At 72.3% G+C, this 55,976-nt stretch carries 57 protein-coding genes and 2 tRNA genes (1 of these 59 running past the window's edge); 31 read left to right on the top strand and 28 right to left on the bottom strand.

Annotated features, from left to right (window positions below):
* The first annotated feature begins 142 nt into the window (after nt 1–142).
* A complete protein-coding gene (locus V6V47_RS24395) occupies nt 143–751 on the top strand; it encodes a hypothetical protein (protein WP_334630685.1) in 609 nt (202 codons plus the stop codon).
* A gap of 208 nt (nt 752–959) precedes the next feature.
* Here the strand turns inward: V6V47_RS24395 and V6V47_RS24400 are convergent, their stop codons facing one another.
* A complete protein-coding gene (locus V6V47_RS24400) occupies nt 960–2,258 on the bottom strand; it encodes a zinc-dependent metalloprotease (RefSeq protein WP_334630686.1) in 1,299 nt (432 codons plus the stop codon).
* 115 nt (nt 2,259–2,373) lie between these two features.
* Between V6V47_RS24400 and V6V47_RS24405 the strand changes: the two genes are divergently transcribed.
* The 5 genes from V6V47_RS24405 (at nt 2,374) to V6V47_RS24425 (ending at nt 7,562) form a co-directional block, all read left to right on the top strand.
* Nucleotides 2,374–3,387: a YlbL family protein gene (locus tag V6V47_RS24405; protein ID WP_334630687.1), complete on the top strand. Its 1,014-nt coding sequence runs from the start codon at nt 2,374–2,376 to the stop codon at nt 3,385–3,387.
* A gap of 96 nt (nt 3,388–3,483) precedes the next feature.
* Nucleotides 3,484–6,486, top strand: coding sequence for a UPF0182 family membrane protein (locus tag V6V47_RS24410; protein ID WP_334630688.1), 3,003 nt, complete (start codon nt 3,484–3,486; stop codon nt 6,484–6,486).
* 301 nt (nt 6,487–6,787) lie between these two features.
* Nucleotides 6,788–6,861: transfer RNA gene (locus V6V47_RS24415), tRNA-Met, on the top strand.
* A 135-nt stretch (nt 6,862–6,996) separates the two neighbouring features.
* A tRNA-Met gene (locus tag V6V47_RS24420) sits at nt 6,997–7,073 on the top strand.
* Between the two features lie 240 nt (nt 7,074–7,313).
* Nucleotides 7,314–7,562 carry a hypothetical protein gene (locus V6V47_RS24425; protein WP_334630689.1) on the top strand — a complete coding sequence of 83 codons (249 nt, stop codon included), beginning with the start codon at nt 7,314–7,316 and terminating at the stop codon, nt 7,560–7,562.
* 92 nt (nt 7,563–7,654) lie between these two features.
* Here V6V47_RS24425 and V6V47_RS24430 read toward each other — a convergent pair whose 3' ends face one another.
* The gene (locus V6V47_RS24430) at nt 7,655–8,986 is read right to left on the bottom strand and encodes an ABC transporter substrate-binding protein (RefSeq protein WP_334630690.1); all 1,332 of its coding nucleotides are present in this window, start codon (nt 8,984–8,986) and stop codon (nt 7,655–7,657) included.
* A 164-nt stretch (nt 8,987–9,150) separates the two neighbouring features.
* On the opposite strand from V6V47_RS24430, the gene V6V47_RS24435 reads away from it, so the two are divergent.
* On the top strand, nt 9,151–9,984 hold the full coding sequence (locus tag V6V47_RS24435; protein ID WP_334630691.1) for a phosphoribosylaminoimidazolesuccinocarboxamide synthase: 834 nt from the start codon (nt 9,151–9,153) through the stop codon (nt 9,982–9,984).
* A 15-nt stretch (nt 9,985–9,999) separates the two neighbouring features.
* Here the strand turns inward: V6V47_RS24435 and glpK are convergent, their stop codons facing one another.
* A complete protein-coding gene (glpK, locus tag V6V47_RS24440; protein WP_334630692.1) occupies nt 10,000–11,484 on the bottom strand; it encodes a glycerol kinase GlpK in 1,485 nt (494 codons plus the stop codon).
* 102 nt (nt 11,485–11,586) lie between these two features.
* On the opposite strand from glpK, the gene V6V47_RS24445 reads away from it, so the two are divergent.
* Nucleotides 11,587–12,525, top strand: a complete 939-nt coding sequence (locus V6V47_RS24445; RefSeq protein ID WP_334630693.1) for a ribose-phosphate diphosphokinase — start codon at nt 11,587–11,589, stop codon at nt 12,523–12,525.
* Between the two features lie 25 nt (nt 12,526–12,550).
* Here V6V47_RS24445 and V6V47_RS24450 read toward each other — a convergent pair whose 3' ends face one another.
* Nucleotides 12,551–13,006: an ATP-binding protein gene (locus V6V47_RS24450; protein ID WP_334630694.1), complete on the bottom strand. Its 456-nt coding sequence runs from the start codon at nt 13,004–13,006 to the stop codon at nt 12,551–12,553.
* A 120-nt stretch (nt 13,007–13,126) separates the two neighbouring features.
* Between V6V47_RS24450 and macS the strand changes: the two genes are divergently transcribed.
* Both macS and V6V47_RS24460 read left to right on the top strand, forming a co-directional pair.
* On the top strand, nt 13,127–14,275 hold the full coding sequence (macS, locus tag V6V47_RS24455; protein ID WP_334630695.1) for a MacS family sensor histidine kinase: 1,149 nt from the start codon (nt 13,127–13,129) through the stop codon (nt 14,273–14,275).
* A 14-nt stretch (nt 14,276–14,289) separates the two neighbouring features.
* On the top strand, nt 14,290–14,931 hold the full coding sequence (locus tag V6V47_RS24460; RefSeq protein ID WP_334630749.1) for a response regulator transcription factor: 642 nt from the start codon (nt 14,290–14,292) through the stop codon (nt 14,929–14,931).
* Nucleotides 14,932–14,936: 5 nt separating this feature from the next.
* Here the strand turns inward: V6V47_RS24460 and V6V47_RS24465 are convergent, their stop codons facing one another.
* From V6V47_RS24465 to V6V47_RS24475, 3 genes are all read right to left on the bottom strand, one after another.
* The gene (locus V6V47_RS24465) at nt 14,937–15,509 is read right to left on the bottom strand and encodes a DUF5709 domain-containing protein (RefSeq protein ID WP_334630696.1); all 573 of its coding nucleotides are present in this window, start codon (nt 15,507–15,509) and stop codon (nt 14,937–14,939) included.
* Nucleotides 15,510–15,597: 88 nt separating this feature from the next.
* On the bottom strand, nt 15,598–16,407 hold the full coding sequence (locus V6V47_RS24470; RefSeq protein WP_334630697.1) for an ATP-binding protein: 810 nt from the start codon (nt 16,405–16,407) through the stop codon (nt 15,598–15,600).
* Nucleotides 16,407–17,405 carry an SDR family oxidoreductase gene (locus tag V6V47_RS24475; RefSeq protein WP_334630698.1) on the bottom strand — a complete coding sequence of 333 codons (999 nt, stop codon included), beginning with the start codon at nt 17,403–17,405 and terminating at the stop codon, nt 16,407–16,409. Before V6V47_RS24475 ends, V6V47_RS24470 begins: the two co-directional genes overlap by 1 nt.
* 206 nt (nt 17,406–17,611) lie before the next feature.
* Between V6V47_RS24475 and V6V47_RS24480 the strand changes: the two genes are divergently transcribed.
* Complete coding sequence (locus V6V47_RS24480) at nt 17,612–18,811, top strand: glycosyltransferase (RefSeq protein WP_334630699.1); 1,200 nt, start codon at nt 17,612–17,614, stop codon at nt 18,809–18,811.
* 12 nt (nt 18,812–18,823) lie between these two features.
* Here the strand turns inward: V6V47_RS24480 and V6V47_RS24485 are convergent, their stop codons facing one another.
* The 4 genes from V6V47_RS24485 to aroA form a co-directional block, all read right to left on the bottom strand.
* Entirely contained in the window at nt 18,824–19,678 is an 855-nt protein-coding gene (locus V6V47_RS24485; RefSeq protein ID WP_442934302.1) for a hypothetical protein, read from the bottom strand.
* A 59-nt stretch (nt 19,679–19,737) separates the two neighbouring features.
* Complete coding sequence (hisN, locus tag V6V47_RS24490; protein ID WP_334630700.1) at nt 19,738–20,556, bottom strand: histidinol-phosphatase; 819 nt, start codon at nt 20,554–20,556, stop codon at nt 19,738–19,740.
* A gap of 28 nt (nt 20,557–20,584) precedes the next feature.
* Nucleotides 20,585–21,595, bottom strand: a complete 1,011-nt coding sequence (rsgA, locus tag V6V47_RS24495) for a ribosome small subunit-dependent GTPase A (RefSeq protein ID WP_334630701.1) — start codon at nt 21,593–21,595, stop codon at nt 20,585–20,587.
* Nucleotides 21,596–21,715: 120 nt separating this feature from the next.
* Nucleotides 21,716–23,017: a 3-phosphoshikimate 1-carboxyvinyltransferase gene (gene aroA / locus V6V47_RS24500; RefSeq protein ID WP_334630702.1), complete on the bottom strand. Its 1,302-nt coding sequence runs from the start codon at nt 23,015–23,017 to the stop codon at nt 21,716–21,718.
* A gap of 103 nt (nt 23,018–23,120) precedes the next feature.
* Between aroA and V6V47_RS24505 the strand changes: the two genes are divergently transcribed.
* The 5 genes from V6V47_RS24505 to rsrA all read left to right on the top strand — a co-directional run bounded on the left by V6V47_RS24505 (nt 23,121) and on the right by rsrA (nt 26,455).
* Nucleotides 23,121–23,831 carry an SOS response-associated peptidase gene (locus V6V47_RS24505; protein ID WP_334630703.1) on the top strand — a complete coding sequence of 237 codons (711 nt, stop codon included), beginning with the start codon at nt 23,121–23,123 and terminating at the stop codon, nt 23,829–23,831.
* A 195-nt stretch (nt 23,832–24,026) separates the two neighbouring features.
* Entirely contained in the window at nt 24,027–24,419 is a 393-nt protein-coding gene (locus V6V47_RS24510; RefSeq protein WP_334630704.1) for a WhiB family transcriptional regulator, read from the top strand.
* Between the two features lie 53 nt (nt 24,420–24,472).
* Nucleotides 24,473–25,105 carry an alpha/beta hydrolase family protein gene (locus V6V47_RS24515; protein ID WP_334630705.1) on the top strand — a complete coding sequence of 211 codons (633 nt, stop codon included), beginning with the start codon at nt 24,473–24,475 and terminating at the stop codon, nt 25,103–25,105.
* A 230-nt stretch (nt 25,106–25,335) separates the two neighbouring features.
* Nucleotides 25,336–26,163, top strand: coding sequence for a sigma-70 family RNA polymerase sigma factor (locus V6V47_RS24520; RefSeq protein WP_334630706.1), 828 nt, complete (start codon nt 25,336–25,338; stop codon nt 26,161–26,163).
* A gap of 1 nt (nt 26,164) precedes the next feature.
* Nucleotides 26,165–26,455 (top strand): mycothiol system anti-sigma-R factor, encoded by a 291-nt coding sequence (rsrA, locus tag V6V47_RS24525; RefSeq protein WP_334630707.1) that lies wholly within the window; start codon nt 26,165–26,167, stop codon nt 26,453–26,455.
* A gap of 123 nt (nt 26,456–26,578) precedes the next feature.
* Here rsrA and V6V47_RS32760 read toward each other — a convergent pair whose 3' ends face one another.
* Nucleotides 26,579–26,653: a 50S ribosomal protein bL37 gene (locus V6V47_RS32760; RefSeq protein WP_369814844.1), complete on the bottom strand. Its 75-nt coding sequence runs from the start codon at nt 26,651–26,653 to the stop codon at nt 26,579–26,581.
* A 222-nt stretch (nt 26,654–26,875) separates the two neighbouring features.
* Between V6V47_RS32760 and V6V47_RS24535 the strand changes: the two genes are divergently transcribed.
* Both V6V47_RS24535 and V6V47_RS24540 read left to right on the top strand, forming a co-directional pair.
* Complete coding sequence (locus tag V6V47_RS24535) at nt 26,876–27,097, top strand: biotin/lipoyl-binding carrier protein (RefSeq protein ID WP_334630709.1); 222 nt, start codon at nt 26,876–26,878, stop codon at nt 27,095–27,097.
* Nucleotides 27,094–27,603: a GNAT family N-acetyltransferase gene (locus tag V6V47_RS24540; protein ID WP_334630710.1), complete on the top strand. Its 510-nt coding sequence runs from the start codon at nt 27,094–27,096 to the stop codon at nt 27,601–27,603. Before V6V47_RS24535 ends, V6V47_RS24540 begins: the two co-directional genes overlap by 4 nt.
* Before the next feature lie 18 nt (nt 27,604–27,621).
* Here the strand turns inward: V6V47_RS24540 and V6V47_RS24545 are convergent, their stop codons facing one another.
* Complete coding sequence (locus tag V6V47_RS24545; RefSeq protein WP_334630711.1) at nt 27,622–28,233, bottom strand: TetR/AcrR family transcriptional regulator; 612 nt, start codon at nt 28,231–28,233, stop codon at nt 27,622–27,624.
* A gap of 112 nt (nt 28,234–28,345) precedes the next feature.
* On the opposite strand from V6V47_RS24545, the gene V6V47_RS24550 reads away from it, so the two are divergent.
* A complete protein-coding gene (locus tag V6V47_RS24550; protein ID WP_334630712.1) occupies nt 28,346–29,923 on the top strand; it encodes an MDR family MFS transporter in 1,578 nt (525 codons plus the stop codon).
* 252 nt (nt 29,924–30,175) lie between these two features.
* On the opposite strand, the gene V6V47_RS24555 is transcribed toward V6V47_RS24550, so the two are convergent.
* Complete coding sequence (locus tag V6V47_RS24555) at nt 30,176–32,017, bottom strand: tetratricopeptide repeat protein (protein WP_334630713.1); 1,842 nt, start codon at nt 32,015–32,017, stop codon at nt 30,176–30,178.
* 188 nt (nt 32,018–32,205) lie between these two features.
* Here V6V47_RS24555 and V6V47_RS24560 point away from each other — a divergent pair, with 188 nt between their 5' ends.
* Together V6V47_RS24560 and V6V47_RS24565 are read left to right on the top strand one after the other, a co-directional pair.
* A complete protein-coding gene (locus V6V47_RS24560; protein ID WP_334630750.1) occupies nt 32,206–33,237 on the top strand; it encodes an SIS domain-containing protein in 1,032 nt (343 codons plus the stop codon).
* A gap of 25 nt (nt 33,238–33,262) precedes the next feature.
* Nucleotides 33,263–34,846, top strand: coding sequence for a histidine kinase N-terminal domain-containing protein (locus V6V47_RS24565; RefSeq protein ID WP_334630714.1), 1,584 nt, complete (start codon nt 33,263–33,265; stop codon nt 34,844–34,846).
* Nucleotides 34,847–34,872: 26 nt separating this feature from the next.
* Here the strand turns inward: V6V47_RS24565 and V6V47_RS24570 are convergent, their stop codons facing one another.
* Both V6V47_RS24570 and V6V47_RS24575 read right to left on the bottom strand, forming a co-directional pair.
* Nucleotides 34,873–36,297 (bottom strand): glycosyltransferase family 39 protein, encoded by a 1,425-nt coding sequence (locus V6V47_RS24570; protein ID WP_334630751.1) that lies wholly within the window; start codon nt 36,295–36,297, stop codon nt 34,873–34,875.
* Nucleotides 36,298–36,427: 130 nt separating this feature from the next.
* Complete coding sequence (locus V6V47_RS24575) at nt 36,428–37,435, bottom strand: aldo/keto reductase family protein (RefSeq protein ID WP_334630715.1); 1,008 nt, start codon at nt 37,433–37,435, stop codon at nt 36,428–36,430.
* 62 nt (nt 37,436–37,497) lie between these two features.
* On the opposite strand from V6V47_RS24575, the gene V6V47_RS24580 reads away from it, so the two are divergent.
* The 5 genes from V6V47_RS24580 (at nt 37,498) to V6V47_RS24600 (ending at nt 42,136) form a co-directional block, all read left to right on the top strand.
* Nucleotides 37,498–38,409, top strand: coding sequence for an ArsR/SmtB family transcription factor (locus V6V47_RS24580; protein WP_334630716.1), 912 nt, complete (start codon nt 37,498–37,500; stop codon nt 38,407–38,409).
* Nucleotides 38,410–38,704: 295 nt separating this feature from the next.
* Nucleotides 38,705–40,417, top strand: coding sequence for a nitrite/sulfite reductase (locus V6V47_RS24585; RefSeq protein ID WP_334630717.1), 1,713 nt, complete (start codon nt 38,705–38,707; stop codon nt 40,415–40,417).
* Entirely contained in the window at nt 40,414–40,575 is a 162-nt protein-coding gene (locus tag V6V47_RS24590) for a hypothetical protein (protein WP_334630718.1), read from the top strand. Before V6V47_RS24585 ends, V6V47_RS24590 begins: the two co-directional genes overlap by 4 nt.
* Entirely contained in the window at nt 40,572–41,342 is a 771-nt protein-coding gene (locus V6V47_RS24595) for a phosphoadenylyl-sulfate reductase (RefSeq protein WP_334630719.1), read from the top strand. Before V6V47_RS24590 ends, V6V47_RS24595 begins: the two co-directional genes overlap by 4 nt.
* Complete coding sequence (locus tag V6V47_RS24600; protein WP_442934299.1) at nt 41,324–42,136, top strand: sirohydrochlorin chelatase; 813 nt, start codon at nt 41,324–41,326, stop codon at nt 42,134–42,136. The genes V6V47_RS24595 and V6V47_RS24600 overlap by 19 nt, the downstream gene beginning before the upstream one ends.
* 157 nt (nt 42,137–42,293) lie before the next feature.
* On the opposite strand, the gene V6V47_RS24605 is transcribed toward V6V47_RS24600, so the two are convergent.
* Nucleotides 42,294–42,551 (bottom strand): WhiB family transcriptional regulator, encoded by a 258-nt coding sequence (locus tag V6V47_RS24605; RefSeq protein WP_007072794.1) that lies wholly within the window; start codon nt 42,549–42,551, stop codon nt 42,294–42,296.
* A gap of 449 nt (nt 42,552–43,000) precedes the next feature.
* On the bottom strand, nt 43,001–43,951 hold the full coding sequence (locus tag V6V47_RS24610) for a diacylglycerol/lipid kinase family protein (RefSeq protein ID WP_334630720.1): 951 nt from the start codon (nt 43,949–43,951) through the stop codon (nt 43,001–43,003).
* A 43-nt stretch (nt 43,952–43,994) separates the two neighbouring features.
* On the opposite strand from V6V47_RS24610, the gene V6V47_RS24615 reads away from it, so the two are divergent.
* Nucleotides 43,995–44,384 (top strand): hypothetical protein, encoded by a 390-nt coding sequence (locus V6V47_RS24615; protein WP_334630721.1) that lies wholly within the window; start codon nt 43,995–43,997, stop codon nt 44,382–44,384.
* Nucleotides 44,385–44,406: 22 nt separating this feature from the next.
* Here V6V47_RS24615 and V6V47_RS24620 read toward each other — a convergent pair whose 3' ends face one another.
* Genes V6V47_RS24620 through sodN form a run of 3 tightly spaced genes read right to left on the bottom strand, consistent with a single transcriptional unit; the run spans nt 44,407 to nt 45,765 of the window.
* The gene (locus V6V47_RS24620; protein WP_334630753.1) at nt 44,407–44,811 is read right to left on the bottom strand and encodes an ATP-binding protein; all 405 of its coding nucleotides are present in this window, start codon (nt 44,809–44,811) and stop codon (nt 44,407–44,409) included.
* A 31-nt stretch (nt 44,812–44,842) separates the two neighbouring features.
* Nucleotides 44,843–45,364 carry a GNAT family N-acetyltransferase gene (locus V6V47_RS24625; protein WP_334630722.1) on the bottom strand — a complete coding sequence of 174 codons (522 nt, stop codon included), beginning with the start codon at nt 45,362–45,364 and terminating at the stop codon, nt 44,843–44,845.
* Nucleotides 45,361–45,765, bottom strand: coding sequence for a superoxide dismutase, Ni (gene sodN, locus V6V47_RS24630; RefSeq protein ID WP_334630723.1), 405 nt, complete (start codon nt 45,763–45,765; stop codon nt 45,361–45,363). Before sodN ends, V6V47_RS24625 begins: the two co-directional genes overlap by 4 nt.
* 69 nt (nt 45,766–45,834) lie before the next feature.
* Between sodN and V6V47_RS24635 the strand changes: the two genes are divergently transcribed.
* From V6V47_RS24635 to V6V47_RS24645, 3 genes are all read left to right on the top strand, one after another.
* Entirely contained in the window at nt 45,835–46,209 is a 375-nt protein-coding gene (locus tag V6V47_RS24635) for a S26 family signal peptidase (protein WP_442934300.1), read from the top strand.
* A 143-nt stretch (nt 46,210–46,352) separates the two neighbouring features.
* Complete coding sequence (locus V6V47_RS24640; RefSeq protein ID WP_334630725.1) at nt 46,353–47,531, top strand: NAD(P)-dependent malic enzyme; 1,179 nt, start codon at nt 46,353–46,355, stop codon at nt 47,529–47,531.
* A gap of 70 nt (nt 47,532–47,601) precedes the next feature.
* Nucleotides 47,602–48,564: a zinc-binding dehydrogenase gene (locus tag V6V47_RS24645; RefSeq protein WP_334630726.1), complete on the top strand. Its 963-nt coding sequence runs from the start codon at nt 47,602–47,604 to the stop codon at nt 48,562–48,564.
* 11 nt (nt 48,565–48,575) lie between these two features.
* Here V6V47_RS24645 and V6V47_RS24650 read toward each other — a convergent pair whose 3' ends face one another.
* The 3 genes from V6V47_RS24650 to V6V47_RS24660 all read right to left on the bottom strand — a co-directional run bounded on the left by V6V47_RS24650 (nt 48,576) and on the right by V6V47_RS24660 (nt 51,070).
* Nucleotides 48,576–49,541, bottom strand: coding sequence for an alpha/beta hydrolase family protein (locus V6V47_RS24650; protein WP_334630727.1), 966 nt, complete (start codon nt 49,539–49,541; stop codon nt 48,576–48,578).
* Nucleotides 49,542–49,623: 82 nt separating this feature from the next.
* The gene (locus V6V47_RS24655; RefSeq protein ID WP_334630728.1) at nt 49,624–50,142 is read right to left on the bottom strand and encodes a nucleotidyltransferase domain-containing protein; all 519 of its coding nucleotides are present in this window, start codon (nt 50,140–50,142) and stop codon (nt 49,624–49,626) included.
* Nucleotides 50,143–50,173: 31 nt separating this feature from the next.
* Complete coding sequence (locus V6V47_RS24660) at nt 50,174–51,070, bottom strand: alpha/beta hydrolase family protein (protein ID WP_334630729.1); 897 nt, start codon at nt 51,068–51,070, stop codon at nt 50,174–50,176.
* Between the two features lie 156 nt (nt 51,071–51,226).
* Here V6V47_RS24660 and V6V47_RS24665 point away from each other — a divergent pair, with 156 nt between their 5' ends.
* Nucleotides 51,227–51,394, top strand: coding sequence for a hypothetical protein (locus V6V47_RS24665; protein WP_334630730.1), 168 nt, complete (start codon nt 51,227–51,229; stop codon nt 51,392–51,394).
* Here V6V47_RS24665 and V6V47_RS24670 read toward each other — a convergent pair.
* The 4 genes from V6V47_RS24670 to V6V47_RS24685 all read right to left on the bottom strand — a co-directional run.
* Nucleotides 51,391–52,506 (bottom strand): acetate/propionate family kinase, encoded by a 1,116-nt coding sequence (locus V6V47_RS24670; protein WP_334630731.1) that lies wholly within the window; start codon nt 52,504–52,506, stop codon nt 51,391–51,393. The two genes, V6V47_RS24665 and V6V47_RS24670, sit on opposite strands and share 4 nt — an antisense overlap.
* Nucleotides 52,503–54,572, bottom strand: coding sequence for a phosphate acetyltransferase (pta, locus tag V6V47_RS24675; protein WP_334630732.1), 2,070 nt, complete (start codon nt 54,570–54,572; stop codon nt 52,503–52,505). The genes V6V47_RS24670 and pta overlap by 4 nt, the downstream gene beginning before the upstream one ends.
* A gap of 208 nt (nt 54,573–54,780) precedes the next feature.
* Complete coding sequence (locus V6V47_RS24680; protein WP_328419986.1) at nt 54,781–54,960, bottom strand: DUF6104 family protein; 180 nt, start codon at nt 54,958–54,960, stop codon at nt 54,781–54,783.
* Between the two features lie 159 nt (nt 54,961–55,119).
* Nucleotides 55,120–55,976, bottom strand: the final stretch of a protein-coding gene (locus tag V6V47_RS24685; protein ID WP_334630733.1) for a multifunctional oxoglutarate decarboxylase/oxoglutarate dehydrogenase thiamine pyrophosphate-binding subunit/dihydrolipoyllysine-residue succinyltransferase subunit. The gene runs 2,920 nt beyond the window's last position; the window shows 857 of its 3,777 coding nt (coding positions 2,921–3,777); its start codon lies beyond the right edge, outside the window — the gene reads right to left on this strand; the stop codon is at nt 55,120–55,122.

Consider the following 55,976-nt stretch of genomic DNA (forward strand, 5'->3'; position numbering starts at 1 on the left):
GCCGCGCCGCCGGGCCGGGCCGCGCCGCCGGGCCGGGCCGCGCCGCCGGGCCGGGATCGGGCCGCCGGGCCGGGATCGGGTGGGTCGGGATCGGGTGGGTCGGGATCGGGTGGGGGCGGGTACGGGCGCTAGGGTCGGGGACGTGGCACGACGGGTGGTGGTGGCGTTGCTCGGGCCGGTGGCCTGGTCGCCGCCCGGTGTCGACCGGGCGGCCTGGCGGGCGGCGCTCGCTGAGGACGTGGTCGACGTGCTCGCCACGCTCAACGAGGTGGAGGTCGCCGTCGCGGTGACCCCGGCTGATCGGGCGCTGGCCGACGCGGTGGTCTGGCCCGGCACGGCCGTCCACGAGGTGTCCGAGCTGACGCCGAACGCGGTCTTCGCCGTGCTCGAGGGTTACGACCAGGCGGCGGTGCTCGTCGGTGACGTGCCGGACCTGCCCGGGTTGACCGTCGGCAAGCTGCTGCGCCCGCTCACCACCCGGCCGGTCGCGCTCGCTCCCGTGGAGGGCGGCGGCCCGGGCCTGCTCGGGGTGGCCGTGCGGCTGCCCGTGCCGGACTGGCTACCTCCACTGGACCTGGACATCTCGACGCCGGCCGATGCGCGGGCTGGTGCCCCGCGACCCGGGGACGTGACGGTCACCGCCGGCTGGCGTCGGATGCGCGGCCCGGCCGACCTGGCCACCCTGGACCCGGCCTTCGAGGGCTGGGAGGCAACCCGCGCCCTGCTCTCGGGCTCCGGCCACCCGCGCTGAGGGCCTACCTGCCGCTGCCGGCCTCGCCTGCCCGTTCCGGAGCGCGCGGCGGTCACCAGCGGAGGAGTGCTGGGTGGCGCACGGCCCGCTGCGGCCGTCGGGGGTGTCCCGTCCGATCGGGCATGCACCGTCGAGCGTTATACCTCTCAGTCATACAGATGACTGAGGGGTATAACGCTCACTGGGGTAGATATGGTCGAGCTCGTCGTCAGGGCTTGGCGTCGCCGTCGGTGCCGTCTTCGGTGTCGTCGTCGCGCTGACCCGGGGCCTTCTCCTCCGCCCCACCGGGAGCGGTGAAGTCGAAGCTGTCCAGCTCGCTGAGATCCATGTCGTTCATCGCGAACGCGACCGGGTCGGCGAAATCGTCGTCCGACGGGAGCAGGTCCGGGTGGCCCCAGACGGCGTCCCGGCCCTCGATGCCGCGGTGCTGGGTGAGCGCGGCCCAGAGCGCCGCAGCCTCGCGCAGCCGGCGCGGGCGCAGCTCCAGGCCGACCAGCGCGGCGAAGGTCTGCTCGGCGGGACCGCCGGCGGCCCGGCGACGGCGGAACGCCTCGCCCAGCCGGACGACGTTGGGCAGCCGGTCGCTGGCGGCGCTGTCCACGACGTGGCACACCCAGCCCTCGACCAGGGCGAGTGCGGTCTCCAGCCGGGCCAGTGAGGCCTTCTGCGCCGGGGTGTCCTCCGGCGTGAAGATGCCCTCCAGGGCGATCGCCTGCATCGACTCCGGATCGGTCGGGTCGACCCGGCCCATGGCTTCCTCGATCGCCTCCCGGTTGACCCGGATGCCCGAGGCGTACATCTCGACCGCGCTGAGCACGTGCCCACGCAGCCACGGGACGTGCTGGAACAGCCGCTGGTGGGCGGCCTCGCGCAGCGCCACGTAGAGGCGGACCTCGTCCTCGGGCAGCTCCAGGCCCTCGCCGTACGCCCGGATGTTGGCCGGGATCAGCGCGGCCGTGCCGGCCGGGCCGAGCGGCAGCCCGATGTCGCCGGCGGAGAGCACCTCTGCGGCGAGCGAGCCGAGGGCCTGACCCAGCTGACCACCGAAGAGCGCGCCACCGAGGGTGGCGACCATCGACTGCATCGGGCCGAGCTGGGCGCGCGCCTCCGGCGGCACCAGGTCGCCCATCGCGCCGACCATCCGGCTGGCCACCGGGTCGCAGAGCTTGCGCCACACGTCCAGCGTCTTGAAGATCCACTCGTTGCGGTTCCAGGCCACGGGGGACTGGATGCCCGAGGGCCACGACGAGGCGGGCTCCAGCCACAGGTCAGCCAGGCGCAGCGCCTCCTCTACGGCGTTGCGCTCGTAGGGCGACACTGCCGGGTCGCCGGCGGCGGCGAGCTGGCTGGCCGCCACCTGCCGGGCCAGGTCCCAATTGACCGGCCCGCTGCCCGGCGCGGAGAGCAGGTGCTGCAACTGCGACATGAACTGCTGCATCTGCGCGGGATCGTTAGGGTCTGGTGGTTGCCCACCCGGGAGCGCGAAACCGAACGGAATATCAGGCACGACGTCTACGGTACGCGCGCCGCGCCCCAGGTCGCCGTCGCTGGCGTTGCGCTGAGGGCGAAGTCGCGTGGCGCATCCGGCAGGCGGGCTCCGGCCGGTCGGTACGCTCTGCCGCATGAGACGTCGTGGCCTGACGGTCCTGCTCGGTGCCCTGTTCACCGCCCTGCTGAGCATCGGGGTGCTCCGCGTGCCGATTCCGTACGTGGTGCTCGGCCCCGGACCGACGGTCAACACCCTCGGCAAGACCGACGGCAAGGAGGTCATCCAGGTCTCCGGCCGGGAGACCTCGACCTCCGCCGGCCAGCTCCGGTTGACCACGGTGGGCGTGCAGCCCACGGTCCGGCTGCGGTCGGCGATCGCCGGCTGGTTCTCCGACGACGAGGCCGTGGTGCCACGCGAGCTGGTCTACCCGCCGGGGGAGTCGACGGAGCAGGTCGAGCAGCGCAACGCCGAGGACTTCAAGGCGTCCCAGTCGAGCGCCGAGACCGCCGCGCTGCGCGAGCTGGGCTTCCCGGTGCAGGTGGTGATCAAGACGGTGACCGGGGACGGCCCGGCTGCCGGAGTGCTGAGGGCCGGTGACGTGGTCACCTCGGTCGACGGTAAGCCGGTGCCGCTGGCCTCGACGCTCACCGATTTGATCCGGGCCAAGCCGGCCGGCACGGCGCTGACCATCGGCTACACCCGCGACGGCGCGCCGGCCACCGCGAAGGTGACCAGTCGCGAGCAGGACGGCCGGCCTCGGATCGGTATCGAGATCGAGCAGCAGCAGCCGCACCCGTTCACCCTCGGGATCGACCTGGAGGACATCGGCGGGCCGAGCGCCGGCCTGATGTTCGCTCTGGGCATCGTGGACAAGCTGACCCCGGCAGACCTCACCGGCGGCCGGGTCATCGCCGGCACCGGCACCATCGACGACGAGGGCACCGTCGGGCCGATCGGCGGGATCGCCCAGAAGCTGGTCGGTGCGAAGCGCGCCGGGGCCAAGGTCTTCCTCGTGCCGGCCGACAACTGCGCCGAGGCGGTTCGCAACCCGCAGCCCGACCTGCCGTTGCTCCGAGTGGGCTCGTTGGACGAGGCGCTGACCGCCCTGGACACACTGCGCTCGGGGGGTCAGCCGACCCGCTGCTGACCGGTGTGACCGTGCCCCGACACGTTCAGGAACAACCCGTACTCTGGGTGCCTGGTCAGAGCCGATCACATCGAGCGTGCGGAGCCAACAGTGGTCATGCGTAGCAGCAGCCCCCTACCGAGGATGAGCCGGCGCGGACGCGTCACCATCGCTGTCCTGGTCGGGGTGTTCGTGCTCTTCACCCTGCTCGGCTGGGGTGTCCAGGCCTGGACGGACTGGCTGTGGTTCGACGAGGTCCGCTACACCGAGGTCTTCACCGGCGTACTCCTGACCCGGTTGTTGCTCTTCCTCGCCGTCGGCCTCGGCATGGCGGTGATCGTCGGCGGCAACCTGTGGCTCGCCTACCGGCTGCGCCCGCGGCTGCGTCCGCACTCGGTCGAGCAGGCCACGCTGGAGCGCTACCGGATGGCGCTCAGCCCGCGCCTCGGCACCTGGATCTCGCTGACCGCCGCCGTGATCGGGCTCTTCGCCGGCCTCTCCGCGCAAGGCCGGTGGAACCAGTGGCTGCTCTTCCGCAACGGCGGTGACTTCGGGATCAAGGACCCGGAGTTCGGGGTGGACATCGGCTTCTACGTCTTCCAGCTGCCGTTCTGGCGCTACCTGCTCGGGGTCGCCTTCACCGCGGTCGTGCTGGCCGTGATCGGCGCGCTGGCGGTGCACTACCTCTTCGGTGGGGTGCGCCTGCAGGGCGTCGGGGACCGGATGACCAATGCGGCCCGGGCGCACCTGAGCAGCTTGGTCGCGGTTTTCGTGCTGCTCAAGGCCATCGCGTACGTGTTGGACCGGCGGGCGATGCTGCTGGAGTACAACGAGGGCGCCAAGCTGTACGGCGCCGGCTACGCGGACGTCAACGCGCTGCTGCCGGCGAAGGAGATCCTGGCCTACATCTCCATCGTGGTGGCGATCGCGATCATCGTGTTCTCCAACGCGTGGATGCGGAACCTGGTCTGGCCGGGCATCTCGCTGGCCCTGCTCGGCGTCTCCGCGGTGGCCATCGGTGGCATCTACCCGTGGGCGGTGCAGACCTTCGAGGTCAAGCCGAGCGCCAAGGACAAGGAAGCGCCGTACATCCAGCGCAGCATCGATGCGACCCGAGCGGCGTTCGGGCTGGGCGGCACCGAGACCACGCCGTACGCGGCGAACAACCTCACCCCACCGGCCAACCTGGCCACCGACACCTCGGTGGTGTCGAACGTCCGGCTGCTCGACCCGCAGCTGGTCAGCGAGACGTACACCCAGCTCCAGCAGGTGCGTGGCTTCTACGACTTCGGCCCGAAGCTGGACATCGACCGGTACGGGGTGAACGGCAAGACCTCCGACTACGTGGTCGGCGTCCGGGAGATCAACTATGGCGAGCTGACCGACCAGCAGAACACTTGGATCAACCGCCACACCGTCTACACCCACGGGTACGGCCTGGTGGCCGCCCCGGCCAACCAGGTGGTCTGCGGTGGGCAGCCGTTCTTCGTCTCGGGCTTCCTCGGCGAGAAGACCCAGGAGGCGTGCTCCTCGCAGACCGAGCAGATCCCGGCCAAGCAGCCGCGCATCTACTACGGCGAGCGGATGAACGAGGACGACTACGCGATCGTCGGTCAGGCCGACCCGAACAAGAAGGCCGAGTTCGACCGGCCCGTCGGTGACGGCGGCGGCGAGTCCTACACCTACACCGGTGAGGGCGGCGTGGAGATCGGCTCGTTCCCGCGGCGGCTGCTGTACGCCATCAAGGAGCAGGAGTCGAACTTCCTGCTCTCCGAAGCGGTCAACAAGGACTCCAAGCTGCTCTACGTGCGTAACCCGCGGGACCGGGTGGAGAAGGTCGCGCCGTTCCTCACCCTGGACGGCGACCCGTACCCGGCGGTGGTGGACGGTCGCGTGCAGTGGATCGTCGACGGCTACACGACGGCGGCCTCCTACCCGTACGCCGAGCGGGTCAACCTGCGCGAGGAGACCACCGACGAGTTGACCGGCCGGGGCACGTTCCAGCTGGCCCGGGAGAACGTCAACTACATCCGCAACTCGGTCAAGGCCACCGTCGACGCGTACGACGGCACGGTGAAGCTCTACGAGTTCGACGACACCGACCCGGTGCTCAAGGCGTGGAACAAGGCCTTCGGCGGTGACCTGGTGCTGCCGAAGAAGGACATCCCGGTCGAGCTGGCCGAGCACCTCCGCTATCCGGCGGACATGTTCAAGGTGCAGCGCAACCTGCTCACCAAGTTCCACGTGACCAACCCGGGCGACTTCTACTCGGCACAGGACTTCTGGCAGGTGCCCAACGTGCCGGACGCCCCGGACAGCGGCCAGAAGCAGCCTCCCTACTACTTGTTCACGGAGTTCCCGGGGCAGGAGGGCCCGCGGTTCCAGCTCACCTCCGCGGTCACCCCGAACGGCCGGCAGAACCTCGCCGCGCTGATCTCCGGGTCGTACGTCGACGGCCAGCCCCGGTTGGAGGTGCTGGAGCTGCCGGACCAGACCCGGATCTCCGGCCCGGTGCAGGTGCACCAGCAGATGACGAACAACGCCAACATCCGTCAGCAGCTCAACCTGCTCTCCAGCAACCAGGCCCAGGTGCAGTACGGCAACCTGCTCTCCCTGCCGTTCGCCAACGGCATGCTCTACGTCGAGCCGGTCTACGTGAAGAGCAACCAGCAGGACGCGTACCCGCTGCTGCAGAAGGTGCTGCTCTCCTACGGCGACGGCGGCTCGTTCGTGGCGCTCGCCGACAACATCAACGACGGCATCAAGCAGTTGGTCGACCAGGGCAAGCGGGCCGGGCAGGGCGCGCCGCCGCCGACCACCGGTGGTAACCCGCCCCCGACCACCGGCGGCAACACGCCGCCGCCGCTGACCGGCGAGCTGGCCACCGCGGCGGATCGGGTGCAGGCCGCCATCACCGAGGTCCGGGCCGCGCAGACGTCCGGCGACTTCGAGCGGTACGGCCGCGCGTTGAAGGCGCTGGACGAGGCGCTCACCGCGTTCCAGCAGGCGCAGCGGGAAGCCAGTCCGTCCGCGTCGCCGAGTGGCAGCCCGTCGCCGACGCCGAGCGGCAGCCCGGCGGGCACGCCCAGCGGCAGCCCGTCGGCGGGCACCGGCGGCTGACCCGTCCTCGGGTTCTCGGAGCCCCCGGCATCGGACCACCCGGTCCGACACCGGGGGCTCCTCCGTGTCCGGGCTGGAGGGGCGCGCCGAGCTGGAGGGGCGCGCCGAGCTGGAGGGGCGCGCCGAGCTTGAGGGGCGCGCCGAGCTTGATCAACACGAGATCGCTGATATCGGGGCGTCATCGGTGGCAGGATTGCGCGACTTCACGGAAGTCGGGCCTCGTGGTCCGGAACGCCACGGCACGGGATTCGTATGTCGTTTTGCGGTGGCCGGGGGTGGTGCGCTACGGTTATTGAGCCGACGCGGGGTGGAGCAGCTCGGTAGCTCGCTGGGCTCATAACCCAGAGGTCGCAGGTTCAAATCCTGTCCCCGCTACGAGAGAAACACCGAGCGAGAGCCCGATCCCCTGTCCAGGGGATCGGGCTCTCGCTCTTTGTCGGGCCGGTTTCTCCGGGATGCCACCCCCGCTGATCATCGCCGGAAGCGGGTGGGTTAGGGTTAACCAGTCGACGCGGGGTGGAGCAGCTCGGTAGCTCGCTGGGCTCATAACCCAGAGGTCGCAGGTTCAAATCCTGTCCCCGCTACCACGGAAAAAGCCCGGCCCGAATTAATCGGGGCCGGGCTTTTTCGTGTGCTCAAAGACGTAGTGGCCCGAGATCCGGCTGTCGCTGGTCTGGTCGTATTCGATCTGTGGTCATGCTCGAACGAGGATGTAGCGGCATCGGCCAGTCCGAGAGGCCACTCCATCCTGGTTCCAGCGATCTCCGACCGGTCGATTCGGTGTGGACCGACGTGCCGAAGTTGCGCTCCTCGGCGAGGATGGGCACATGTCTTCATTCGGCAAGTGGTGGGGCCGGCTCAGCGCGGTCCTCGGTGGTGTCGTGTTGGCGGTCTTCGTGCCCGTCGCAGCGTGGGCGTCCACGGGTACCGGCGAAGTGGCCGTTGAGGCCCTCCGGCGGCGCTCCCGTGGTGGCGGCTTCGGTTTCGGCCTGATCTGCTGCCTGGTGGTGGTGGCGATCATCGTCTTCCTGTTGCTGCGCCTGATGCGTAACCGCCGGAACGGCCCGCCGCGCTGACCCGATCACCCGGGCCCCGGCCGGCCGTCACGATCATCGGCGACCGGCCGCGGGGCTGGCCCCGGCGCTGAGCCTGGCCGCCCGTCGTCGGGTCACGTCGCCAAGGCGGCGTTGGCCTGGGCGAGGAACCGCGAGGTGGCCGCGCGGGTGCCGGCGTTGCCGGCGCGGATGCTCTCCGCGGCGGCGACCAGGAGGGTACGCACCGTGGCGTGCCCCTTCGGCGGTGGCGCCGGCGCGGGCCCGAGCTGGTCGGCGATGCTCGCGCCGAACCGGGCGACGCGCTGCTGAGCCGGGTCGGTGATGCTCCCCTCGGCGTACCGGCGGACGGCGAGACTGGCGTTGAGGCCACGCTCGTGGCCGAGAACCGTGCCGGCCTCGCCGTTCGTGGTCAAAAAGTTGATCACGTCGATAACGGTGTCGGGGTGTCGGGTGCCGCGAAACGCGGCCCAGTACATCGATGCCCGCGCCCACTGGGCACCCGGTGGGCCCGGGAAGCCGACCACGCCCAGCTCGGCCTCAGTGAGCCGTTGCAGCTCCGGCAACTGGTGAGACCAGGCGAACGACGCGGCGGTCGACCCGGTGACCACCAGCTGCCGTGCCGGCTCCCCGCTGTCGGCCTGCTCGACCAGCGCCGCGCTCGGCGTGGCTCGCGCGTTGCGGGCCCGCTGCCACAACTCGAACCAGGCGATCAGCTCGTCCGCGCCGAAGCCGAGCTGGCGCCCCCGGTAAAACTCGCTGCCCTGTGAGCGCAGCCAGAGCCAGAGTGCGCGGTAGTCGCCGGACGGATCCATCGTGCCGGCCACCTGCCCGTCACTGGCCTCGGTGACCTGCTCCGCCCAGGCGACGTAGTCCGCCCAGGACATCCCGCGGCTGGGCTCCGGCACCCGCAACTCCCGCAGCAGGTCCCGGTTGAAGACCACCGCCGCGTGGGTCTGCCCGGCAGCCACACCCATCGTCCGCCCGTCCACCGTGCCGTAGCGGATCAGGCCCTCCGACAGCCCGCGCAGGTCCAACCGGTGGTCGGCGACCCGCTCGCTGAGATCGAGGATGATCTGGCGTTGGGTGTACTCGGTCAGCACGGAGTCGTCGACCTGGATCAGGTCCGGTACGTTGCCGCCGGCGGCCTGAGTGGCCAGCCGGTCGTAGTAACCGTCGGCGCTCTGCCAGGTCACCCGGAAGGTGACCCGGGGGTTGCGCTCGGAGTAGAGCCGCAGCACCTTCTCGGTGAGTTCGGCCCGCTTCGTCCCACCCCACCAGAAGACCGACAGCTCGACCGGCCCGTCCTGGGCCGGCGTGGCGGCGTCGTCGCTGCACCCGGCGAGGCCACCGGAGGCCAGCAGGGGGGCACCGAGCAGTGCGGTGAGCAACCGGCGCCGGCCCGGGTCGGCGCCGAGGCAGTCGATCGGGGATCGAACAACGGACACGGAGTCTCCTGGCACCTCAGGGCGGCGGCGATCGGACCATTCACGCAGGCCGCGCGGGCAGGTGTCAACGTCCGCGGGTCGCCGGTGCTGGCCAGCGGCCTGCCCGTCGATGCGTCGGCGACCGGCTGGAGCGCGTACGCAGGACACATGGTGTACTAGGGCGCGTGGAACTTCTGCACTCGGGCAAGGTCCGGGACGTGTACGCCGACGGCGACGACCTGATCCTGGTCGCCTCGGACCGCATCTCGATCTACGACGTGGCGCTGCCGACGCCGATCCCGGACAAGGGTCGCCTGCTCACCGCGCTCTCGCTGTGGTGGTTCGAGCAGCTCGCCGACCTGGTGCCGAACCACGTCATCTCCGCCACCGAGGTACCGGCGGAGTTCGCCGGGCGGGCGATCCGTTGCCAGCGGCTGGACATGGTCCCGGTCGAGTGCGTCGCCCGGGGCTACCTCACCGGCGGCGGCCTTCGGGAGTACGAGAGCACCGGCGCGGTCTCCGGCGTAACGCTGCCGCGAGGGCTCGGTGAGGCGTCGATCCTGCCCGAGCCGATCTTCACGCCGTCGACCAAGGCGCCCATGGGCGAGCATGACGAGCCGATCACGTTCGCCGACGTGGTGGACAAGGTGGGCGAGGCCACCGCCGAGCGACTTCGGCAGATCACCATCGACGTCTACCGGCGCGGCGCGGAGCTGGCCGCCGACCGGGGCATCCTGGTCGCCGACACCAAGATCGAGCTGGGCTGGGCGCCGGACGGCACCCTGGTCCTCGCGGACGAGCTGCTGACCTCCGACTCGTCCCGCTTCTGGCCGGCCGAGTCGTACCAGCCGGGCCGGGTGCAGTTCTCCTACGACAAGCAGTACGTGCGGGACTGGGCCACCGGCAGCGGTTGGGACAAGCAGGGTCCGGCACCGGACGTGCCCGCCGAGGTGGTCGAGGCGACCCGGGCCCGCTACGTCGAGGTCTACGAGAAGCTCACCGGCAACCGCTGGGAGTGAACCCGGCCGGGACAGTCACTCCACCCAGTCGAGGGTGCGCTGGACGGCCTTGCGCCAGTTGTGCAGCTCCCGGTCCCGCAGCGCGGGGTCCATCGCCGGCTCCCACCGCGCGTCCGAGCGCCACTGCGCCCGCAGGGTGGCCAGGTCCGGCCAGAACCCGACCGCCAGACCGGCTGCGTACGCGGCACCCAGGCAGGTGGTCTCGGTGATCCGGGAGCGGACCACCGGCACGTCCAGGACGTCGGCGAGGAACTGCATGAGCAGTCCGTTGGCGGTCATCCCGCCGTCCACCCGGAGGCGGCGCAGCGCCACGTCCGAGTCGGCGTTCATCGCGTCGACCACCTCGCGGGTCTGCCACGCGGACGCCTCCAGCACGGCCCGGGCCAGGTGCCCCCGGGTGATGTAGCCGGTCAACCCGGCGATCACGCCGCGGGCGTCGCTGCGCCAGTGCGGGGCGAACAGCCCGGAGAACGCTGGCACCACGTAGCAGCCGCCGTTGTCGTCCACGCTGCGGGCCAGCTCCTCCACCTCGGCGGCGGCGGAGATCAACCCGAGGTTGTCCCGCAGCCACTGCACCAGCGACCCGGTGACCGCGATCGCGCCCTCCAACGCGTACGCCGCCGGCTGGCCCTCGATCTGGTAGGCGACCGTGGTGAGCAGGCCGTGCGTCGACGGCACCGGGCTGGCCCCGGTGTTGAGCAGCAGGAAGCTGCCGGTGCCGTAGGTGCACTTCGCCTCGCCGGGCTGGAAGCAGGTCTGCCCGAACAGCGCCGCCTGCTGGTCGCCGAGCGCGCTGGCCACCGGCACTCCGGCCAGCACGCCGGTGGCCGTGCCGTACACCTCGGCGGAGCAGCGGATCTCCGGCAGCATCGCCGCCGGCACGCCCATCGCGGCCAGCAGCTCGGGGTCCCAGTCGAGGGTGGCGAGGTCCATCAGCATGGTCCGGCTGGCGTTGGTCACGTCGGTGACGTGCTCGCCGGTCAGCTTCCAGATCAGCCAGCTGTCCATGGTGCCGAAGAGCACCTCACCGCGCTCGGCGCGCTCGCGCAGGCCGTCCACCTCGTCGAGCAGCCAGCGCAGTTTCGGGCCGGCGAAGTAGGTGGCCAGCGGCAGGCCGGTGCGGGCTCGGAACCGCTCCTCGCCGTACGTCGCGGCCAGCTCGCGGAGCAGCGGACCGGTCCGGGTGTCCTGCCAGACCACGGCGTTGGCCACCGGGCGGCCGGTGGCCCGGTCCCAGACCACAGTGGTCTCCCGCTGGTTGGTGATGCCGACCGCGGCCAGCCCGGCCGCGTCGGTGCCGGCGGCCCGTAGCGCCTCGGAGACCACGTGCTGGACGTTGTCCCAGATCTCCTCGGCGTCGTGCTCCACCCAGCCGGGCTGGGGGAAGATCTGCCGGTGCTCGCGCTGGGACACCGCGACGATCTCGCCGGAACGGTCGAAGACGATGCACCGCGAGGAGGTGGTGCCCTGGTCGATGGCGGCGACGTACTGGGGGGTCACCCGCAGCACCGTACCCGGACCGGCGGCGTGGTGCGACCGGCGTCACGGCCGGTCTCGGCCTCCTCCCACCGGCGCAGCTCGCGTCGCCTACGATGTGCGAACGTGCGTGACATCGCCGTTTTCAGTGGTACCGCCCATCCCGACCTCGCCGCCGAGATCTGCGCTCACCTGGGGGTGCCGCTCCATCCCGTGCGGGTGTCCCGGTTCGCCAACGACTGCCTGGAAGTGCAGTTGCAGGCCAACTGCCGGGAACGGGACGTCTTCCTGATCCAGCCGCTGGTGCCACCGGTGCAGGAGAATTTGGTCGAGCTGCTGCTCATGATCGACGCGGCTCGGGGCGCGTCCGCCGGCCGGATCACGGTGGTGCTGCCGCACTACGCGTACGCCCGCTCGGACAAGAAGGACGCGCCGCGGATCTCGATCGGCGCCCGGCTCGTCGCCGACCTGCTCACCGCGGCAGGTGCCGATCGGATGCTCGCGTTGACCCTGCACTCACCGCAGGTGCACGGCTTCTTCAGCGTCCCCGTGGACCACCTGCACGCCTTGCGCGAGCTGGCCAACCACTTCAAGCGCTACGACCTCACCAACACCGTGGTGGTCTCGCCCGACCTGGGCAACGCCAAGGAGGCCGCCGCGTTCGCCCGGATGCTCGGCACGCCGGTCGCGGCCGGGGCGAAGCAGCGGTTCAGCGACGACCTCGTCAAGATCAGCGCGGTGATCGGCGACGTCGCCGACAAGGACGTCATCGTGCTGGACGACGAGATCGCCAAGGGCAGCACGGTGGTCGAGCTGATGGAGCACCTCCGTGGGCTGAAGGTCCGCTCGATCCGGCTTGCCTGCACGCATGGCCTCTTCTCTGGCGACGCGCTGCGCAGGCTCAGTGAGCAGGACGGCGTGCTCGAGATTGTCTGTACCAACTCCGTCCCGATCGCCGCCGAGAAGCGGGTGCCGAAGCTTCAGGTGCTGTCGGTGGCCCCGGCGTTGGCCGAGGCCATGCGCCGGATCCACAACGGTGAGTCCGTCTCGGCGCTCTTCGCCTGACCCTCGCGCCCCGCAGGGGGCGGGGTCAGCGGTGGGTGGGGTTGTGGCTGGCCAGGACGGCGCTGATGCGGACGACGGTGCCGGCGGTGCTGGTGGCGACCTCCATCGCGTCGGTCAGCTCGCGGGCCAGCCAGAGGCCCCAGCCGCCGGCGGTGTCCGCGGCCGGTCGGCGCCGGTCGCCCAGTCGCTGCGGGGTGATCCCCTGCCCGTGGTCGGCGATCTCACAGATCAGCGCCTCCGGCTCCCGCCAGAGTCGCAGCCAGCCCCGCCCGCCGCCGTGCCGCACCGCGTTGGTGATCAACTCGTTGATGGCCAGCACGAAGTCGTCCAGGCGTTGGCCGCTCAGCCCGGAGGCGTGCGCGCACGAGGTGACCGAGTGTCGAATCTCGGTCACTTGGGCCTGGTCGAAGGCGTCGGCGATCAGGAGGGCGGGTTCGATGGGCACAACCGTACGCGGTGCGTGCGCATCTGCGTTCGTCATGGCCTCGTCCTGACGGCGGTTCTCGGAGAATTTCGCGGCTTTTCCACCGTACGTCAGGGTTTATCGAACCGCATCCGGTGCCCTCGGTCCGCTTGGGCCGGCTATGGCATCCTGACCGCCATGCCGTCACCGCCGGGTGGTTTCGAGGTGCCGCTCTGGCGTGCGCTCACGGTCTTCCGGCTCGCCTCCCTGGCGTACGTCTGCGTGCTGGCGGTGCGCGACGCCGACCGGTACGCCCACCCGTTCGTCGCGGGCGCCCTGATCCTGCTCATGATCGTTTGGACCGGGGCGACCGCGGTCGGGTACGCCCGGCCGGCCGGGCGGCGCTGGCCGCTGCTGCTGGCCGACCTCGGGGTGGTGCTGGCCATCGTGCTGGCCACTCCGTGGGTGGTCGGCCGGGCGGCGCTCGCCACCGGCGTACCCACCTTGGGGGTGGCCTGGATGGCCGGCCCGGTGCTGGCCTGGGCCGTCTCCGGCGGCCGGCGGCGGGGCACGGTGGCCGCGCTGCTGGTCGCCGGCGCGGACCTGGCCACCCGGGAGCGGATCGGCCACTCCTCGTTCACCGGGCTGATCCTCATGCTGCTCGCCGGTGTGGTGGTCGGGCACGTGGCCCGGCTCGCGGTGACCGCCGAGGAGCGGCTGCAACACGCGGTCGAGTTGGAGGCGGCCACCCGCGAGCGCGAGCGGCTGGCGCGGGACATCCACGACTCGGTGCTGCAGGTGCTGGCGCTGGTGCAGCGGCGCGGCGCGCACCTGCCCGGTGAGGCCGGTGAGCTGGCCCGGCTGGCCGGCGAGCAGGAGGCCGCGCTCCGTGCCTTGATCGCCGGTGCCGCACAGGCCGGTGCCGTCGATCTGGCCGGCGCGGATCCGGACGGGGCCGGCGCGGTGGACCTGCGGGCCCTGCTCGGTCGGTACGCCTCGCCGGCGGTGTCCCTCTCCGCGCCGGCCACTCCGGTGCCGCTGCCCCGGCAGGTGGCCCGGGAGCTGGCCGCGGCGACCGGGGCGGCCCTGGACAACGTGGGACGGTACGCCGGTGGGCGGGCCTGGGTGCTGATCGAGGACGAGGGGGCGACGGTGACCGTGTCGATCCGCGACGAGGGGCCGGGCATCCCGGCCGGCCGGCTGGCCGAGGCAGCTGCGCAGGGGCGGCTTGGCGTGACCCAGTCGATCCGGGGCCGGGTGACGGACCTGGGCGGGACGGTCCGGATCGTGTCGGCCCCCGAGGCCGGCACCGAGATCGAGCTGACCGTGCCGAGGACCGAGTCGTGACCCCGGTACGGGTGATGGTGGTCGACGACCATCCGATGTGGCGGGAAGGGGTGGCCCGCGACCTGACCGAGGCCGGTTACCTCGTGGTGGCCACCAGTGGCGAGGGGCAGCAGGCGATCAGGGTGGCCGCCGCCGCCCGGCCGGACGTGGTCGTCCTCGACCTGCAACTGCCGGACATCTCCGGGGTCGAGGTGGTCCGTGGCCTACGCGCGGCGCTGCCCGAGGTGCGGGTGCTGATGCTCAGCGCCAGCGGCGAGCAGCAGAGCGTGCTGGACGCGGTCAAGGCCGGGGCCACCGGGTACCTGATCAAGTCGACGGCGCCGGCCGAGTTCCTCGACGCGGTTCGCCGCACCGCGGCCGGCGAGCCGGTCTTCACCCCGGGCCTGGCCGGACTGGTCCTCGGCGAGTACCGCCGGCTGGCCGCCGGACCCGGGGTGGTGACCGGCTCGGATCCGGGAGCGCCTCAGCTCACCGACCGGGAGACGGAGGTGCTGCGCCTGGTGGCCAAGGGCCTGTCGTACAAGCAGATCGCACAGCGGCTCGGGCTGGCGCACCGGACGGTGCAGAACCACGTACAGAACACCCTGGGCAAGTTGCAGCTGCACAACCGCGTCGAGCTGACCCGGTACGCGATCGAGCGTGGCCTGGACGACTGACCCGGTCAGACCGAGCGCGGCGGCTCCGTCTCGTGGACGGCCAGCTCCTCGGCGCTCGCCCCGCCGCCGGCCGCCCCGGCGTCGTACGCCACGGAGTCGGTCTCCTGGTCGGTGTGTGCCCCCTCGTCCGGCTCGACGAGCCGGCCCACCGTCGCGTCGGCCACCGTGCCGAGCTGGCCGTGGTCGTACAGCGAGACGGGTGAGTTCGGGTCCGAGGTGGGCCCGGGGTCCATCACGTCGGCGTCCAGCTGGGCCTCCGCGGCGGCCGCCTCGTTATCCGCCTCGAAGGCGATCTTCGGGTCGACCGGGCCGGCCAGCGGGTCGTCCACCGGGCGTTCGTAGGTCTCCCGATCGAGCTTGTAGTCCAGCGACTCGCCGTCGAGCTGCTCCTCGGCGGTGGTCCCGAACCGGTCCACCGCTACCGGGGTCCGATCGCCGGGCAGCTGGGCCGGGTCCGGGCCGTCCGCTTCGCGCCCGGTGAGCACGTCGTCGTGGGCGGTCGAGTCGTCATCGGCGGTGTCGGGCAGCCCCTGCGCCTCGGTGTCGGACACGGGGGTCGGGAACTCGTTGTCGCGCATGTCTGATCACTACCCGCTGCCCTCCAGCCATAACCGGAGCACGGCCACCGGTGCGGTGGTGAACCGGGCAGCGGGGTCGGAACACCCCTCAGCCGAGGGCGGCGGTCTCGTCGTCGGGGTGCAGCACGCACCAGACGACCTTGCCGTCCGGTACCGGGCTGCTGCCCCACCGACGGGCCACCGTGTCGATCAACAGCAGGCCCCGCCCACCGGTCCGGGTCGTCGGGGCCAGCCCGACGAACGCCGGCTGGCCCGTGGAGTGGTCGCGGACCGCCAGGTGCAGGACATTGTCCTGCGGGGCGAGCCGGATGGTCATCGAGGTGCCTGCGTGCGCCACCACGTTGTTGACCATCTCGGTGATCGCGATGGAGGCTGGCTCGACCAGCGTCGGCAGGTCCCAGCGTTGGCAACCGGTGGCGACCATCTCGCGGGCCTGCCGGGCGGCTCCCACCGTCGGCTCCAGGTCGGCGGTGAGCACCGCCGCCAGGGGTGCCGCGGCGACCGCGGCCAGCGCGCCATCGAGCGTGGGCCAGGCCGGCACACCGGCCATTGCCGCACCCGGCTGGCCCGGATCGGCGACCGCCGGGTTGCAGAGCAGCAGATCCGCGGCCGGCCAGTCGGCGACCTCCCGGCGGACCTCGGCGAAGACGTCCCGCCCGGCCAGGTCGGCGACCCGCAACCCGCTCAGGTCGGCCACCACGGGGCCGGGCCGGTCACAGAGCCGCGCGAGCAGCGCGTCGCGGACCCCGGCGGCGCTGGCGGTGTCGAGGACCCCGGTCAGTCGAACCACCGGGGACGACGCGTCGACCTCCACCTGACAGTGCACACCCGGCGACAGGATCGCTTCATCGGGCTTCTCGGTGACGGGCGGCGCGTCCGGTCGGTCGACGCCCGTCATCAGCGGACCAGCCGGGAGCGGCGGTTGATCGCCGCCATCGTGCCGACCGCCGTTCCGGCGGCGGCGAGGCCGAACGCGGTGGCCATCCGTGCCAACTGTCGCCGCCGGCCGTGCCAGCCGCCGTCCTGCCGGCCGTCCGAGTCCCCGTCGAACACGTTGCCGCTGCTGTCCGCCCGGGCGCCCGGCCCGAACTGGGTGTGGCGGCCGTACCAGCCGAGGGTGCGCTCCATCAGCGCGGGCGCCAGCCGCCACTGAAGGCCGATCAACCGCCCGAGGCCGCCGGCGTACGCCTCGCGGCGCGGCCGGCGCAGCACCCGGACGATGGTCTCGGCGACCACCTCCGGTGGATAGACCGGCGGTGGTGGCACCACCTCACGCCCGCTGTAGTTGGCCGCGTGCCGGTAGAACGGCGTGTCGATGGTGGCCGGCAGCACCGTGCAGATGGAGATCTGCCCCCGGCCGGTGACCCGCAGCTCCTGGCGGACCGTGTCGGCCAGGCCCCGGATGCCGTGCTTGGTGGCGTTGTACGCCGACTGGTAGGGCATCGCCACCTCGGCCAGCACCGACGCGTTGTTGACCAGCACGCCGCCGCCAGCCGCGCCCAGGTACGGCAGTGCGGCCCGGATGCCGTGCACCGCGCCGAGCAGGTTCACTTCCAGCACCCGGCGGAACTCGGCGACCGGAATCTCGTCGAAGAGGCCCACCGCGCTCACCGCGGCGTTGTTGATCCACGCGTCGACGTGGCCGAACTCGGCCGCCGCCCGCTCGGCCAGCCGCTGCACCGACTCCAGGTCGGTCACGTCGGTCGGCACCGCCAGCGACCGGCCGCCCAACTCCCGGCAGCGCTGTGCGACCTGCTGCAGCGCCGGCTCGCTGCGAGCGGCCAGCACCACGGCGGCGCCCCGGCGGGCCAGCGCGTACGCGGTGGCCGTGCCGATCCCGCTCGAGGCGCCAGTGATCACCACGGTCGAGTCGTCGAGGCTGCGGGTCAGCGGCATAGGTGGGCGGTACCCCAGGGCGGGCCGGGTCATGCAGCCGGCCACCGATCGATCGGGCAGGATCACCGACCGTTGTCATGGCGCAAGCATCGGTGGCACCTGCGGGGATGCATCCGATCTGCCAGGTTTCGGCTCCGGGGCCTCGGGTTAATGGGACGCTCTGACCGGGAGGACCACTGCCGAAGAAGATCGCAGGGAGGTGACCCATGCGCGTCGGCCTCGTCAGCGCGCACGCCAGTTCGTACCGGCACGCCGACAGTCCACAGGTCGGCACCCACCAGCACATCGCGCGGGTCGCCGCCGAGTTGGCCGGGCGGGGCCACGACGTCCGGCTCTACGAGCGTCGGGACGACCCCGGGTCGCCGATGACGGCTGAGGTCGACGGCTACCGGGTGCAACGGGTGCCCGCCGGCCCGTCCACGACGTTGTCCACCGCCGAGCTGATCCCACACGTCACGGAGTTCGGCCGCTGGCTGGCGGACGAGTGGGCCGGTGCCTGGCAGCCGGAGGTGGTGCACGGTCACTACTGGATCGGTGGGCTGGCCGCCGCGCACGCGGTCCGGGAGACCGACATCCCGGTGGTGCAGACCTTCCACTCGCTCGGCGTCGAGCAACTGCGCCACCTGGGCCGCAGCTACGCCGGGCCGGGGGAGCGGATCCCGCTGGAACGCGCCCTGACCCGGGCGGTCGACATCGCGGTGGCCCAGTGCAACGACGAGGTGGACGAGCTGACCCGGATGGGTCTGCAACGCAGCTCCGTGGCGATGGTGCCGGCCGGGGTGGACATCGAGCAGTTCCACCCCGACGGCGAGGCCGCGCCGCGCGAACAGCGCTCCCGGATCCTCTCCGTGGGCGGGCTCTCCCCGGGGCACGGCCAGGACGACCTGATCAGGGCGATGCGGCTGGTCGGCGACGCCGAGTTGGTGATCGCCGGCGGGCCGCCGGTCGACCAGTTGGTCAATCACACCGAGGCCCGCCGGCTGCGTGAGCTCGCCGAGCACGCCGGGGTGGCCGACCAGGTGCGGTTGGTCGGTGCGGTCCCGCACGACCAGATGGCCACCTGGTACCGGTCGGCCGACGTGGTGGCCTGCACCCCGCACTACTCCTCGGCCGGGCGGGTCTCGCTGGAGGCGATGGCCTGCGGCGTGCCGGTGGTCGGCTACGCGATGGGTGGCCTGGCGGACGCCGTGGTCGACGAGGTCACCGGCAAACTGGTGCCCCCGGGCGACGTACGGACGCTGGGGGTAGCCCTGCGCCGGCTGCTCGCCGACAACGCGGGCCGGTTCGCCTACGGGCACGCCGCCGTGGACCGGGTCCGGAGCAGCTACACCTGGGAACGCACCGGCGGGGCACTGGAGCGCCTCTACGAGCGGGTGGTGACCCGCCGCAAGCCGGTCGAGGCCTGACGGTAAGCCCGGTCAGCCGGGTCGGCCGGCGCCGACCATGGCCGGGCCGCTGCGCTTCGCCACCGAACGGTGGTGCTGCGGCTCGGCGTACCGGGTCAGCCCGATCACCGCGGCAAGGGTGACCAGGAAGCCGACCCCGGCCAGCCACTCCCGCCCCGGCCAGATCTTGTCGTTGAGCAGCAGCAGGCCGACGATCGCCGCCGGCACCGCCCCGGCGGCGTCCATCGCGGCGACCGCGGCGGTCGTCGAGCCTCGCTGCATGGCCAGGCCGAGCAGCAGTTGCCCGACGATCGAGTGGGCGATCAGCAGATAGAACAGCGGATGGGCCACGAACGCCTCGGCGGACGGCGCGGAGGCCAGTGGCCGGGCGGCCACCGCCGCCGAGGAGAAGGCCAGCCCGGCCAGCGAGCCGAGAGCCACCGAGCCGGGTGCGCCCTGTAGCCGGACAGCGAAGAAGCCGACCACCGCGATGCCGCCGAGCGCCACCAGCAGGGCGATCGACCCGCCGGTGCCGAGCTGTCGGGACGGTGCCGGCCGGGCGGCCAGAACCAGCGCGGAGATCCCGGCGAAGAGCAACGCCAGCAGCACCACCTCGGCCACCGGTAACCGCCACTTCAGCACCAGCACACCGAGGATGGCGGTCACCCCGAGCCCGGCGGCCACGCTGGCCTGCACCAGGAACAGCGGCAGATCCCGCCGGGCCAGGAAGGCGAACACGAAGCCGCCGATCTGACAGCTCAACCCGATGAGGTACGTCCGGTGCCCGGCCAGCCGCAGCAGGAGGCCCGGATCGAAGGTGTGGTGCACGCTGGTGCGCGCCGCCGCCACCGACTGGAGGAGGTTGGCGAAGCCGTACGCGACGATCATCGTCGCGAGAAAGCACCAACCGGAGGAGACCACCTGGCGAGGATAGAGGTTGTCGAGGGTCAGCGCTCGGCTGGTCGATCCAGCCGAGCGAGGATGTCGGCGTGCAGCGCACCGTTGGTGGTCACCACGCTGCTGTCGGTGCCCGGGTCGCCGGGCGGCACCGCCCGACCGGCCAGATCCGTGACCGTGCCACCCGCCTCGGTGATGATGGGGACCAGCGCCGCCACGTCCCACAGGGACAACTCCGGCTCGACCATCACGTCCAGTGCCCCCTCGGCCACCAGCATGTGACCGTAGAAGTCGCCGTACGCCCGGGTGCGCCAGGTGCCCCGCATCAGGTCGAGCATCGCGTCGAGCCGTCCGGCGCGCTCCCACCCGGTCAGCGACGAGTAGCAGAAGCTGGCGTCGGCGAGGTGCCGCACCGCGGACACCCCGATCCGTTCACCCGCGGCGGGGCCCGGTCCGGCGTACGCGCCCGCGCCGAGGCTCGCCCACCAGCGCCGGCCCAGCGCCGGGGCGGACACCACACCGACCGCCGGCCGGTCACCGTCGTAGAGCGCGATCAACGTGGCCCAGATCGGCACGCCCCGGACGAAGTTCTTGGTGCCGTCGATCGGGTCGATGATCCACCGCCGGCCGTCCGGGTCACTGGCCCGCTGCGCGCCGTACTCCTCGCCGAGCACCCCGTCGGCCGGCCGGTGCTCGGCCAACAACGCCCGGATCTCCCGCTCCACGGCGGTGTCCGCGTCGGAGACCGGGGTCAGGTCGGGCTTCGACTCGACCCGCAGGTCGAGCGCGCGGAAGCGGGCTGTGGCGATGGCATCGGCCCGGTCGGCGAGCAGGTGGGCGAGGTCGAGGTCAGCGGCGTACCCGGTCATGCCGGCAACCTAGCCCACGCCCGCCGGCTCACTCGTCGGGGCCGCGTCGGTCGCCCTCGCCGGGCCCGCGCTGGTCGCTCTCGCCGCGCGCGTCGCCGTCGCCGGCCCGGGAGGCGAGCAACCGGCGGTACGAGGCCAGCCGGCGCGGGTCGGCCTTACCGGCGGCCACCCAGGCGTCCAGCCCGCAGTGGGGCTCGTCGGCGGTGTGCTGGCAGTTGACCGGGCAGTCGACGGTGCCCTCGACCAGGTCGGGGAAGCCGTGCAGCAGGCTGTCGGCGGAGACGTGCGCCAGCCCGAAGCTGCGGATCCCGGGGGTGTCGATGATCCAGCCCGGGTCGGTGTCGACGCCGGGGATCGGCGGCAGGCGCAGCGCCACCGCACTGGTGGAGGTGTGCCGGCCACGGCCGATCGCGCTGACCACACCGACCGCGCGAGCGGCGTCCGGGACGAGGCGGTTGACCAGCGTCGACTTGCCCACCCCGGAGTGGCCGACCAGCACCGACACCCGGCCGCCGAGCAGGGCGCGCAGCGCGTCCAGGTCGGAGTCGGGGCGGTTCAGCACGTACGGCAGCTCCAGCTCCGTGTAGTAGTCGAGCACCTCCTCCGGCCCGGCCAGGTCGGCCTTCGTGAGGCAGAGCAGCGGCTCGACGTCCGCGTCGTAGGCGGCCACCAGGCAGCGGTCGATGAACCCGGTGCGCGGCGGCGGGTCGGCCAGCGCGCTGACGATCACCAACTGATCGGCGTTGGCCACCACCACCCGCTCCAGGCGGCCCTCGGCGGTGGTCTCGTCGTCGTCGGCGGTGCGACGCAGCACCGAGCGGCGCTCGGCGATCCGGACGATGCGGGCGAGTGCGCCCTCCGCGCCGGAGGTGTCGCCGACCAGGCTGACCCGATCGCCCACCACCACCGACTTGCGGCCCAGCTCACGGGCCCGCATCGCGGTGATCGTGGGCAGCTCCGCCCCGACCACACCGCGCTCGGCCCCGGCCAGCACGCACTGGTAGCGCCCCCGGTCGACGGCGATGACGAAACCGTCCACCGCGTCGGTGTGTTGCGGTCGAGTACGGGTGCGCGGACGTGAGGACTTACCGGGCCGAACCCGTACGTCGTCCTCGTCGTACTCCCGCCGTTTGGTCGCCAGGACCCGCCCCCTGTCGCGTCAGCTCTTGCCGGTCACCATCGCTGACCATAGTGCCGGGAACTCGGGCATGGTCTTGGAGGTACACCCGACGTCGTCCACCTCGATGCCCGGCACGGCGAGCCCGGCCACCGCGGCGGCGTGCGCCATCCGATGGTCCTGGTAGGTGCGGAACACCCCGCCGCGCAGCGGCCGGGGCCGGATCTCCAGCCCGTCCGGCGCCTCGGTGACGTCCGCCCCGAGCGTCGTGAACTCCCGCGCCAGCGCGGTCAGCCGGTCGGTCTCGTGGCCCCGGATGTGCCCGACGCCGGTGAAGGACGACGGCGAGTCGGCCAGCATGGCCAGCGCGGTCAGCGCCGGGGTCAGCTCGCTGACGTCGGAGAGGTCGGCGGTCAGGCCGTGCACCACGCCGGTGCCCCGGACGGTCAGCCCGGTGGTGGAGAGGGTGACCTCGCCGCCCATCCGCTGCAGCAGCGAGCGGAGCTGCTCGACCGGCTGCGCGCTGCTGCGCGGCCAGCCCTGGAGGGTGACCTCACCGCCGGTGACCAGCGCGGCGGCGAAGAACGGCACCGCGCCGGAGAGGTCAGGCTCGATCTCCCAGCCGCGCCCGGTGAGTGGACCGGGCTCGACGGCCCACACGTCGGGGGTGGTGTCGTCGACCGCCGCGCCGGCGGCCCGCAGCATCTGCACCGTCATGCGCAGGTGCGGCGCGGAGGGGACGGGCGGGCCGACGTGCCGCACCACCACGCCCCGGTCGAAGCGCGGCGCGGCCAGCAGCAGCCCGGAGACCAGTTGGCTGGAGGCGGAGGCGTCGATCACCACCTCGCCACCGCTGACCCGACCGGTGCCGAACACGGTCAGCGGCAGGCTGCCCTCGCCGGTGACGTCGATCCGGACGCCCAGCGAGCGCAGCGCGCCGATCAGCGGGCCGAGCGGCCGGGTGCGGGCGTGCGGGTCGCCGTCGAACGTGATCCGCCCGTCGGCCAGCCCGGCCACCGGCGGCACGAACCGCATCACCGTCCCGGCCAGGCCCACGTCCACGTGCGCGGGCCCGACCAGCCGGTGCGGTCGGACCAGCCAGCGCTCGTCGTCGCTGATCGACACGTGCGCGCCCATCGCCCGCAGACCGGCCGCCATCAGCTCGGTGTCCCGGGCACGCAGCGGCCCGGCCAGCGTCGACGGGCCGGCAGCCAGGGCGCTGAGCACCAGGGCCCGCGCGGTCATCGACTTGGAGCCGGGCAGGCGCAGCGTGGCCGCCACCGGGTCGGAAGCGGTCGGTGCGGTCCACGGCTGCGGCGGCCGGGTCGCTGTCAGGTTCCCCACGGTTACATTCTGCCGTGTCGGCGGTCCGGCGCATCCGGCCGGATGTCGTAACTCCCGGTTGGCGGGACAGCCGACGGGCGCTCGACGGGCTAGCGTGTGCGCCATGTGCGGCAGGTACGCGACGACCCGGAGTTCCGGCGAGTTGAGCGCGCTTTTCGAGTCGTCGGACGACACCGACGACCGGATCCGGCCGGACCACAACGTCGCGCCGACCGACCCGGTGCCGCTGGTGCGAGTCACCTCGGAGGGGCACCGCAGTCTCTGTGTCGGGCGCTGGGGCCTCCTGCCGCACTGGTCGCGCTCGGCTGCCGGCGCGGCCCGCATGATCAACGCTCGATCGGAGACGGTGGCCACCAGCCGGGCCTACGCCGGGGCGTTCGCTCGCCGCCGCTGCCTGGTCCCGGCCGACGGCTGGTACGAGTGGGTGCGCCAACCCGACGGTGGGCGGCAGGCGTATTACCTGACTCCGGCCGACGGCTCGGTGCTCGCCCTGGCCGGCATCTGGTCGATCTGGGAGTCCGGCGGCGACAGCCGGCTCACCTTCAGCGTGCTGACCACCGCGGCGCTCGGCGAGCTGGCCGAGGTGCACGACCGGATGCCGGTGCTGCTGCCGCCGGAGCGCTGGGCGTCCTGGCTGGCCCCGACCGACGAGCCGGAGCGGCTGCTCACTCCGCCGTCGGCGGCCGGTCTGGCCGGCCTCGAGGTCCGGCCCGTCGGGCCTGCCGTGGGTGACGTCCGCAACGACGGGCCACACCTGACCGAGCGGGTGACGGTGGCATCGGAGGTGCTGCCGCAGGAGCTGCCCCTGTTCTGAGCCCGGGCGCATTGTCGGGCACCGATTTGCCGGGGTTCCGCGCGATTCGTCTCCTGGCCGTTCAGCCATGATCCCGGTAGCCCCTTGTCCCGGCGTCTATAAGTGCGATAGAACACAGCGCCGGTAGTGGGTGTCGATTCGCACGGGGCGGACGACATCCACCGATCTTGCCGGTCCCACGGGGGAGGTGGGTGGATGACACGGGCGCGTATGCCACGTCCGCACGAGGTTGCTGCGGCACGGCGAGATCCGCGACTGCTACGGGCGGTACGGGATCGGCAGGAAGACGATGCTTGGCGCACCAGAGGGACGTGCCAGAGCGTTGATCCGGAGACGTTCTTTCCGGCACCGAACGAGCCGGCGGACGCCGCCGTCGCACTGTGCCGCAGTTGCGACGTGCAAGGCTCCTGCCTGGCCTGGGCATTGGAGGTCGGCGACTGTCACGGCGTGTGGGGTGCGACCACACCCCGCGAGCGGCGGGCGATGCTGGTCGCCTGGCGCAACGAGGTCCAGCCGGATCCGGGCGGCGTCGACGAAGCGGACCCGTCGTTACGGGACCGCCTGCTCACCCTGGTGCCGCTGAGCTGACCAACCGGCCCGGTCCGTCCCGGGCGTGCGCGGCGACGGCGCAGAATGGGTCCGTGCCGCCCAGCGACGAGATCGAGACCCCGCGCGGTCCAGCGCGGATCGACACCGACCTGCCAGCCCGGCCGGCCGGTGCCCTGCTGGTGCTCGGGCACGGGGCGGGTGGCAGCGTCGACGCACCCGACCTGCTCGCGGTGCGCGACGCGGCGGTCGGGGTCGGTCTCGCGGTGGTCCGGGTGACCCAGCCCTACCGGGTCGCCGGCCGGCGCGCGCCGGCCCCCGCGGGGCACCTCGACGAAGCCTGGACGGCGGTGCTCGCCGTGCTGCGTGACCGGCACCCGGCCGTTCCGACGCTGCTGGTCGGCGGTCGCTCCAGCGGTGCGCGGGTGGCCTGCCGGACGGCCCGCGCGGTGGGTGCGGTCGGCGTGGTCACACTGGCCTTTCCACTGCACCCGCCCGGGCGGCCGGAACGCTCCCGGGCCGCCGAGTTGACCACCGGGCTGCCGACGCTGGTGGTCAACGGCGACCGGGACCCGTTCGGGGTGCCCGAGCCGGGGCCGGGTGTGCAGGTGGTGACCCGGCCGGGCGAGACGCACGACCTGCGGCGGGATCCGAGCGGCACGGCGGCCGTGGTGCGGGACTGGCTGCGCGCCCAGGGCTGGGTGGCCGCTGACCCGGCGGCCCGCTGACCCGGAGGCGGCCGGTTGACCGGGCGGACCGTGTCCGGTGCCGGGCGCGATTCGTTGCATCCGATGGTGCCGCCGGCCCGTTCGGACGGGCGGAACCATCCTCCCAGGCCCTTCCTGGTCCCAGCATCGTCGACGGCGCTGGGACCAGGAACGGGAGAGCAGGTTGGAATGCCCCACCCGTCGTCCCGCGTTACAACCCTCGGACGACTTTTCTGCGAGGGGGGTGACCGGTGCCGACCGAGACACGGAGCCTGGAACGGGACGAACGGGATACCCGGCAGCTGCAGCGGCTGCTGGACGGCCCGGACTGGCCCGCGACGGCGGGACCGGGCGGGGTGGGTGCGGTGAGCACGAGCACACCGGCCGGAAGTGAATCTGTGGGCAGGTCCGGGCGCGTATTCTCGGCGGGAAAGCATCCGACGCGAGGGGATGTGCGGTTGACCACCGAGAAGACGGACGAGCGCAGGGCCCGTTTCGAGCGGGACGCGATGCCATTCGTCGATCAGCTCTACGCTGCTGGGCTGCGGATGACACGCAACCCGGCGGATGCCGAGGACCTGGTCCAGGAGACCTACCTGAAGGCGTACGCCGCCTTCCACCAGTTCGAGCAGGGCACCAACCTGAAGGCCTGGCTGTACCGGATCCTGACCAACACCTACATCAACTCCTACCGTAAGCGGCAGCGCCAGCCGATCCAGGCGCCCACCGAGGAGATCACCGACTGGCAGCTGGCCGAGGCCGAGTCGCACACCTCCAGTGGGCTGCGCTCCGCCGAGACCGAGGCACTGGACCGGCTGCCGGACAGCGACGTCAAGGACGCCCTCCAGCAGTTGCCGGAGGAGTTCCGCCTGGCCGTCTACCTCACCGACGTCGAGGGCTTCTCCTACAAGGAGGTCGCCGACATCATGGGCACGCCGATCGGCACGGTGATGTCGCGCCTGCACCGCGGCCGACGTAATCTGCGCAAGCTGCTCGAGCAGTACGCGTCGGAGCGGGGCTTCAGCGCCGCCCGGTCCGCGAAGGGCTCGACCGCCGCCGCTGCCGGCCGGGAGGTGTGACGTGAGCTGTGGGGAGCCGCACGAGACCGACTGCCGCGAAGTGATCGCGGAGGTCTACCTCTACCTCGATCTGGAGTGCGCCGACGAGCGGCGCACGCTGATCCGGCAGCACCTCGACGAGTGCGGGCCCTGCCTGCGCGAGTACGGCCTCGAGCAGGAGGTGCGGGCGCTGGTGGCGCGTTGCTGCGGCAACGAGACCGCACCGGACGAGCTGCGCGAGCGGCTGCGGGTCAAGCTCACCGAGCTGGTGGTCTTCGAGACCACCGCCGAGTCCCGCGAGCTGGCCGACTGAACGTCGGCATCGGCGACTGACGAGAAACCGGTGGCCCGGGTCGATGTCGACCCGGGCCACCGGTGTACCCGGCGCCGGCCGGGTCGAGCTGATCGGTGACGGACCGCCGGCCCGTCGCCCCGCTCAGGAGTTGGGGCGCTTGCCGTGGTTCGCGGCGCTCTTCTTACGGGCCTTCTTCTTCCGGGACTTCTTCGCCATGCTGACCTCCTCGTGATGGTCGGAACCGTCCTGCGCTCGACCTCGGCGCTGGTGCACGCACCGGCCGCCCGGCGCAGGGTCCGACCCGCTGATGCTAGTGCGGCGGGCACCCGTCGCCTTCCCCCGGGTCGGCCGCGGTATTCCGGCCAGACCGCGGAGCGCCCGGGGCTACCCGTCGCATGATTGGATACGTCGGCAGGTACACCGTGAAAAGGGAGGGCCGTGGACATGGCCGAGGAGATCCGCGCCGAGATGGTGGCGAACGTCTGGAAGGTCGTCGCGACGACCGGTGACACCGTGTCCGAGGGCGACACCCTGGTGATCCTCGAGTCGATGAAGATGGAGATCCCGGTCATCGCCGAGTCCGATGGTGTGGTCGAGCGGCTCGCCGTCAACGAGGGTGACGTCGTGCAGGACGGTGACCTGATCGCGGTCATCGGTTGAGCGGCCTGCTGGTCCGGCTCGCCGGTCCGGGGGACTTCCCGGCGGTGGCCCGGCTGACCGTGGCCGCGTACGAGGCGGACGGTCAGCTCAAGGGCGAGCACGGGTACGGCGCGGTGCTGGCCGACGTGGCGACCCGGGCCACCACCGGCGAGGTGCTGGTGGCGGTGGAGGAGTCGACCGGCGCGGTGCTCGGCTCGGTGACCTTCGTGCTGGCGGGCACTCCGTTCGCTGAGCTGTCCGGGCCGGGTGAGGCGGAGTTCCGGATGCTCGCGGTAGACCCGGCCGGCCAGGGGCGGGGTGTAGGCGCCGCCCTGGTCCGCGCGTGCGTCGACCGGGCCGCCGAGCTGGGCTGCACGGCGGTGGTGATCTGCGTACGGGATGGCATGGCCGTCGCGGCGCACCGGCTCTACGCGCGGCTCGGCTTCGTCCGGATGCCGGAGTTGGACTGGTCGCCCGCGGACGGCGTGGACCTGCTCGGCCTGCGGCTGACGTTGAGCCAGGGCTGAGCTGGCCGGAGCGGCCGATCAGCCCGGCGTGCTGCCCGAGGTGGCCGCCGTGGTGCTGTCGTCGGGCCCATCGCCGATGGCGGCCAGCAGCTCGTCGGCCACCTCGAGGGCGATCTTCCGGCGTTCCTCGTCGCTGATGTGCGGCGTTCGGACCGCGAACCAGCTGCTGTGCACCGCGAACAGCGACAGCGCGGCACGGAGCTGGGCGGACGGTGATTCGTCGCCCTGGCAGAGCGCGTTGGCCAGCCGCATCATCCGCCCGCGCATCTGCTGGCCGGCGGCGACGCTCTTGAGCACGGTCTGGTTCTGCTCGAAGAAGCGCATCACCGACGGCTGCTCGCCGCCGAACATCGTGTCGGCGTACCGGGAGATCAGCTCGCGCCGGGTGGCCAGCGTCGCCGGCTGCGAGTCGGCCCAGGTGATCAGCACGTCCATCCGCTCCAGCCGGTCCTCGACGAAGCTGGCGACGATGTCGTCCTTGCTCTTGAAGTGGTAGTAGAGCGCGGCCTTGGTGACGTTGAGACGCTCGGCGATCTCCCGGAGCGAGGTCTTCTCGTAGCCCTGCTCGGTGAAGAGCTCCAGCGCGACGGCCTTGATGCGCTCGCGCGTGCCGCCTGTGCTGTCTCTCACTCACACCACCCAATCAGCTTGACCGCCGGTTGCTATCCAACTTACCGTGCGGCTAGTAAGGTGACTAGCCGGGCGGCAAGTAAGTTACGCAATTCTCGGGGGGAGCTTACCCATGACTCAGGCAACCCAGGCCGACGTGCGACCCAATGTACGGGTCGTGCTGTTCGGTCTGATGATCGCGATGATGCTCGCGATGCTCGACAACATGATCGTCAGCACCGCGCTGCCGCGGATCGTCAACGAGTTCGGCGGCCTCAACCACTTCACCTGGGTGGTCACGGCCTACGTCCTGGGCACCACCGTCTCCACCCCCATCTGGGGCAAGCTCGGTGACCTCTACGGCCGTAAGTCGGTCTTCCTGACCTCGGTCGGCATCTTCCTCGCTGGCTCCGCGCTCTGCGGCATGGCCGGCTCCGGGATGCTCGGTGGCCCAGAGGACGGCATGGTGCAGCTCATCGCCTTCCGGGCCGTGCAGGGCCTGGGCGCCGGTGGCCTCATGGTCGGCGTCATGGCGATCATCGGTGACCTGGTCCCGCCCCGCGAGCGCGGGCGTTACCAGGGCATGATCGCCGGCATCATGGCCATCGCCATGGTGGCCGGCCCGCTGGTCGGCGGCTTCATCACCGACCACCTCTCCTGGCGCTGGGCGTTCTACGTGAACCTGCCGCTGGGTGGCGTGGCGCTGCTCGTGCTGATCACCACGATGCACCTGCCGAAGTACCGCACCGAGCACCGGATCGACTGGCTCGGCGCCGGGCTGCTCTCGGTCGGCATCACCGCGCTCGTGCTGATCACCACCTGGGGCGGCAACGAGTACGACTGGACCTCCGGGCAGATCCTCGGCCTCGCCGTGCTGGCCGTGGTCGCACTGGTGGCGTTCGGTCTGGTCGAGCGCCGGGTGCCGGAGCCGATCCTGCCGCTGGGGCTCTTCGCCAACCGTAACTTCGCGCTGATCTCGGTCATCGGCTTCCTGCTCGGCTTCGCGATGTTCGGCGCGATGAACTTCCTGCCGCTCTACCAGCAGACCGTGCAGGGCGCTTCGGCGACCAACAGCGGCCTGCTGTTGCTGCCGCTCATGTTCGGCATGCTGGTCGTGTCGCTGGCCATCGGCCGGGCGATCACCAAGAACGGCAGGTACCGGGCGTACCCGATCATCGGTGGCGTGGTGATGACCGTGGGCATGGGGCTGCTGACCCTGCTCGACCTGCACACCACCAAGCTGGCGTCCTCGCTGTACATGGTCGTGCTCGGCGTCGGCATGGGCTTCCTCATGCAGACCTCCATGCTGATCGCACAGAACAGCGTGGAGCAGAAGGACCTCGGCGCGGCCAGCGGCGCGGCCACCTTCTTCCGCTCGATCGGCGGCTCGTTCGGCATCTCGCTGTTCGGTGCGATCTTCGCCAACCGCTTGGCCGACTCCGCAGCCGGCTCGGCCCTCGGCGGTTCCGGTGCCGGCATGGACCTGGACAAGATCAGGGAGTTGCCGGCCCAGGCGCGCGAGTTGGTGCTCGGCGGTCTCGCCGACTCGATCTCGCACGTCTTCCTCTGGGCGGCGCTGTTCACCATCTCGATCCCGGTGCTCGCGTGGTTCATCAAGGAGATCCCGCTGCGCACCGCGAACGAGGCACCCCCGCAGGCCACCCCGGAGGAGGAAGCCGAGATCGCCCTCGGCAAGGCCCCGGTCGCGTAACCCCCGCGCGGCTCCCGCGCCGCTCCCGCGCCGATCTTGCACGGCTCCCGCGCCGATCCCGCGCGGCTCCCGCGCCGATCCCGCGCGGCTCCCGCGCCGATCTTGCACTTTGTGCCCCCGCATATGCCTCATTCCCGGCAGATCGGCGGCAGCAAGTGCAAGATCGGCGCGGGCTGGCGCGGGCTGGCGCGGGCTGGCGCGGGGTGGCGCGGGTTCGGGGTGGCGCGGGTTCGGGGTGGCGCGGGTTGTGCGTCAGGCGTGGCGGCGCGAAGCTGTGAGGCGTTGCCAGAGCCGGCTCAGCGGATTGCGGGGGCGGGGAAGGCCGCGCTGCGGGGCGCTGAGCAGTTTGGCGGCCAGCGCTGCGGTGGCCGGGTCCAGGGCTGGAGTGGCCAGCGCCAGGTGGGCCAGGGAGACGGCGATCGGCACCGCCCGGACCTGCGACGACTCCGCCGCGTCGGCCAGCCGCTCGGCCACCACCCGGGCCACGTCCGGGCGCACCGCCGGATCCACCCAGGCGGCCGTGACCAGGGCGAACAGGGCCGCCTCGGTGACCCAGTCCTCTACACCCCAGACCAGATCCAGCAGCACCCGGCGTCGCGTCGAGTCCTCCCACGGCTCGTCGGTGCGGTGGTGCAGCAGGCCCAGGCAGGCCCAGACCTGCACGCCGCGTACCCAGATCGACGGGTCGTGGGCGGCCAGCAACCGACCCACCGCGTTGGCGGGTGCCGCCGGTGGGTGTACCAGCAGCCCGAGCAGGTCGGCCACGTCCAGACCGGCCAGGCCCACCGCCGCGTCGTACGCCGCCGGCGGGTGCGGCCAAGCCGGGTGAGTGACCTGCCCGATCCGTTCGGCCGCCACTGCCGAGGGCGCCGGCACCGCAGGCATCGGAGTGGTGTCGTCCGCGTAGTGCCACAGCTGCCGGGCGGACGCTCGCCGGGGCTCGCGGATGTCCGGCTCCGGCGTGCCCACGATCTCGATTCGTAGCCCGGGCGCCGCCGACGCGACCGTCCGCACAGCGCTCGGCGGGGGCACCGTCGTCAGGCGTACGGCACTGCCGAGACCATTGTCGTCGGCGGCGATCGCCCGGCGCAGCGCGTCGACCAGCGGGCCGTTGGCCGGTGTGAGCTGGCCGAGCCAGGGCCGGCCACGGCAACACTGGGCCAGGTCGGCGTGTTCGTGACTGTCGTCGGGGTGGTCCCGGGCGAAATCGGCGAGCGCGACCAGGTGGGCCAGATCGCCGTCGCGCAGGTGCCGTAGGCGGTGCGCGGTGTGCACCGCGCAGTCGAACGACGGGTCCCGGGCCAGAGCCCGCTCGGTCCACTCCAGCGCCTCGTCCAGCCGGCCGTTGTCGGCCAGCGTGCCCGCGATGTCCGCGTAGATGGCCAGGTCGTCGGGGTCCAGTGCGACGGCCCGACCGAGCGCCGCCAGGGCGTCGCGGGTCCGGCCGGCGCTGCGGTACGCGTACCCGAGCCAGACCTCGCCCATCTTCGAGGACTGGGCTCGTACCCCTCGGCTGGCCCAGCGGATCGCCACCGTGGCCTCGCCGAGTCGCCGGGCCAGCGCGGACGCCGCGCCCAGCAGCAGGCCGTGCTCGGGGTGGGCGGTGACCGCGTTGCGGGCCAGCGTGAGGTACGGCGCAAGCGCGCCCCGGCCGGTCCTCGGCACCGGATCGGGCAGCGCGGAGCAGACCTGCATGAGAACGCGGGCGGTGTGCTCCGGATCGAGGCGTTCGGCCAGCTCGGGCGCGGTCACCCAGGGCACGCCGGCCCAGTCCGTGCCCGGCGCGTACCCGGTCGCGGCCGCGAGCAACTCCAGCCCTTCGGCGGGGTTGCCGGCGGCGGCCAGCAGGTGGGCACGGGCGACGACCGCGCCGACGAACGTGTGGTGGTTGATCGGGAAGAGGTCGAGCCCGCCGCCGCCGACCGCGGCCAGCCGGGCCAGCGTCTCGTGCACCTCCGGCAGGGTCGGCGCCCGGGCCAGCGCGCCGGCGAGGTGGCCGGCCGCGTGGTGCAGGTCGCCCTCGTCCAACGCCAGCCGGGCCAGGGCCAGCTCCTCCGTCGCGGAGAGCGCGGGGTCGTCCCTTCCCTCGGGCACGTCGTCCTCTCGTCGCAGCTGTCCGCCGATAGTCGGGCAAGCTTAGTTGATATTGGCGTGATCTGGTGATCCTCTGCGCACTAGTGCTCGTTCGATTGCTCAGGCCGAAGAAAAGGTGCAAGACTGAGCAGGAAACGCGCGGCAATCGCGCACTGGGGGGAGATTCCATGACACGTGCAGGGGCCGGCATGGCCGCCGACATCGAAGAGCAACCAGCTGGCTACGCGCGGCTGCTCTCCAGCGCCAACGCCGGGCAGATCGCCCAGGTGGCAGCGGCCGTCGCCGAGCGTCGGCCGCGGCACGTGGTGTTCACCGCCCGGGGCACCTCCGACCACGCCGCCCTCTACGGGGCGTACCTCACCGAGATCCGCCTCGGCCTGCCCGCCGGTCTCGCGTCGCCCAGCGCGGTCACCCTGTTCGGCGCCCGTCCCGACCTGTCCGATGCGCTGGTCGTCGGGGTCAGCCAGAGCGGCGGCTCGCCCGACCTGGCCGAGGTGCTACGCGCCGCCCGGGCCTCGGGCGCGCTGACCCTCGCGGTGACCAACGCGCCACAGTCCCCGCTGGTCGAGGTCGCCGAGCTGCACATCGACATCGTCGCCGGGCACGAGCGGGCGGTGGCCGCCACCAAGACGTACACCGCCGAGCTGCTCGCCCTGCTGATGCTGGTGGAGGGGATCCGGGCTGGCGACGGGGTGCTCCCGGCGGCCGAGCGGGACGCGCTCGCCGCGCTGCCCGAGCTGGCTGCCCGCACGCTGGCCGACGACACCCCGGCTCGGCTCGCGCCGCGCTACCGGTTCGCCCGGCAACTGGTCACCACCGGGCGCGGGTACGCGTACCCGACCGCCCGGGAGGCCGCGCTGAAACTGATGGAGACCTCGTACCTGCCGGCGCTCGCGTTCTCCGGCGCCGACCTGCTGCACGGGCCGCTCGCGATGACCGACCCGGAGGTCCCGGTGCTCGCGGTGGTCGGCTCGGGGCCGGGCGGCCGGTCGATGGGCGAGGTGCTGCCCCGCCTCGGCGAACGCCGCGCCGACGTCGTGGTGGTCGGCTCCGCCGACGTGCCGGGCGCGACCCGACTCGCCGTTCCCGAGGTCGACGAGCGGTACGCCCCACTGCTGGACATCCTGCCGTTGCAGCGGTTGGCGTTGGCGTTGGCGCTGACCCGGGGCGAGGATCCGGACGCGCCGCGCGGGCTGAAGAAGGTCACCGCGACGATGTGAACCGGGGCGTGGCACCCTGGTCACCGTGTCCACGCTGCGCGACCTTGCCGAGGAGCACACCCATCTCCGTCCGGCCGACATCGACCACCTGCACCGGATCGCCGGCGACTGGCAACTCCTCTCCGACCTGTCCTTCGCCGACCTGCTGCTCTGGGTGCCGGTCGACGCCGACGGCACGTTCCTCTGCGTCGCCCAGGTCCGCCCGACGACCGCGCCCACCGCGTACCAGGACGACCAGGTGGGACGGATCGTCGGCGGGCCGGAGGTGGCCCACCTCGCAGTGGCCTACTCCCAGGGGCGGATCTGGCGGGAGGGCGACCCGGTCTGGTACGGCGACGTGCCGGCCCGACACGAGGCGATCCCGGTCCGGCTGCGTACCGCCGAGGGGGAGGCGGGCGAGGTGGTCGCCGTGGTCGGCCGGGACACCAACCTCTCCACCGCGCGTACCCCCAGCCAGCTGGAGCTGAACTACCTGACCACGGCCGACGACCTGGCCCAGATGATCGCGGACGGCACCTTCCCGCCACCCCGTCACCCGGGTGAGACCACGTCGGCGCCCCGTGTCGGGGACGGCCTGGTCCGGCTGGACGCTGGCGGCAAGGTCACCTACGCCAGCCCGAACGCGCAGTCGGCGTACCGCCGGCTGGGCTACGCCTCCCACCTCGTGGGGGAGGACCTGGCCGCGCTGCACCGTCGGTTGGCCGGCGACCCGCTGGACGGCACCGAGGCCGCGAACGGGATCCTGGCCGCGCTGCGCGGCGAGGCGCCGCCCCGGCGGGAGATCGACGCGCGCGGTGCCACGATGCTCACCCGGGCGTTGCCGCTGATGCCCGCCGGGGTGCCGATCGGCGCGCTGGTGCTGGTGCGGGACATCACCGAGGTACGCCGCCGGGACCGGGCGCTGATCACCAAGGACGCCACCATCCGGGAGATCCACCACCGGGTGAAGAACAACCTCCAGACGGTGGCCGCGCTGCTGCGTCTGCAGGCCCGCCGGGTGGCCATGCCGGAGGCCCGGGTCGCCCTGGAGGAGTCGGTCCGCCGGGTCGCCTCGATCGCCCTGGTGCACGAGACGCTCTCCATGTCCAGCGACGAGGCGGTCGAGTTCGACGGCATCGTCGACCGGGTGGCCAGCGCGGCGACCGAGGTCGCGGCGACCGAGGTGAGCGTCGGCATGCGTCGGCGGGGCAGCTTCGGCGTGCTGCCGGCGGAGATCGCCACCTCGCTGGTGATGGTCCTCAACGAGCTGCTGCTCAATGCCGTCGAGCACGGCTTCCCGCCGGCTGACGAGACGGATGCACCGAGCGCGCCCGGCGCTCTTCCCGCGCCCGTCGTCGCGTCCGGGGCCGATGCGGGGCGGCCGGAGGTGGTGGTCTCGGCGCACCGCTTCCGCAAGACGCTGCACGTGTCGGTGACCGACAACGGGCGCGGGCTGCCGCCCGGGTTCGACGCCGAGCGCGGTAGCAAGCTCGGGCTGCAGATCGTGCGGGCGCTGGTCACCGGCGAACTGCGCGGCACCATCGAGCTGCGTCAGGGTGCGAGCGGCGGCACCGAGGCGGTACTGGTCGTGCCGCTGGCCCGTACACCCGACAACCGCTCCACCATCTGACGGCCGCGCCGCTGTCGACGGTCGGGTCAGCGGGCGGGACGCCGGGAGAGCAGGGCGACGGTCAGGCCGGGGCGTGGCCAGACCCGTTCGACGGTGAAGTCCGAGCGGAGTGCGTCGCCCTTGGCGCTTGGCACGGTGGCCAGCGGGTCGGCGTGCCGTCCGGCCACGACCAGCCACACCCGGGGAGTGCCGGCCAGGCACTGCGCCGGTCGGGGGCACTCCGCGGCCCACAGGTCGCCCCGGCGGGCCTCGTCCTCGGTGACCAGCACGTCCCTTGGCGGTTCACCGAGGTGGTACTCGATGCCGAGATCGAGGAAGAGCCAGCTCCGCCGGGGCGAGTACACGATCGCGTCTCCGGGCCGCTGCCCGTCAGCGATCACCCGGGCGGCACCCGTGTAGTCCACCCGGGCGCTACGTGGCCACTCGTGGGTGCGCCGCAGCGCGGCCTGGTCGGGTAGGCCGAGCAGCCCGGCCAGGAGCACCACGGCGAGCGCGGCCGGCGCGGCCACGCTGGACAGCGCCGCACCGGCCAACAGACAGGCGAACGGCACCACGAAGACCAGGTAGCGGGGAACCCAGAGCGGTACGGCCATGCCAACGGCGAAGAGCAGCAGTACGGGCAGCAGCACCGCGCATCCGGGCAGCAGGGCGCGCTGCCCGATCCGGGCCGCGCCGAGCGCGGCGAGGCCGACCAGCAGGCCACCGGCCACGCTGCTCTGGGCCACCCCGCCGGGCAGCCCGGTCAGGTCATCCAGCCGGGCGAGGTCGACCCAGTCCAACTGTCGGGAGCGTTGTGCCCTGGCCTGGAGCAGCAGTGGCCCGACCAGCAGCACCGTCGGGAGCAGCGCCACCAACCACCGCCACACCAGCCGACCCGGCCGACCTCCGCGCCACCAGGCGATCAGCACGACCAGTGCGTGGGCGGTGAGCAGGGTGAGGGCGATCAGGTGGGTGAGTCCAAGTGCGGCGACGGCGGCCGCGTACCCGGCCCAGCGGGGCCAGCTCGGACGGTCCAGTGCCGCCACCAGCAGCAGGGTGGCGAGCACCGCGAACATGGTGGCCAGGGCGTACGGGCGGGCCTCCTGGCCGTAGCGGGAGGTGCCGGGGAGCACCGCGAAGAGCAGGCCCGCGTACAGGCCGGTCCGGCTGTCGACCACGCGGGCGCCGAGCATCGTGAGCAGCCCGGCCGCGACGGCCATCGCCAGCGCCGCTGGCGCGCGCAGCGCCACCGTGGAGTCGCCGACGAGCGCGAGCCAGCAGTGCATCAGCAGGTAGTACGGGCCGGTTGCGGCGTCGATGGTGCCGGCCAGCCGAGCCAGATCGCCGGGCGAACGGGTGGCCGCGCTCCAGGTGGCCAACTCGTCGCGCCACAGCTGTGCCGAGCCCAGCCCGGTCCCGGTGACCGCCAGGGTCAGCAGCGCCGGAGGGAGCCAGACCGGGATGCGGCGCAGGCGGCCCCACGTCGCCTCGGTTGACCTTTGCCGCTTTCCGGACAATGCGTCCACGGTTCGAGCCTGCCACACGGCTCGTCCGGTCGAGGTCGAGCCGCGTGGCAGGTGGGACGAGCCGCGTGGCAGGTGGTCAGCGCCAGGCGGGCATCACGTCGTTCGGGCGGGCGGTCTTTGCCGGATCACGCTCGACGAGTTCGTCGAGTACGGCGTCGATCTGCGCCATCAGGTCGTCGTCGAGCTGAACGGTCGCGGCCGCCGCCGTCTCGGCGAGCTGCTCGGGGCGGGAGGCGCCGACGATCGCGCTCGCCACGGTCGATCGGTGCAACACCCAGGCGACCGCGAGCTGGGCCATCGTGCAGCCGGCGGACTCGGCGATCGGCCGGAGTTGGCGTACCCGGGAGAGCAGCAGGTCGGAGGAGTAGCGGGCGATGAACGACCCGCCGAAGCCGTCGGTCGCCCGGGAGCCGGCCGGGGGACGCTGGCCGGGCTCGTACTTGCCGGTCAACACGCCCATGGCCAGCGGTGCCCAGGCGAGCTGACCCAGACCGAGCTCGGCGCTGACCGGCAGCACCTCGGCCTCGACCACCCGCCACAGCATCGAGTACTGCGGTTGGTTGGCGATGAACGGTATGTGCAGGTCGGCGGCGAGCCGCTGGCCGGCGCGTAGCTGCGGGGCTGTCCACTCGGAGGCGCCGACGTAGAGCACCTTGCCCTGGCGTACCAGGTCGGCGAAGGCGGTCATCGTCTCCTCCAGCGGCACGGTGTCGTCGTACCGGTGCGCCTGGTAGAGGTCGATGTAGTCGGTGCCGAGCCGGCTCAGCGAGGCGTGACAGCCCTCGGTGATGTGTTTCCGGGACAACCCCGAGTCGTTCGCGCCCGGTCCGACCGGTAGGTAGACCTTGGTGCACAGCTCGATCGAGCTGCGCCGGACGCCGCGCAGCGCCTTGCCCAGCGCCTCCTCCGCCCGCCCCTGGGCGTACCGGTCGGCGGTGTCGAAGGTGGTGATGCCCGCGTCCAGGGCGGCGGCGACGCAGGCCGCCGCCGCGTCGTCGTCGAGCTGGCTGCCGTGGGTGACCCAGTTGCCGTACGCCACCGCGCTCACGCGCAGCCCCGACCGGCCCAGTTGCCTGTATTCCATGTGCGGATCCTGAGGCCGTCGGGCGCTGTCGCCGAACCGTTCGAACGTGGTCGAATCCGTTGGTGATCGACGTTCAGTTCACGCCAGACGACCTGAGCCGGGTCCGGTTCGTGCACTCGCCGTTGGCCGAGTTGGTGGCCAGCTCCTGGGCGCTGCGGAAGCCGGAGAAGTACTGGATGCACCGTCCGTGGCGGGTACGCGCCGAGCGGCTGTTGCCGGGTGCCGGCCTCGAGCCGCTGATGGCGGTGCTCAGGTCGTCCAACGGATACGTGCCGGATTTCCTCACCCCGATCGGGGTGGCACCGAACCTGGCGGCCGAGTTGAGGGCGGTCGCCGGCACCGACCCGACCCGGGTGCGGCGGCAACTGGACCGGGCCGACGCACCCTGGCTGACTCCGGACGAGCTGGTGGCGCAACTCCGTCGGTACTTCACGCTGCTGATCGCGCCGGACTGGCCCCGGCTGCGGGCTCTCGCGCTGGCCGACATTCGGCGGCGGACCCTCCTCGCCGCCGAACAGGGCGGCCGCACCCTGCTCAGTGAGCTGCATCCGTCGATCCGCTGGGACGGCACGGCGCTGTATGTCGCCGTCGGCGCGACCCGGCCGGCTGCTCCGGACGGACGCCCGTGGACGCTGCTGCCCACCTCCTTCTCGGGGCCGACGGTGCACGCGATCATGGAAGGTGACGCCGGGCCGGCTCTCTGTTATCCGCCCGGGGGACTGGGTGGGCTGTGGGAGTCACCGGCGCCCAGCGCCGCGCTGGGCACACTGCTCGGCAGCACGCGGGCGGCGGCGTTGTCCCTGCTCGATACGCCGCTGAGCACCGGTGAGCTGGCCGCGAGGCTGGGCCTCGCTCCGGCGACCGCGTCGCACCACCTCACGACGCTGCGCGACAACGGGCTGATCGCTGGTGTCCGCCAGGGGCGGCTGGTCCGCTATGCCCGAACTGTTCTCGGTGACCAGCTGGTCGGTTAGCCCGGGCCCGTGATGTGGGATCCGGCACGAGTACATTGGCCGGCCCCCATGGGGTGTGGCAGCATGGGGCCCATGACCGCCGCTGTCGTCCGCCGCTTCGTGGCACGTCGCCACGTCGATTACGGCCGCGTGCGCAGCGCGATCTGTCCGGCCCACTGACGACGCCCGACCCATCTGTCTCGGGCGCGCTCCGCGCCGGCTGTCTGAAGACACCGTTGTCCTGCCCGCACTCGACGGGCCGACCGCCGCGCCCCGCGCCCGTTCCGAGGCACTGCGAACAACGGAGGACGCCGCGATGGCGGTCAGCAGCATCCCGGCCCGGTCCGAGGATCCGACGTCTCGCCCGGCTCGGGCACCGCGCCGGCCACGGGGTGAGGGTCAGTGGGCGCTCGGCCACCGCGAGCCGCTCAACCCCAACGAGCGGACGAAGAAGGACGACGATCCGCTCAACGTCCGGGCCCGGATCGAGACCATCTACGCGCACCGCGGTTTCGCCTCCATCGACCCGCAGGACCTGCGTGGCCGGTTCCGCTGGTGGGGCCTCTACACCCAGCGCAAGGCGGGCATCGACGGCGGGCGTACCGCTGTGCTGGAGCCGCACGAGCTGGAGGACGAGTTCTTCATGCTGCGGGTCCGCGTCGACGGTGGCCAGCTCAGCCTGGCCCAGTTGCGGGTGATCGCGGACATCTCCCGGGAGTTCGCTCGGGACACCGCCGACATCACCGACCGGCAGAACATCCAGTTCCACTGGATCCGGGTCGAGGACATGCCGGAGATCTGGCGCCGACTGGAGTCGGTCGGCCTGCAGACCACCGAGGCGTGCGGCGACTGCCCCCGGATCGTGCTGGGCAGCCCGGTCGCCGGGGTGGCCCGCGACGAGCTGCTCGATCCGACTCCGGCGATCGACGAGATCGTCGCCCGGTACGTCGGCGACAAGCAGTTCTCCAACCTGCCCCGCAAGTTCAAGACGTCGATCTCCTGGCTGGTGGACACCCCGTACCAGTCGAACGACATCGCCTTCCTCGGCGTCGACCACCCCGAGCACGGCCCCGGCTTCGACGTCTGGGTCGGTGGCGGTCTCTCCACCAACCCGATGCTCGCCCAGCGGCTGGGCGTCTGGGTGCCGATGGCCGAGATCCCGGACGTGTGGGCCGGCGTGGTCGGGATCTTCCGCGACTACGGCTACCGGCGGCTACGCAACCGGGCCCGGCTGAAGTTCCTGGTGGCGGACTGGGGTGTGGAGCGCTTCCGCGAGGTCCTGGAGAAGGACTACCTCGGCCGCACGCTGCTCGACGGGCCGGCACCGGACCTGCCGGCGAAGCCGGTCGACCACGTGGGCGTGCACGAGCAGGCGGACGGCCGGCGGTACGTGGGTGCCGCCCCGGTCGTGGGGCGGGTGTCCGGCGGGCAGCTCGCCCAGTTGGCGGACGTGGTCGAGGCGCACGGCAGCGACCGGGTGCGGCTCACCCCGTACCAGAAGCTGCTGGTGCTCGACGTGCCGGTGGAGCGCACCGAGTCGCTGGTCGACGCGCTGCGCGGGATCGGTCTGGAGGCCCGGCCGTCGGCCTGGCGGCGCGGCACGATGGCGTGCACCGGTATCGAGTACTGCAAGCTGGCCATCGTCGAGACGAAGGCGCGCGGCGAGGAGCTGGTGGCCCGGCTGGAGCAGCGGCTGCGCGACTTCGACGCGGACATCTCGATCCACATCAACGGCTGCCCGAACGCCTGCGCGCGCACGCAGGTCGCCGACATCGGGCTCAAGGGTCAGCTGGTGGTCGGTCCGGACGGCCGGCACGTGGAGGGCTTCCAGGTGCACCTGGGCGGTGGGCTCGGCATGGCGCAGGGGCAGACCGCCGGCTTCGGGCGCAAGCTGCGCGGCCTGAAGACCACCGCCGACGAGCTTCCGGAGTACGTGGAACGGCTCGCCCGCCGCTACCTGGCTGGTCGGAGCGAGGGCGAGACGTTCGCCAACTGGGTGATCAGAGTCGACGAGGAGGCCCTGCGATGAGCAGCGAGAACCGAGCGGCACCTCTGTACTGCCCGTACTGCGGCGAGGAGGATCTGCGGCCGCACGAGGCGGGGCACGGCGCCTGGGAGTGCCACGCCTGCGCCCGGGTCTTCTCGGTGAAGTTCACCGGGCTGCTCAGCAGCGCGGTGACCAGGTGAGCGCGGGGAGGCTGGTCTCCGCCGCGGGCCTGGGCCTGGTCGGCCCGGGTGGTCCGACGCCGATCGACCCGACCCGACGCGGCCCCGACGAGCTGCGGGCGCTGGCCGAGCAGGCTGCCCGGGAGCTGGAGGGTGCGCCGGCGCTGGAGATCGCCCGTTGGGCGGCGCAGACCTTCGGCGACCGGTTCTGCGTCACCAGCTCGATGGCCGACGCCGTGCTGGCCCACCTGGTGTCCCGGGTGGCCCCGGGGGTGGACGTCGTCTTCCTCGACACCGGCCTGCACTTCCCCGAGACGCTCCGGGTCCGCGACGAGGTGGCCCGGACGCTCCCCGTGAACGTCCGGTCGATCCGGCCCCGGCTCACCGTCGGTCAGCAGGACGGCCAGTACGGCCCGCGGCTGTTCAACAAGTCGCCGGACGACTGCTGCCAGCTGCGCAAGGTGGAGCCGCTGGAACGGGCGCTGACCGGGTACGACGCCTGGGCGGCCGGCCTGCGCCGGGACGAGTCGCCGACGCGGGCCAACACGCCGGTGGTGACCTTCGACCCGAGGCGCGCAAAGGTCAAGGTCAACCCGATCGCGGCCTGGTCGCAGGGCGACGTGGACGCCTACATCGCCCGCTGGAACGTGCCGGTAAACGAGCTGTTCAAGCAGGGGTACGGCTCGATCGGCTGCTGGCCGTGCACCCGTCGGACCAAGGCCGGCGAGGACGCGCGGGCCGGCCGGTGGGCCATGTTCGAGAAGACCGAGTGCGGACTGCACGCCTGACCTCCCCGACGCCGACCTCGACCGGGCCCGGTGCGGCCGGTGGGGCGGATCCGGTGCTGCTGGTCGCGCACGGCAGTCGTGATCCGCGTGGGGCCGAGGCCACCCGGGCGCTGGCCCGTGCCGTTTCGGCGGCGCGGCCCGGCACCCCGGTGTACGCGAGTTGGCTGGACCACACCGAGCCGGGCCCGACCGAGGTGCTGCGCGCGCTGGCCGCGGCCGGTCATGACCGTGCGGTTCTGGTGCCGCTGCTGCTGACCGCCGCGTACCACCACCGGGTGGACATTCCGGCGGCCGTCGCGGCCGCGGCGCACGCCGGGTCCTCGCTGGCGGTACGGGTGACCGACGTGCTCGGCCCGGCGAACGGAACGGTGGACCCGGCTCTGCTGGCGGGGCTGCGGCGGCGGCTCGGTGAGGCGACTCCGGGCCGCTTCGACGCGCTGGTGCTGGCTGCGGCCGGCACCCGGGACGCCCGGGCGCGCGGCTCGGTGGGTCGGGTTGCGGAGGCGCTCGGCGCGGAGTTCGGGGTGCCCTGCCGGGTGTCGTACGCCTCGGCGGCCCCGCCGTCGACGGGTCTCGCGGTGTCCCGGCTACGTGCGGCTGGCGCCCGTCGGGTCGCGGTGTCGGCGTACTTCCTGGCTCCCGGCCTGTTTCACGACGCGGTGACGGAGGCGGCTCGGGCGGCCGGCGCGGTGGCGGTGGCCGCCCCGTTGACCGACGCCCCGGAGCTGGCCGACCTGGTGCTGCGCCGGGTCGACGACCGGTCCGCTCGGCCCCTGGTGGCGCTGGCGGTGTGACCGAGGTCGCCCGACCACGGATGCACAGAGCACCGAGTAGTGGGTATCCCGGTGCCGTGTGCGTTCGGGGTGGTGGACAGGTGTGGCCCGGATCGGTGCCGGACAGCGGAACGCCCCGGCAGGCGAACCTGCCGGGGCGTACAGCTGTGTCGTGGGATCAGGCGGAGTGAGCGCGCAGCACCCGGAGGCCGCCGCGCCGCTTGACAGCGCGCCGCTCCTCCTCGCTCATCCCGCCCCAGACGCCGGCGTCCTGACCCGACTCGAGTGCCCACTGCAGGCACTGGTCGGTCACGGAGCAGCGCCTGCAGACGGCCTTGGCCTGCTCGACCTGCAGCAGAGCGGGGCCGGACGTCCCGATGGGGAAGAACAGCTCCGGGTCCTCGTCGCGGCAGACAGCATGGTGACGCCAGTCCATGGCGGCAACACTCCTCATTCTGGATGGGTGGCAATTTATTGCTTGTAGTGCTTTACCTATATGCATCAGCAGTGCCGATGGTGACGGTTTGCGTCCGTCTATTCGGCAGTGCGTGAGCAGGCACTTAACCCCGTGGACCTGCTGGAACAACTCAACCTATCGAGCATATCCAGGCAATGTCCCGGTAACTCAAGTTCGCTTGTGAATACTTTCACGAACATTCGCGATGTCAAGGGTGACGCTCGGAAAAACTCCGGGCGGTGAGCAAGCCCACAACCCATTTGTCCGGGTTTCAGTGCCTTCCTGGTTACCCGCCGTGCCACAGTCGAGGATCAATATAGTACAGTCCGCGTGACATTGCTGACATTTCAGGCACCTGCCCCTCGGTGTGGCGGCGACCGCGCCGATGTGGTGTGGCGGCCGCGTCGACCTAGGGCAGTACCCGAGACCTAGCAGATTACTCTCAGTGCGGCGGGAACGGATGCGAATCTTACTTTTTCCCGCTCGCCAAGATAGTCGCCGTCGAGCTGGAACGCCTGCGGACGGCTGGAGACCAGCGTGAACTCCGCAGTGTCATGGAGTCGTAACACCTGTTTGCCGTGCGGATCCGGACGACGGGACAGGAACTGGGTCACCGTCCGTGTTGTGCTAGCCACCCGGAGCTGACGCAAGGCCAGCACGTCCAGCCCGAGGTCGAACGACGCGCTCGGATTCGGGTTGATCTCCCGATCGCCCAGGTACGTCCACGGCGCGGTGTTCTGGATGATGACGGTGGCCAACTCGCTCTCCGCCGGCTCGCCCGGACGCTCCAGAATGATCGCCGGATGCCGTCGGTCCGAGGCGAGGAAGTACTGATTCATGATCGCGCGCAGATAGAGCGACGGAGTGGAGACGCGCCCCCGTCGGCGGGCCTGCTCCACCCGATGGATCACCGCGGCGTCCAGCCCGAACCCGGCGCAGAAGGTGAAGTACCGGTCGTCCGCGCGGCCCAGCCCGACCGTTCGGTGCCGCCCTAGACGCAGCCCCTCCAGGATCATGCTGGTCGCCTCCGGCCACTCCCGAGGCAGGCCCAGCGCGCGGGCGAACACGTTGGTCGACCCGCCCGGGACGGTGGCCAGTGCGGGCAGCCGCTCGGCCGACGTGGCCCCCTCGGGCCCTCTCGGCGGCTCGGCCGTCATCAGGCCGTTCACCACCTCGTTCACCGTGCCGTCGCCACCCAGGGTGACGACCAGGTCGACCCCTTCCTCGGCGGCCTCCCGGGCCAGCCCCATCGCGTGCCCCCGTCGGCGGGTGTAGCGCACGCTGAGGTCGACTTCGCTGCGCAGCGCCCGGACAAGCACGTCCCGGCTGCGTTCGCTGGTGGTGGTGGCCTTCGGATTGACCACCAGGACGGCCCGCATGGGCGGCACTGTACCTCCCGGTAGCCCGGGTATCGTGGCGCGCGTGACCATCGACTCGGACCCGATTCCCGTCACGCTCCGCTGGGCGGTCCGGCTGCTGTGGGCGGAGGCGGTCGCCGTCGGGCTGATCGCCGCCTGGCTGGTCTGGGCCGACCTCACCGCGACCACCACCGACCTGCCGTCGGCGTTGCTGGTGACCGCGTTCGCCGGCGGGGCTGCGGTCGCGCTCTGGGCGTTGGGCCGCGCGCTGCTGCGCCGCCGGGCGGGGGCGCGCGCCCCCGCGATCGTGCTCCAGCTGATGCTGCTGCCGATCGGGTGGTTCATGATCCAGGGTGGGTTGGGCTGGCTGGGTGTGCCGCTGATCGCGCTCGGCCTGGGCGTCGGCTGGCTGCTGGTCAGCCCTCCGACGACGCGGGCCCTCGGCTTCGAGTGACCTCGCGCGTCGCCCGGGTCGGTCAGTAGCCGGAGCGGCGGGTGAGCAACGAGATCGTCGCCCGGCCGTCGGCGGCCGTGGCGGTGGCGCCCGTGGTCAGTGCGGTGAGCACCTTCCAGGCGAAGGACGCCTCGGCGGGCAGCGTGGCGCCGCGCACCGTCGGCACGGTCACCTGGACGGTCAGCGCGTCCTCGGTGACCGAGAAGCGGCACTCCAACTCGGCGTCGCGGGTGGCGATGGCGAGCAGCATGGCGCACGCCTCGTCGACCGCGATCCGCAGATCCTCGATCTCGTCGAGTGCGAACTGCAACCGGGCCGCGAGACCGGCGGTGGCGGTGCGGAGCACGCCGAGGTAGCCGCCGTCGGCGGGCACCGTGAGGTGCACCACGTCGTCGTCGGTCGTTGGCTGGCCGGTCAGTTGAGTCACACTCATCCCCCCGGTCGGGGACTCTACCCGGTCAGTCGACCGGACGCGTGCCGGCCGGCAGCGCCGTGCCGGCCAGGTCGCGCAGCGCGTCGCCACTGAGCCGGTACGGGACCCATTCGCTCATCGGCTCGGCGCCGATGGACGCGTAGAACCCCGCCGCCGGATTCCAGTCGATCATCCACCACTCGAGCCGCTGGTAGCCGCGTCGTACGCAGATGTCGGCCAGGGTGGCGAGCAGCAGCCGCCCCGCACCGGTGCCCCGGGCCGCCGGCCGGACGTAGAGATCCTCCAGATAGATGCCGTGCACACCGGCCCAGGTGGAGAAGTTGAGGAACCACAGCGCGAAGCCGATCGGCTCGTCGCGCTCGTCGACCGCGACGTGCCCGTAGAGCGCCGGAGCGGTCCCAAAAAGGGCTGAGGTCAACTGCTCGGCGGTGAGATGGCACTGGTCGGGGGCACGCTCGTACTCCGCCAGCTCGTGCACCATGGCGACGACGGCCGGCACGTCCTCGGGACGTGCCGGCCGGATCGTCGGGATGACCGGAGAGGTCACGCCTTCTTGGTCTCCCAGAAGATCTTCGAGATCTCGTCGATCTTCGCGAGGAGCTTGTCGGCGGTGGCCGGGTCGAGGCTGCCCTTGACGCCACCGGCGCCGGCGAGCTTGGTGGCCTCGTTGAACAGCGTGTGCAGGTTCGGGTACTTCTCGAAGTGCGGGGCCTTGAAGTAGTCGGTCCAGAGCACCCAGAGGTGGTGCTTGACCAGCTCGGCGCGCTGCTCCTTGATGATGATCGCGCGGGTGCGGAACTCCGGGTCGGTGTTCGCCTGGTACTTCTCGCAGATCATTTTGACCGACTCGGCCTCGATCCGGGCCTGAGCCGGATCGTAGACACCGCACGGCAGGTCGCAGTGAGCGCTCGCGGTGACGCGGGGCGCAAGGATGCGCGGAAGTCGCATCGGGATCCTCCAGAGGATGTTTGCGATGATCAAAGGCGACATTACTCCTGGGAGTGCTCCCCGAACGGGGTGGAGGTGAAACCAGTGCGGCCTGATCGGTCAGGTCACCCGGCGGGGGCGCCCCGGCTGCGGGGGCCGCTGACCCCCGTCCTGGTCACCGGACCCTCCATGGCACCGACGCTGCGACACGGCGACGCGGTGCTGGTCCGCCCGGCCGGTCGCCCCATCCGTCCCGGTGACGTGGTGGTGGCGGTCTTCCGGACCCGTCCGGATCTGCTGGTGGTGAAACGGGCGGTCCGGCAGCAGGACGGTGGCTGGTGGCTACGCGGGGACAACGAGCTCGTCACCGACGACTCCCGGGCATACGGGGTGGCCGACGTGCGGGGGAGAGTGGTGGCCCGCTACTGGCCCCGCCCCGGACTGGTCCCACGCCGAGCGTTATGACCCTGCTCACATCCGAGGGGCAGTGTCGACACTATGCTCGGAAAGTGCCCGGGTGACCCCCCGCACCGCGTGCCACCGCTCGCCGCCCACCTCGCGGCCGAGCGAGCCGCCCCGTCTGCTCGACAGATCCTGGAGTCACCACCATGCCTTCGTCCACCGTGGACCCCGCTGATCCCGTCTTCCAACTGCACCGGGGCGGCAAGATGGCCGTCACCTCGACGGTGCCGCTGACCAGCCGGGAAGACCTGTCCCTCGCGTACACCCCGGGGGTTGCCCGGGTGTGTGAGGCGATCGCCGCCGACCCCGACCTGGCCGACGACTACACCTGGACGTCGCACGCCGTCGCGGTGGTCACCGACGGTTCGGCGGTGCTCGGGCTCGGCAACATCGGCCCGCGTGCCGCGCTGCCGGTGATGGAGGGCAAGGCGGTGCTGTTCAAGCAGTTCGCCGGAGTGGACGCCGTGCCGATCTGCCTCGACACGCAGGACGTGGACGAGATCGTCGCGGTGGTGCGGGCGCTGTCCCCCTCGTTCGGCGGCATCAACCTGGAGGACATCAGCGCACCGCGCTGTTTCGAGGTGGAGCGCCGGCTCGACGAGGCGCTGGACATCCCGGTCTTCCACGACGACCAGCACGGCACCGCGATCGTGGTGCTCGCAGCGCTGCGCAACGCCGCCGCGCTGCTCAACCGCAAGCTCGGTGACCTGCGGGTCACGGTCAGCGGCGCCGGCGCGGCCGGGGTGGCCGTGACGAAGATGCTGGTCGCCGGGGGCGTCAACCCCGATCAGGTGGTGGTCTGCGACTCCAAGGGGATCATCGGGCGGCACCGCACCGAGCTGACCGGCACCAAGGCCGAGCTGGCGGCCACGACGAACGCCGACGGTCGCCACGGTGACATCACCGAGGCGCTGCGCGGCGCGGACGTGCTGATCGGGGTCTCCGGCGGGCAGATCCCGGAGGCCGCGGTCGCCGGCATGGCACCCGGCGGGATCGTGTTCGCGCTGGCCAACCCCACCCCGGAGGTGCACCCCGAGGTGGCCGCGCGACACGTCGCGGTGGTCGCCACCGGGCGCAGTGACTACCCCAACCAGATCAACAACGTGCTGGCCTTCCCCGGGGTTTTCCGCGGCGCGCTGGACGCCCGGGCCACCCGGATCACCGAGGGCATGAAGGTCGCCGCGGCAGACGCCATCGCCGGCGTGGTGGCTGAGTCGTTGACCGCCGAGGCGATCGTCCCGTCGCCGCTGGACCCGCGGGTCGCCCCGGCGGTGGCCGAGGCGGTCGCCGAGGCAGCGCGCCGCGACGGCGTCGCCCGCGCCTGAGCCGCACGCGAGGGCCCGACCCGGCGTTGCCCGGGCCGGGCCCTTCTTAACGCGCGCTCAGCTTGTTACCGTGCCGATCATGCGTGCTGCCTTTGTCTCCCGCTTCGACGACGCCGATCCGCTCGCCGCGCTCACCGTCGGTGACCAGCCCGAGCCGACCCACCCGGCCGACGACTGGGTGACCGTGCAGCTGCGGGCCACCTCGCTCAACCACCATGACCTCTGGTCGCTGCGCGGGGTGGGGCTCACCGAGGCGCAACTGCCGATGATCCTCGGCTGCGACGCGGTCGGCGTGGACCCGGAAGGCAACACGGTGGTCGTCTACCCCGTGGTGGTCACCCCGGGTGACCCGCGCGGGGTCTCCATCCTCTCCGAGCACTTCGCCGGCACGCTCGCCGAGCGGGTCGCCGTACCCCGGTCGAACCTGATCCCACTGCCCGAGCAGCTGACGGCGACCGACGCGGCCTGCCTGCCCACGGCCTGGCTGACCGCGTGGCGGATGCTGACCACCAAGGGTCGGGTGGAGGACGCGGACACCGTGCTGGTGCAGGGCGCTGGCGGGGGCGTGGCCACCGCGGCCGTCGCGCTCGCCGTCGCGATGGGCAAGCGGGTGTACGCGACCAGCCGCGACGCCGGCAAGCGGGACCGGATCGCCGCGCTCGGCGCCACCGCCGTGGAACCGGGCGCCCGGCTGCCGGAGCGGGTCGACGTGGTGATCGAGACGGTCGGCGCGGCCACCTTCGACCACTCGCTGAAGTCGGCCGCGCCGATGGCCCGGATCGTGGTCTCCGGCGCTACCGCGGGGCACGAGCCGTCGGTCAACCTCCGCCGGGTCTTCGCCATGCAGCTGGAGATCCTGGGCACCTCGATGGGCACCCCCGGCGAGCTGTACGAGCTGCTCGCGTTCTGCGCCGATCGCGGCGTGCGGCCGGTGGTGGACAGCGTGGTCCCGTTCAGCCGGGTCGAGGACGCGTTCGCCCGCCTGCAGTCCGGTGACACCTTCGGCAAGGTGGTCATCGACCACACCGCCTGACACCGAGGCGGTCAGAGGTGGTCGTCGAAGGTGGCGATGTCGCCGCGCGTGGCGTCGGTGGGGATGCGGCGCTTGGCGGCCGCGTCGCCGTAGAGCGACCAGCGGAGGAACTCGACCGAGGTGTCCGAGACCACCCGCAGGGCCGCGCCGTCGCTGAGCAGCGCCCGTCCGTGGTCACCCTTCGGCAGGCTCAGCATCGCCTTGGGCCAGGGCACCTTGTCGTACGCGGCCCTGCCCGCCGCGTAGTCGACCACCTCGTCCAACTCGCCGTGCACGAACAGTTGCGGCGCGGCCGCACCGGCGAAGGCGGTGCCCACGCCGAGCGCGGTGCCGGCGAACACCACGCCGGCGTCGAGTCGTTCGTCCCGGCCGACGGTGAACAGCCCGATGGTGGTCACCCCGCCGGCCGAGTGCCCCGCGGCGGCTACCCGGTCGGCGGCCAGCCGACCGCGCAGCGCATCGCCATTCCTGCCGTCCAGCGCCAGCACCTCGGTCAGCGCGTACGACACGTCGGCCGGCTGGTTGAGCACGTCGAGGACATTGCCGTCGCCGCCCCGGGAGGTGTGCGGGAACGTCGGCGCGGCCACCACGAAGCCCGCCGCCGCCCACCGGGTCAGCAGCGTGGCGTAGTCGTCCGGCCGCCCACCCAGGCCGTGGCTGAACATCACCACGGGAAACCGGCCGCTGGCCGCCGTCGCCGACCGCTTCGCCGTGCCGCCGGACTTCCCGGTCGCCGGGTACCACAGCGTCACCGGCAGGGCGCGGCCGTCCCGGTCCAGCTTCAGCTGGCGTACGCCGACGGCGAAGCCGCGCTCGGGGGCCTTGCCGGCGGGTACGCGCGGAGTCGGCGTGGCGGCGGGTTGTGGCTCGACCGGTGCCGGCCGGCCCCCGGTCGGCTCGGCTTCACCGGAGCAGCCGACCAGACCGGCCATGAGCAGGGCGCTGACCAGCAGCGCGGTGGTGACGCGACGCGACATGAATCCGATTGTGCCCGGTTCCGCGGCCCTGCCCGGCCGAGTTCGGCGCGACGTGCCGACCCGGTCACCCGCCGTCGATCGCTCAGTCGACGGCGGCACGGAGCCGGGCCAGATCGTCGGCGTCCTTGGGGCGGCGGGGGCGCTCCGGCATCCAGATCGGGTACATCTGCTTGAATTCGATCTGAGCCGCCACCGAGATCGTCGGCGCGGTCTGCGAGCCGATCCGGCCGGGTGGCGCGTCGAGCATCCCGGCCGGCAGCGGGGTGCCAGCCCACGACCCGGCGCCCACGGTCGCTCGACCGGCCCCGTCGCGACCCAGGTAGGCGAAGCTGACCTCCACGTCGCCCGCGAACAGGTCGAGCTGAAGCTCCATCGGCATGCGGGGGTCGACGCGCCAGCCCCGGGCCAACAGCAGGGCGGCCAGCCGGTCCGCGTCGTCGCGCCAGCAGTACCAGTCGACGTCGAGGTGCGGGCGGGTCACCGCACCGAGTTGGAAGTCCATCGCCCAGCCGCCGCGTAGCCACACCGGCACTCCGGCCGCCCCGGCGACCTCGAGCACCTCGGCGATGCTCGCCAACTGGCGGTGCGCGAGGTCGTCCACCCGGCCACCGTATCGGCGCGACGGCGGGCTGTCAGCGGGCCGGGCGGGACTCGTAGCGGATCAGCGTGGGGGTGCCGGCGTCGGCTTCGAGACGGGCGCGGGCCGCCGCATCGTCATAGAGCGCCCAGCGGAGGAAGTCGGTGGTGGCGGCGAGGACCGGGGCGAACCCCGGGTGACCCGGCGTGAGGTACGCGCCGTGGTCCTGGCCGAGCAGGCTGAGGAACACGGCCGGCCCGGGGGTACGCCGGTACGCGGCCTGGCCGACCGCTACCGGCACCACCGGGTCGGCCGTGCCGTGCACGAAGAGCATCGGCGCGACCGGGCCGGCGAAGCTGCCGGGCAGCCCACCGCCGGCGATCACGATCCCGGCGCGCAGTCGGGCCGGATGGCCCTCGCTGAACATGCCGGTGGTGGTGAAGCCGCCCGCCGAGTGGCCGGCGGCGGCGATCGAATCCAGGGCCAGGTGACCAGCGAGTGGATCATCGGGGTCGGTGTCGAGGCGGCCCAGGTGACGGATGAGCCGCCAGGCGTCGGCCGGCTGGTTGCGGACGTCGGCCCGGGTGAAGTGGGGGGCGCCCTGCCGGGTGTGCGGGTACGCGGGAGCGGCCACCACGAAGCCGGCCGCCGCCCAGCGGGTGGTCAACCCGGCGTGCAGGTCGGGCCGGCTGCCCAGCCCGTGGCTGTAGATGACCAGCGGGAACCGCCCAGCGGCCACCCCGCCGGGTGCCGCCGGATACCACACCGTCACCGGCAGAGGACGCGCCGAGCGCGGATCGAGGGAGAGCGTACGCACGCCGACGGTGTACGACCCCTCGGGCGCCCGGCGCGCCGTCGGCACGGCGGTGGCTCCGCCCGCTGCGGCGGTGGCCGGCGCACAACCGGCCAGCAGAGCCGTCACCAGTACGGCCATCAGCCGCCCCGCCCCCATCGTTCCACGGTAGGTCCAGGGGTGTGGGGAGCGAGCCGGCCGTCCGGACCGGCTGCACCGCCACCCGGTCGGGTCGACCCCGCCGGCCGGCTCGACCCGCCGGGGTGAGCTGGGCGGGGGCGGCGCACCGTAAACGGTTTCGCTATGGTCACCCGCATGTCTGAGAACTACACCGACCCCAGCGGCAACACCGAGGCGTTCCGCGCGTTCAACCACGCGCCGGAAGCCGCGCCGACGGAGGCGCCGTCCCGTACCCCGCTGATCATCGGCGCGGCGGTGGTCGTCGTGCTGCTGGTGGCCATCGTCGCCTGGCTGGCGAGTTAGGCGGCCTCGACCACGTCCCGGGCCTGGCGGGCGATCTCCCGCTCCTCGTCGGTGCGGATGACGCAGACGGTCACCTCGGCGCCGTCAGGTGAGATCACCCGGTCGCCCGCGCCGGCGTTGCGGGCCGGGTCCACGGCGATGCCGAGCCGGTCCAGCCCCGCCAGCGCGGCGGCCCGGACCGGGGCGGCGTGCTCGCCCACCCCGGCGGTGAAGGCGATCGCGTCGACCCGGCCCAGCAGCGCGTAGTACGCGCCCACGTACTCGGTGATCCGTCGGCAGTACACGTCGAAGGCCAGCTCAGCCGACTGGTCACCGGCCTCGCGACGCTGGAGCACCTCGCGCATGTCGTTGGCACCGGTCAGCCCGAGCAGGCCGCTGCGGTGGTTGAGCAGGTCGTCGATCTCGTCCACCGACAGTCCACCCTCCCGGCGCAGGTGGAAGATCACGGTCGGGTCCACGTCGCCGCTGCGGGTCCCCATCACCAGCCCCTCCAACGGGGACATGCCCATCGAGGTGGCGACGCTGCGACCATTCGCCACCGCGCAGGCGCTGGCCCCGTTGCCCAGGTGCAGGGTGATGGTGTTGACCTGGTCGTACGGGCGGCCCAGCAGTTCGGCGGTACGCCGGGACACGTACCCGTGCGAGGTGCCGTGGAAGCCGTACCGGCGGATGCCGTGCCGGTCGGCGACCTCCCGGTCGATCGCGTAGGTCGCGGTGGCCGCCGGCAGGGTGTGGTGGAACGCGGTGTCGAACACGGCGACCTGCGGGACGGCCGGTAGCGCCGCTCGGGCCACCTCGATGCCGGCCAGGTTGGCCGGGTTGTGCAGCGGGGCGAGCGGGACCAGATCCCGGATCGCGGCCAACACCGCGTCGTCGACCAGGACCGGCGCGGTGAACTGCTGGCCGCCGTGCACCACCCGGTGCCCGACCGCGGTCAGCCCGGCCAGGTCCAGCCCCGCCAGGATCTCCCGGACCGCGCTGGCGTGATCCGGTGGGCCGCCACCGGGCTCGCCGACCCGCTCGACGGTGCCCTCGTCGAGCACCCGGTCGCCGTCGTAGCGGCGCCACTTCACCGACGACGACCCGCAGTTCAGCACCAGCACCCGACTCACGAGGCCGCCTCCGCCGCCGCCTGGATGGCGGTGATCGCCACCGTGTTCACGATGTCCGGAACTCCTGCGCCGCGGGACAGGTCGTTCACCGGCCGGCGGAGACCCTGCATGACCGGGCCGACCGCGACCGCACCGGCCGAGCGCTGCACCGCCTTGTACGTGTTGTTGCCGGTGTTCAGGTCCGGAAAGATGAAGACCGTTGCCCGGCCGGCGACCGGGCTGCCCGGCAGCTTGGTGGCCGCCACCGCCGGGTCGATCGCCGCGTCGTACTGGATGGGCCCCTCGACCAGCAGCTCCGGCCGGCGCTCCCGCACCAGCGCGGTGGCCGCGGCGACCTTCTCCACGTCCGCGCCGGCACCGGAGCTGCCGGTGGAGTACGACAGCATCGCCACCCGGGGCTCGATGCCGAACCGGGCCGCCGTGTCGGCCGAGGAGATGGCGATGTCGGCGAGTTGGGCGGCGTCCGGGTCACGGTTGACCGCGCAGTCGCCGTAGACGAGCACCCGGTCGGCGAGCAGCATGAAGAAGACGCTGGAGGCAACCGAGACCTCCGGGACGGTACGGATGATCTCGAACGCCGGCCGGATGGTCGCCGCGGTGGTGTGCGTCGACCCGGAGACCATCCCGTCCGCGTGCCCCGTGGCGACCATGAGGGTGCCGAAGTAGTTGGGCTGCGCCACGATGTCGTGCGCCAGCTCGGCGGTGACGCCCCGGTGGGCGCGCAGCCGCGCGTACTCGACCGCGAAGTCGTCCCGCCAGCCGCTCGTGACCGGGTCGACCACGTGGGCGTCACCCAGGTCGATGCCCAGCTCCCGCGTGCGCCGGGCGATGTCGTCCGGCCGGCCGAGCAGGGTCAACTCGGCCACACCGCGACGGAGCAGGATCTCCGCGGCGCGCAGGATGCGCTCCTCGGCGCCCTCCGGCAGCACCAGGTGCCGGGGCTGTGCGCGGGCCCGGTCGATCAGCTCGTTCTCGAACATCAGCGGGGTGACCCGCGTCGACCGGCTGACCCGCAGCCGGCGGGCCAGGTCGTCGGTGTCCACGCAGCGCTCGAACGCCCCGAGCGCGGCCTCCACCTTGCGCGGGTTGGCCACGCTGGGCCGGCCCTCGATCCGGCTGGACGCGGCCACCGTGTCGTAGCTGTCGCTCTGCACGGAGAGCACCGCCAGCCCGGTGTTGAGCTCCTCCACGAGCCGCATCACCCGCGGGTCGGGCTGCTCGCCGAGGGTCAGCACCAGCCCGGCCACCGACACCTGCCCGGCCACGTGCGCGGCGCTGGCGGCGACGAGCAGGTCGGCCCGGTCCCCGGGGGTGATCACCAGGGCGCCCTCGGTGAGGCGGCTCAGTAGGGTCGGCACGTGTGCGGCGCCGACCACGAAATCGAGCACGTCCCGGCCGAGCGCTGCCTCGTCCCCGGCCAGCAGGGTGGCGCCGAGCGCCGTCGCCACCTCGGTCACCGTCGGCGCCGAGACGCTCGGCACCTCCGGGATGGCGTACGCGGGCACCGGCAGCTCGGGCAGCGCCATCGGCTCGGACACCCGGTTGGCGATCACCGCGAGCACGGTCGCGCCCAGGTCCGCCAGATCGTGGTACGCCCCGCGCACCGCAGCCGCGACGGCTGCCGGCTCCTGCCCGAAGCCGTCCACCACCGGCACCACGACGCTGCCGAACTCGGTGGCCAGCCGGGCGTTGAAGGCCAACTCCCGAGGACGGGCCGGATCACCGGGATCGTCGAAGTCACTGCCCACCACGACCACCGCCGGGCAGTGCCGCTCCACCGCCCGGTAGCGCTCGACGATGCCGGAGATCAGCTCCTCCCGCCGGCCGTCGGCAACCAGCGCGGTGGCATCGGCGTAGGTCACCCCGGCCAGATCGGCCAGGGGTAGCTCCACCCGGTAGCGCTCGCTGAGCAGGGCCAGGATCGGGTCCGGGCCGGTGTCGGCGACCAGCGGCCGAAACACGCCGATCCGTCCAACCTGGCGGGACAGCAACTCGGCCAACCCGAGCGCGACGGTCGACTTCCCCCCGCCCGACCCCACACTCGTCAGGTACACACTCCGAGCCACACCCCCACCCTAGATCCTCAACCGGAAGCCCACCCGCTCCAGCCCAGTCCCGCCCCAGCCCGCCCGGCCCCAGCCAGCCCCCGACGCCCCCCCAGCCGCCCCTCAGCTCGCCCCCGACGCCCCCCAGGCCGGGTGATCAAGAGGTTTGCGTCACCGCGGGGCGCTTCGGTGACGCAAACCTCTTGATCACGAAAGCGTGGACGCGGGGTTAGTCGTCTTCGGGGTCGTCGAGGCGGGCCAGGTAGGTGGCCAGGCGTTCGATGGGGGTTTCGAAGTCGGGGTTGAGGTCGACGAAGTCACGCAGGCGCTCGCCGAGCCACTCCAGGGTCACCTGCTCGTCGCCCCGACGCTCGACCAGCTCCTCGATGCCACGGTCGGTGAAGTACATGGGATCCGTCCTCTTGCGTCGGCTCAGATCCGCCGATCTAGGGCGCATCGTCGCTAGTTGATCTTCGGTCACGGTGATAAGCCCTAGATCGGCGGGGCGGGGAAAGACGTTGGTCCCGGCCGCGCGGGGCGGGCCGGGACCAACGTGGGTGCGGTCAGGTCACGGGCGGGGGAGAGCCGCCTCGATCAGGGCATTCTGCTCGACCTCGTGCGTCTTGGCCGAGCCGCCCGCCGGGGCGGCCGCGGCCGGGCGGGAGATCCGCCGCAGCCGGACGTCGGTCAGGTGCTCCAACAGGTTGAGAGCGACGAACGACCAGGCGCCCTGGTTGGCCGGCTCCTCCTGCACCCAGGCGAAGTCCTCGGCGTTCGGGTACTGCGCCAGGGCGGCCCGGATCTCCTCCACCGGCATCGGGTAGAGCTGCTCGATCCGGAGGATGGCGGTGTCGGTGACGCCGCGCTCCTGCCGGGCCTGGAACAGGTCGTAGTAGATCTTGCCGCTGCAGAGCAGCACCCGCTTCACGGCCTCCGGCGCCGGGGCGGCAGTGTCGCGCAGCACCGGTTGGAAGGTGCCGGTGGTGAAGTCCTCCACCGACGAGACGCAGAGCTTGTGCCGCAACAGCGACTTCGGCGTGAACACGACCAGCGGCTTGCGCTTGGGCGACAGGGCCTGGCGGCGCAGCAGGTGGAAGTAGTTCGCCGGGGTGGTCGGGATGGACACCCGCATGTTGTCCTCGGCGCACATCTGCAGGAACCGCTCCGGGCGGCCGGAGGTGTGGTCCGGCCCCTGGCCCTCGTGGCCGTGCGGCAGCAGCAGGGTGACCGCGGAGCGCTGGCCCCACTTGACCTCGCCGGAGGAGATGAACTCGTCGATCACCGACTGGGCGCCGTTGACGAAGTCACCGAACTGGGCCTCCCAGGCGACCAGCGCGTTGATGTTCTCCACCGAGTAGCCGTACTCGAAGCCCATCGCGGCGTACTCGCTGAGCAGCGAGTCGTGCACGAAGAACCGCGAACGCT

The sequence above is a fragment of the Micromonospora sp. CPCC 205539 genome (genome assembly GCF_036906815.1).
Taxonomy (GTDB): Bacteria; Actinomycetota; Actinomycetes; order Mycobacteriales; family Micromonosporaceae; genus Micromonospora.

Coding starts and splice junctions, on each gene's coding strand:
- V6V47_RS24480 (WP_334630699.1), top strand. CDS start 17,612: ATGCGCGTCGGCCTCGTCAGCGCGCACGCCAGTTCGTACCGGCACGCC.
- V6V47_RS24610 (WP_334630720.1), bottom strand. CDS start 43,951: ATGCGGGCCGTCCTGGTGGTCAATCCGAAGGCCACCACCACCAGCGAA.
- V6V47_RS24550 (WP_334630712.1), top strand. CDS start 28,346: ATGACTCAGGCAACCCAGGCCGACGTGCGACCCAATGTACGGGTCGTG.
- sodN (WP_334630723.1), bottom strand. CDS start 45,765: ATGCGACTTCCGCGCATCCTTGCGCCCCGCGTCACCGCGAGCGCTCAC.
- V6V47_RS24650 (WP_334630727.1), bottom strand. CDS start 49,541: ATGTCGCGTCGCGTCACCACCGCGCTGCTGGTCAGCGCCCTGCTCATG.
- V6V47_RS24505 (WP_334630703.1), top strand. CDS start 23,121: ATGTGCGGCAGGTACGCGACGACCCGGAGTTCCGGCGAGTTGAGCGCG.
- V6V47_RS24605 (WP_007072794.1), bottom strand. CDS start 42,551: ATGGACTGGCGTCACCATGCTGTCTGCCGCGACGAGGACCCGGAGCTG.
- V6V47_RS24465 (WP_334630696.1), bottom strand. CDS start 15,509: ATGCGCGACAACGAGTTCCCGACCCCCGTGTCCGACACCGAGGCGCAG.
- V6V47_RS24590 (WP_334630718.1), top strand. CDS start 40,414: ATGAGCAGCGAGAACCGAGCGGCACCTCTGTACTGCCCGTACTGCGGC.
- V6V47_RS24450 (WP_334630694.1), bottom strand. CDS start 13,006: ATGACGAACGCAGATGCGCACGCACCGCGTACGGTTGTGCCCATCGAA.
- V6V47_RS24410 (WP_334630688.1), top strand. CDS start 3,484: ATGCGTAGCAGCAGCCCCCTACCGAGGATGAGCCGGCGCGGACGCGTC.
- V6V47_RS24405 (WP_334630687.1), top strand. CDS start 2,374: ATGAGACGTCGTGGCCTGACGGTCCTGCTCGGTGCCCTGTTCACCGCC.
- V6V47_RS24575 (WP_334630715.1), bottom strand. CDS start 37,435: ATGGAATACAGGCAACTGGGCCGGTCGGGGCTGCGCGTGAGCGCGGTG.
- V6V47_RS24510 (WP_334630704.1), top strand. CDS start 24,027: ATGACACGGGCGCGTATGCCACGTCCGCACGAGGTTGCTGCGGCACGG.
- V6V47_RS24425 (WP_334630689.1), top strand. CDS start 7,314: ATGTCTTCATTCGGCAAGTGGTGGGGCCGGCTCAGCGCGGTCCTCGGT.
- V6V47_RS24560 (WP_334630750.1), top strand. CDS start 32,206: ATGGCCGCCGACATCGAAGAGCAACCAGCTGGCTACGCGCGGCTGCTC.
- V6V47_RS24660 (WP_334630729.1), bottom strand. CDS start 51,070: ATGGGGGCGGGGCGGCTGATGGCCGTACTGGTGACGGCTCTGCTGGCC.
- V6V47_RS24640 (WP_334630725.1), top strand. CDS start 46,353: ATGCCTTCGTCCACCGTGGACCCCGCTGATCCCGTCTTCCAACTGCAC.
- hisN (WP_334630700.1), bottom strand. CDS start 20,556: ATGACCGGGTACGCCGCTGACCTCGACCTCGCCCACCTGCTCGCCGAC.
- V6V47_RS24485 (WP_442934302.1), bottom strand. CDS start 19,678: ATGATCGTCGCGTACGGCTTCGCCAACCTCCTCCAGTCGGTGGCGGCG.
- V6V47_RS24475 (WP_334630698.1), bottom strand. CDS start 17,405: ATGCCGCTGACCCGCAGCCTCGACGACTCGACCGTGGTGATCACTGGC.
- V6V47_RS24470 (WP_334630697.1), bottom strand. CDS start 16,407: ATGACGGGCGTCGACCGACCGGACGCGCCGCCCGTCACCGAGAAGCCC.
- V6V47_RS24585 (WP_334630717.1), top strand. CDS start 38,705: ATGGCGGTCAGCAGCATCCCGGCCCGGTCCGAGGATCCGACGTCTCGC.
- V6V47_RS24665 (WP_334630730.1), top strand. CDS start 51,227: ATGTCTGAGAACTACACCGACCCCAGCGGCAACACCGAGGCGTTCCGC.
- V6V47_RS24460 (WP_334630749.1), top strand. CDS start 14,290: ATGGTGGTCGACGACCATCCGATGTGGCGGGAAGGGGTGGCCCGCGAC.
- macS (WP_334630695.1), top strand. CDS start 13,127: ATGCCGTCACCGCCGGGTGGTTTCGAGGTGCCGCTCTGGCGTGCGCTC.
- V6V47_RS24680 (WP_328419986.1), bottom strand. CDS start 54,960: ATGTACTTCACCGACCGTGGCATCGAGGAGCTGGTCGAGCGTCGGGGC.